Source organism: Lysinibacillus sp. BS3 (genome assembly GCF_039614735.1).
GTDB lineage: Bacteria > Bacillota > Bacilli > Bacillales_A > Planococcaceae > Lysinibacillus > Lysinibacillus capsici.
The window spans coordinates 4,134,074-4,191,744 of record NZ_CP154860.1 but is presented as its reverse complement, the minus strand read 5'-3'; the positions used below and the strand labels follow the sequence as shown (position 1 = coordinate 4,191,744).

The 57,671-nt window shown below is 37.5% G+C and carries 56 protein-coding genes and 2 other annotated features (2 of these 58 running past the window's edge); of the genes, 8 read left to right on the top strand and 48 right to left on the bottom strand.

Annotated features, from left to right (window positions below; translation table 11 throughout):
- The 37 genes from AAJG31_RS20870 to AAJG31_RS20690 all read right to left on the bottom strand — a co-directional run.
- On the bottom strand, window positions 1–225 hold the 5' portion of the coding sequence (locus AAJG31_RS20870; RefSeq protein ID WP_004226679.1) for an ACT domain-containing protein. The gene continues 231 nt to the left of window position 1, outside the view; only the first 225 of its 456 coding nucleotides appear in the window; the start codon lies at window positions 223–225; the stop codon falls past the left edge of the window.
- A 24-nt stretch (window positions 226–249) separates the two neighbouring features.
- Window positions 250–1,539 carry a GTPase ObgE gene (obgE, locus tag AAJG31_RS20865; protein WP_066036507.1) on the bottom strand — a complete coding sequence of 430 codons (1,290 nt, stop codon included), beginning with the start codon at window positions 1,537–1,539 and terminating at the stop codon, window positions 250–252.
- Between the two features lie 5 nt (window positions 1,540–1,544).
- A complete protein-coding gene (locus AAJG31_RS20860; protein WP_048395160.1) occupies window positions 1,545–2,072 on the bottom strand; it encodes a Spo0B domain-containing protein in 528 nt (175 codons plus the stop codon).
- 177 nt (window positions 2,073–2,249) lie between these two features.
- Window positions 2,250–2,549 carry a 50S ribosomal protein L27 gene (gene rpmA / locus AAJG31_RS20855; RefSeq protein WP_016991892.1) on the bottom strand — a complete coding sequence of 100 codons (300 nt, stop codon included), beginning with the start codon at window positions 2,547–2,549 and terminating at the stop codon, window positions 2,250–2,252.
- Window positions 2,546–2,902 carry a ribosomal-processing cysteine protease Prp gene (locus AAJG31_RS20850; protein WP_016991891.1) on the bottom strand — a complete coding sequence of 119 codons (357 nt, stop codon included), beginning with the start codon at window positions 2,900–2,902 and terminating at the stop codon, window positions 2,546–2,548. Before AAJG31_RS20850 ends, rpmA begins: the two co-directional genes overlap by 4 nt.
- A gap of 16 nt (window positions 2,903–2,918) precedes the next feature.
- Window positions 2,919–3,227 carry a 50S ribosomal protein L21 gene (rplU, locus tag AAJG31_RS20845; RefSeq protein WP_004226667.1) on the bottom strand — a complete coding sequence of 103 codons (309 nt, stop codon included), beginning with the start codon at window positions 3,225–3,227 and terminating at the stop codon, window positions 2,919–2,921.
- 14 nt (window positions 3,228–3,241) lie between these two features.
- Window positions 3,242–3,319, bottom strand: a sequence feature (ribosomal protein L21 leader region).
- Between the two features lie 45 nt (window positions 3,320–3,364).
- The gene (locus tag AAJG31_RS20840) at window positions 3,365–3,976 is read right to left on the bottom strand and encodes a stage IV sporulation protein FB (RefSeq protein WP_048395158.1); all 612 of its coding nucleotides are present in this window, start codon (window positions 3,974–3,976) and stop codon (window positions 3,365–3,367) included.
- A complete protein-coding gene (locus AAJG31_RS20835) occupies window positions 3,966–4,520 on the bottom strand; it encodes a peptidoglycan DD-metalloendopeptidase family protein (protein WP_016991889.1) in 555 nt (184 codons plus the stop codon). The genes AAJG31_RS20840 and AAJG31_RS20835 overlap by 11 nt, the downstream gene beginning before the upstream one ends.
- Window positions 4,521–4,613: 93 nt before the next feature.
- On the bottom strand, window positions 4,614–5,411 hold the full coding sequence (gene minD / locus AAJG31_RS20830; protein ID WP_004226660.1) for a septum site-determining protein MinD: 798 nt from the start codon (window positions 5,409–5,411) through the stop codon (window positions 4,614–4,616).
- Window position 5,412: 1 nt separating this feature from the next.
- Window positions 5,413–6,081 (bottom strand): septum site-determining protein MinC, encoded by a 669-nt coding sequence (minC, locus tag AAJG31_RS20825; protein ID WP_004226657.1) that lies wholly within the window; start codon window positions 6,079–6,081, stop codon window positions 5,413–5,415.
- A 27-nt stretch (window positions 6,082–6,108) separates the two neighbouring features.
- Window positions 6,109–6,633 carry a rod shape-determining protein MreD gene (mreD, locus tag AAJG31_RS20820; protein ID WP_054550026.1) on the bottom strand — a complete coding sequence of 175 codons (525 nt, stop codon included), beginning with the start codon at window positions 6,631–6,633 and terminating at the stop codon, window positions 6,109–6,111.
- Window positions 6,633–7,547 (bottom strand): rod shape-determining protein MreC, encoded by a 915-nt coding sequence (gene mreC / locus AAJG31_RS20815; RefSeq protein WP_048395155.1) that lies wholly within the window; start codon window positions 7,545–7,547, stop codon window positions 6,633–6,635. Before mreC ends, mreD begins: the two co-directional genes overlap by 1 nt.
- Before the next feature lie 13 nt (window positions 7,548–7,560).
- The gene (locus tag AAJG31_RS20810; protein ID WP_048395153.1) at window positions 7,561–8,580 is read right to left on the bottom strand and encodes a rod shape-determining protein; all 1,020 of its coding nucleotides are present in this window, start codon (window positions 8,578–8,580) and stop codon (window positions 7,561–7,563) included.
- Between the two features lie 580 nt (window positions 8,581–9,160).
- Complete coding sequence (gene radC / locus AAJG31_RS20805) at window positions 9,161–9,832, bottom strand: DNA repair protein RadC (RefSeq protein WP_175400705.1); 672 nt, start codon at window positions 9,830–9,832, stop codon at window positions 9,161–9,163.
- A 33-nt stretch (window positions 9,833–9,865) separates the two neighbouring features.
- Window positions 9,866–10,459, bottom strand: a complete 594-nt coding sequence (locus AAJG31_RS20800; protein ID WP_066036508.1) for a Maf family protein — start codon at window positions 10,457–10,459, stop codon at window positions 9,866–9,868.
- 98 nt (window positions 10,460–10,557) lie between these two features.
- Window positions 10,558–11,202: a hypothetical protein gene (locus AAJG31_RS20795; protein ID WP_004226648.1), complete on the bottom strand. Its 645-nt coding sequence runs from the start codon at window positions 11,200–11,202 to the stop codon at window positions 10,558–10,560.
- Between the two features lie 168 nt (window positions 11,203–11,370).
- Window positions 11,371–12,621: a bifunctional folylpolyglutamate synthase/dihydrofolate synthase gene (locus AAJG31_RS20790; protein WP_279495629.1), complete on the bottom strand. Its 1,251-nt coding sequence runs from the start codon at window positions 12,619–12,621 to the stop codon at window positions 11,371–11,373.
- Entirely contained in the window at window positions 12,618–13,898 is a 1,281-nt protein-coding gene (locus tag AAJG31_RS20785) for a folylpolyglutamate synthase/dihydrofolate synthase family protein (RefSeq protein ID WP_279495630.1), read from the bottom strand. Before AAJG31_RS20785 ends, AAJG31_RS20790 begins: the two co-directional genes overlap by 4 nt.
- Before the next feature lie 134 nt (window positions 13,899–14,032).
- A complete protein-coding gene (locus AAJG31_RS20780) occupies window positions 14,033–14,431 on the bottom strand; it encodes a hypothetical protein (protein ID WP_279495631.1) in 399 nt (132 codons plus the stop codon).
- A 257-nt stretch (window positions 14,432–14,688) separates the two neighbouring features.
- Window positions 14,689–17,334 (bottom strand): valine--tRNA ligase, encoded by a 2,646-nt coding sequence (locus AAJG31_RS20775; RefSeq protein ID WP_259419347.1) that lies wholly within the window; start codon window positions 17,332–17,334, stop codon window positions 14,689–14,691.
- An 80-nt stretch (window positions 17,335–17,414) separates the two neighbouring features.
- Window positions 17,415–17,672 (bottom strand) — a binding site (T-box leader).
- A gap of 273 nt (window positions 17,673–17,945) precedes the next feature.
- Window positions 17,946–18,620 carry a valyl-tRNA synthetase gene (locus AAJG31_RS20770; RefSeq protein ID WP_175400699.1) on the bottom strand — a complete coding sequence of 225 codons (675 nt, stop codon included), beginning with the start codon at window positions 18,618–18,620 and terminating at the stop codon, window positions 17,946–17,948.
- Window positions 18,621–18,790: 170 nt separating this feature from the next.
- Window positions 18,791–19,237: an SRPBCC family protein gene (locus tag AAJG31_RS20765; RefSeq protein ID WP_048395138.1), complete on the bottom strand. Its 447-nt coding sequence runs from the start codon at window positions 19,235–19,237 to the stop codon at window positions 18,791–18,793.
- A gap of 546 nt (window positions 19,238–19,783) precedes the next feature.
- On the bottom strand, window positions 19,784–21,076 hold the full coding sequence (gene hemL / locus AAJG31_RS20760; RefSeq protein WP_259419348.1) for a glutamate-1-semialdehyde 2,1-aminomutase: 1,293 nt from the start codon (window positions 21,074–21,076) through the stop codon (window positions 19,784–19,786).
- On the bottom strand, window positions 21,077–22,057 hold the full coding sequence (gene hemB / locus AAJG31_RS20755; RefSeq protein WP_048395134.1) for a porphobilinogen synthase: 981 nt from the start codon (window positions 22,055–22,057) through the stop codon (window positions 21,077–21,079).
- Window positions 22,054–22,815, bottom strand: a complete 762-nt coding sequence (locus AAJG31_RS20750) for a uroporphyrinogen-III synthase (RefSeq protein ID WP_279495632.1) — start codon at window positions 22,813–22,815, stop codon at window positions 22,054–22,056. The genes hemB and AAJG31_RS20750 overlap by 4 nt, the downstream gene beginning before the upstream one ends.
- Window positions 22,805–23,737, bottom strand: coding sequence for a hydroxymethylbilane synthase (hemC, locus tag AAJG31_RS20745; protein WP_054550018.1), 933 nt, complete (start codon window positions 23,735–23,737; stop codon window positions 22,805–22,807). Before hemC ends, AAJG31_RS20750 begins: the two co-directional genes overlap by 11 nt.
- 18 nt (window positions 23,738–23,755) lie before the next feature.
- Window positions 23,756–24,583, bottom strand: coding sequence for a cytochrome c biogenesis protein CcsA (gene ccsA / locus AAJG31_RS20740; protein ID WP_004226624.1), 828 nt, complete (start codon window positions 24,581–24,583; stop codon window positions 23,756–23,758).
- A gap of 182 nt (window positions 24,584–24,765) precedes the next feature.
- Window positions 24,766–26,130, bottom strand: a complete 1,365-nt coding sequence (hemA, locus tag AAJG31_RS20735; protein WP_048395129.1) for a glutamyl-tRNA reductase — start codon at window positions 26,128–26,130, stop codon at window positions 24,766–24,768.
- Between the two features lie 197 nt (window positions 26,131–26,327).
- The gene (locus tag AAJG31_RS20730) at window positions 26,328–29,246 is read right to left on the bottom strand and encodes a VWA domain-containing protein (RefSeq protein WP_115674151.1); all 2,919 of its coding nucleotides are present in this window, start codon (window positions 29,244–29,246) and stop codon (window positions 26,328–26,330) included.
- An 18-nt stretch (window positions 29,247–29,264) separates the two neighbouring features.
- Window positions 29,265–30,713: an S-layer homology domain-containing protein gene (locus AAJG31_RS20725; RefSeq protein WP_004226619.1), complete on the bottom strand. Its 1,449-nt coding sequence runs from the start codon at window positions 30,711–30,713 to the stop codon at window positions 29,265–29,267.
- 183 nt (window positions 30,714–30,896) lie between these two features.
- Window positions 30,897–32,558, bottom strand: coding sequence for a hypothetical protein (locus tag AAJG31_RS20720; protein ID WP_066036515.1), 1,662 nt, complete (start codon window positions 32,556–32,558; stop codon window positions 30,897–30,899).
- Between the two features lie 143 nt (window positions 32,559–32,701).
- Window positions 32,702–32,875 carry a YjfB family protein gene (locus AAJG31_RS20715; protein ID WP_081011007.1) on the bottom strand — a complete coding sequence of 58 codons (174 nt, stop codon included), beginning with the start codon at window positions 32,873–32,875 and terminating at the stop codon, window positions 32,702–32,704.
- Between the two features lie 135 nt (window positions 32,876–33,010).
- Window positions 33,011–33,592, bottom strand: a complete 582-nt coding sequence (gene yihA, locus AAJG31_RS20710) for a ribosome biogenesis GTP-binding protein YihA/YsxC (RefSeq protein WP_054550015.1) — start codon at window positions 33,590–33,592, stop codon at window positions 33,011–33,013.
- 4 nt (window positions 33,593–33,596) lie between these two features.
- The gene (lon, locus tag AAJG31_RS20705) at window positions 33,597–35,921 is read right to left on the bottom strand and encodes an endopeptidase La (RefSeq protein WP_048395119.1); all 2,325 of its coding nucleotides are present in this window, start codon (window positions 35,919–35,921) and stop codon (window positions 33,597–33,599) included.
- Between the two features lie 230 nt (window positions 35,922–36,151).
- The gene (gene clpX, locus AAJG31_RS20700) at window positions 36,152–37,423 is read right to left on the bottom strand and encodes an ATP-dependent protease ATP-binding subunit ClpX (RefSeq protein WP_036075657.1); all 1,272 of its coding nucleotides are present in this window, start codon (window positions 37,421–37,423) and stop codon (window positions 36,152–36,154) included.
- Between the two features lie 681 nt (window positions 37,424–38,104).
- Window positions 38,105–39,394, bottom strand: a complete 1,290-nt coding sequence (gene tig / locus AAJG31_RS20695) for a trigger factor (RefSeq protein ID WP_048395116.1) — start codon at window positions 39,392–39,394, stop codon at window positions 38,105–38,107.
- A 119-nt stretch (window positions 39,395–39,513) separates the two neighbouring features.
- Window positions 39,514–40,497, bottom strand: coding sequence for a hypothetical protein (locus AAJG31_RS20690; RefSeq protein WP_048395114.1), 984 nt, complete (start codon window positions 40,495–40,497; stop codon window positions 39,514–39,516).
- A gap of 214 nt (window positions 40,498–40,711) precedes the next feature.
- Between AAJG31_RS20690 and AAJG31_RS20685 the strand changes: the two genes are divergently transcribed.
- The 7 genes from AAJG31_RS20685 (at window position 40,712) to AAJG31_RS20655 (ending at window position 47,986) form a co-directional block, all read left to right on the top strand.
- A complete protein-coding gene (locus AAJG31_RS20685) occupies window positions 40,712–41,176 on the top strand; it encodes a hypothetical protein (RefSeq protein WP_054550014.1) in 465 nt (154 codons plus the stop codon).
- A 240-nt stretch (window positions 41,177–41,416) separates the two neighbouring features.
- Window positions 41,417–42,259: a DUF2785 domain-containing protein gene (locus AAJG31_RS20680; RefSeq protein ID WP_054550013.1), complete on the top strand. Its 843-nt coding sequence runs from the start codon at window positions 41,417–41,419 to the stop codon at window positions 42,257–42,259.
- Between the two features lie 826 nt (window positions 42,260–43,085).
- Window positions 43,086–43,991 (top strand): cytochrome aa3 quinol oxidase subunit II, encoded by a 906-nt coding sequence (gene qoxA / locus AAJG31_RS20675; protein ID WP_221680900.1) that lies wholly within the window; start codon window positions 43,086–43,088, stop codon window positions 43,989–43,991.
- 61 nt (window positions 43,992–44,052) lie between these two features.
- Window positions 44,053–45,996 (top strand): cytochrome aa3 quinol oxidase subunit I, encoded by a 1,944-nt coding sequence (gene qoxB / locus AAJG31_RS20670; protein WP_048395108.1) that lies wholly within the window; start codon window positions 44,053–44,055, stop codon window positions 45,994–45,996.
- 1 nt (window position 45,997) lies between these two features.
- Window positions 45,998–46,597, top strand: a complete 600-nt coding sequence (gene qoxC / locus AAJG31_RS20665; protein WP_016991860.1) for a cytochrome aa3 quinol oxidase subunit III — start codon at window positions 45,998–46,000, stop codon at window positions 46,595–46,597.
- Window positions 46,597–46,881: a cytochrome aa3 quinol oxidase subunit IV gene (gene qoxD / locus AAJG31_RS20660; RefSeq protein WP_004226585.1), complete on the top strand. Its 285-nt coding sequence runs from the start codon at window positions 46,597–46,599 to the stop codon at window positions 46,879–46,881. The genes qoxC and qoxD overlap by 1 nt, the downstream gene beginning before the upstream one ends.
- Window positions 46,882–47,128: 247 nt before the next feature.
- On the top strand, window positions 47,129–47,986 hold the full coding sequence (locus AAJG31_RS20655; protein WP_048395106.1) for a DUF6612 family protein: 858 nt from the start codon (window positions 47,129–47,131) through the stop codon (window positions 47,984–47,986).
- 61 nt (window positions 47,987–48,047) lie between these two features.
- Here the strand turns inward: AAJG31_RS20655 and AAJG31_RS20650 are convergent, their stop codons facing one another.
- The 7 genes from AAJG31_RS20650 to AAJG31_RS20620 all read right to left on the bottom strand — a co-directional run bounded on the left by AAJG31_RS20650 (window position 48,048) and on the right by AAJG31_RS20620 (window position 53,867).
- The gene (locus AAJG31_RS20650) at window positions 48,048–48,467 is read right to left on the bottom strand and encodes a universal stress protein (protein WP_054550012.1); all 420 of its coding nucleotides are present in this window, start codon (window positions 48,465–48,467) and stop codon (window positions 48,048–48,050) included.
- A gap of 50 nt (window positions 48,468–48,517) precedes the next feature.
- On the bottom strand, window positions 48,518–49,594 hold the full coding sequence (locus AAJG31_RS20645) for a PQQ-dependent sugar dehydrogenase (RefSeq protein ID WP_279495633.1): 1,077 nt from the start codon (window positions 49,592–49,594) through the stop codon (window positions 48,518–48,520).
- Window positions 49,595–49,638: 44 nt separating this feature from the next.
- Window positions 49,639–49,800 carry a hypothetical protein gene (locus AAJG31_RS20640; RefSeq protein ID WP_167444838.1) on the bottom strand — a complete coding sequence of 54 codons (162 nt, stop codon included), beginning with the start codon at window positions 49,798–49,800 and terminating at the stop codon, window positions 49,639–49,641.
- Window positions 49,801–49,951: 151 nt separating this feature from the next.
- Window positions 49,952–50,368, bottom strand: coding sequence for a YugN family protein (locus AAJG31_RS20635; RefSeq protein ID WP_054550010.1), 417 nt, complete (start codon window positions 50,366–50,368; stop codon window positions 49,952–49,954).
- Between the two features lie 136 nt (window positions 50,369–50,504).
- Window positions 50,505–51,458 (bottom strand): alpha/beta hydrolase, encoded by a 954-nt coding sequence (locus tag AAJG31_RS20630; protein WP_279495634.1) that lies wholly within the window; start codon window positions 51,456–51,458, stop codon window positions 50,505–50,507.
- 31 nt (window positions 51,459–51,489) lie between these two features.
- Window positions 51,490–52,221 (bottom strand): SDR family NAD(P)-dependent oxidoreductase, encoded by a 732-nt coding sequence (locus tag AAJG31_RS20625; RefSeq protein ID WP_279496376.1) that lies wholly within the window; start codon window positions 52,219–52,221, stop codon window positions 51,490–51,492.
- 20 nt (window positions 52,222–52,241) lie between these two features.
- Complete coding sequence (locus tag AAJG31_RS20620) at window positions 52,242–53,867, bottom strand: NAD(P)/FAD-dependent oxidoreductase (RefSeq protein ID WP_279495635.1); 1,626 nt, start codon at window positions 53,865–53,867, stop codon at window positions 52,242–52,244.
- Between the two features lie 126 nt (window positions 53,868–53,993).
- Here AAJG31_RS20620 and AAJG31_RS20615 point away from each other — a divergent pair, with 126 nt between their 5' ends.
- Window positions 53,994–54,689: a helix-turn-helix transcriptional regulator gene (locus AAJG31_RS20615; protein ID WP_279495636.1), complete on the top strand. Its 696-nt coding sequence runs from the start codon at window positions 53,994–53,996 to the stop codon at window positions 54,687–54,689.
- Between the two features lie 67 nt (window positions 54,690–54,756).
- On the opposite strand, the gene AAJG31_RS20610 is transcribed toward AAJG31_RS20615, so the two are convergent.
- From AAJG31_RS20610 to AAJG31_RS20595, 4 genes are all read right to left on the bottom strand, one after another.
- Window positions 54,757–55,218: an SAM-dependent methyltransferase gene (locus tag AAJG31_RS20610; protein WP_279495637.1), complete on the bottom strand. Its 462-nt coding sequence runs from the start codon at window positions 55,216–55,218 to the stop codon at window positions 54,757–54,759.
- Between the two features lie 91 nt (window positions 55,219–55,309).
- Window positions 55,310–56,500: a Ger(x)C family spore germination protein gene (locus AAJG31_RS20605; protein ID WP_279495638.1), complete on the bottom strand. Its 1,191-nt coding sequence runs from the start codon at window positions 56,498–56,500 to the stop codon at window positions 55,310–55,312.
- Window positions 56,497–57,594, bottom strand: a complete 1,098-nt coding sequence (locus AAJG31_RS20600; protein WP_048395089.1) for a spore germination protein — start codon at window positions 57,592–57,594, stop codon at window positions 56,497–56,499. The genes AAJG31_RS20605 and AAJG31_RS20600 overlap by 4 nt, the downstream gene beginning before the upstream one ends.
- A gap of 21 nt (window positions 57,595–57,615) precedes the next feature.
- On the bottom strand, window positions 57,616–57,671 hold the end of the coding sequence (locus AAJG31_RS20595) for a spore germination protein (RefSeq protein ID WP_269897600.1). 1,612 nt of this gene lie beyond the right edge of the window; the window shows 56 of its 1,668 coding nt (coding positions 1,613–1,668); its start codon lies off the right edge, out of view — the gene reads right to left on this strand; its stop codon occupies window positions 57,616–57,618.

The window sequence follows — 57,671 nt, the reverse complement described above, 5'->3', positions numbered from 1 at the left end:
AAAGACTGTTAAAATGCGTTCCTGCACAATTGAATGAAAAGGAAAAACCGCATCACGATATTTGTAAAACGCACTTCGCGATAAATCCACCTGCTTTACCGCATCCCAAATGGAAGATACTGAACCACTTGATAGTAAGTGTTTCGCCTCCAAAGTTTTTTGCATTGCATCCGTTAAAACATCCTCACGAACTAAATAATATCGCTGATTCGCAACATTCTTCATACGCTTCCCCCTAAAACTCATGTCTTAATCGACAAATTCAAATTCAAACTCTTGTAGGCGTACTGTATCGCCATCTTGCGCTCCACGCTCACGCAGAGCCTCGTCCACACCCATTGCACGCAATTGACGAGCAAAACGACGTATACCATCCTCACGGCTAAAGTCTGTCATTTTAAATAAACGCTCAATTGCATAACCACTAATAATAAATGTACCATCATCATCACGTGTGATTTCGAAATCTTCACCTTTTGCCTCATGCTTGTACATTACGGTTGCGTCTGATTGCTCCTCTAGATCATCATATAGTGGGAATTCAGGCGTTACTTCTAATAGATCGGCAATGGCAAAAAGTAGCTCTTTTAAACCTTGACGTGAAACAGCAGAAATTGGGAAAATTTGAACGTCTTCTCCAACCTTCTGACGGAATGCTGTTAAATTCTCTTCTGCATCTGGCATATCCATTTTATTGGCTACGATAATTTGTGGACGCTCTGTTAAACGAAGATTATATTGTTTTAGCTCTTCATTAATTGTTAAATAATCTTCATATGGATCGCGGCCTTCCATCCCTGACATATCAATGACATGAACGATAACGCGTGTACGTTCGATATGTCGTAAAAATTGATGACCTAATCCAACTCCTTGATGTGCTCCCTCAATAAGCCCTGGTAAATCAGCCATCGCAAAGCTTCGATGGTCATCCGTTTCAATCATGCCTAAGTTCGGTACAATTGTTGTGAAATGATAAGCACCAATTTTTGGCTTAGCCGCGGAAACAACAGATAAAAGTGTTGATTTACCAACACTTGGGAAACCAACTAACCCTACATCTGCTAAAACTTTTAACTCTAATATAACATTTAATTCTTGTCCTGGCTCACCTTTTTCAGAAAGTTCTGGCGCCGGGTTGGCAGGTGTAGCAAAGCGAGAATTACCTCGTCCACCTCTGCCTGCTTTCGCAATAACTGCTCTTTGCCCATGCTCGACTAAGTCAGCAATAACGGCATTTGTTTCTTCATTCATAACCACTGTGCCTGGTGGTACTTTAACAATTAAATCCTCCGCATTTTTACCATGCATGCCTTTACTCATCCCATGCTCGCCACGAGGTGCTTTAAAATGGCGTTTATAGCGGAAATCCATTAATGTTCGTAAGCCCTCTTCTACTTCAAATACAACGTTACCACCGTGTCCACCATCTCCACCAGCTGGACCACCATTTGGTACATATTTTTCACGGCGAAAGGCTACCATACCATCTCCGCCATCGCCACCTTTAACATAAATCTTTACGTGATCGACAAACATTTAGTTCACTCCCTATTTGCACTCAAGACATATTGCCAGCGTGTAGTTGTCTGCTCAATTGTTTGAATGTCGAATTGTTTCAAACCTTTTTCGGTGAATGCATCAGCACTCCATAACCCATTTAGCGTGAATGTCACGGCAAATGTATGATCGTCAACACGTACATCAAGCGTTAGGATCTGCTCTGTAAATGGATCTAATGTATCATAAACATGCATAACTGTTTTGTTTAAATAATCTACAACTTCCTGATCAATATCATTGGTCACAGGCTTTTTTATCTCACCGCTTAGCTTCCAAGCTAATGATGGGTAACGCCATCCTGCTGTTTGAAGCCATTCAATTGTTTGTGGTAATTGTAGTCGATTGAGGATAGAAAATACTCGTAATTGTTCTGAATAATGTTGAATAAGTTTTTTCGATTCCTCGATTCTACCTAAATCTAAATTCATGCGAATCAGTTGCAGTTGATTCACATAATCATGATTTGCAAAACGTAATACTTCACTAATGGTTAGTGATTGATTGTTCATCCCATTCACTCCAATAAAGTTATCCTTACTAGTATAACAAGTTTTGCTGTATTTTTCCCTTAATTCTTTAATCAATTATACCTTGGTGTCATTGCGTCCAATCGGCTTTTTTGAAATTTAGCCAAAAAAAGGACTGCAATAAATGCAGTCCTCCGCTTTATGTTATCTTATAAAAGATTAAGCTTCTTGTGTTGTTGGATAAACAGATACTTGTTTGCGATCGCGACCTAAACGTTCAAATTTAACAACGCCGTCAACTTTAGCAAATAGTGTATCGTCACCACCACGACCTACGTTTGTACCTGGGTAAATTTTTGTACCGCGTTGACGGTAAAGAATTGAACCACCTGTTACGAATTGGCCATCAGCACGTTTTGCACCAAGTCGTTTAGACTCAGAGTCACGTCCGTTTTTAGTAGAACCTACCCCTTTTTTCGATGCAAAAAGTTGAAGGTCTAATGCTAATAATAATTTCATCGAGTTCCACCTCCTACTTGGTTGTAGTTGATTTGGATGTATTGTCCGTAATTTTGCACCATAGAATACACTTGGGCAGTCATTACTTGAACAATTAACTGTAGTTTTGCATCTACTTCAGGCTCTATGTCTGATGGTAAATCTACCTTGAGATAGCCTCCACCTTCAGCAGCTTGTTCGATTTCTGGCTGAATTTGTAATAATGCATAAATAGCATTCACTGTACCAATGGCTATAGTTGATGCTCCTGCACATACTAAATCCTTACCAGATTCATCATAACCAGCATGTCCTGAAAATTCGAATGCTGACACATGTCTATTTTCATCGTGATGAATCGTAACTTGTATCATTCGCTATACCTCACAATTAAGCGTTGATTGCTTCAACAACTAATTTTGTGTAAGGTTGACGGTGACCTTGTTTACGACGGTAGTTCTTTTTAGCTTTCAATTTGAAAACAACGATTTTTTTCGCACGGCCTTCTTTAACAACTTTAGCTGTTACAGTAGCACCTTCTACGAATGGAGCGCCAACTTTAACGTTTTCGCCACCTACGAATAAAACTTTATCAAAAGTTACAACCTCATCAGCTTCTACGCCTAATTTTTCAACATAGATTTCTTGACCAGCTTCTACTTTGACTTGTTTACCACCAGTTTCAATAATTGCGTACATTTTACTGCACCTCCTCTTAGACTCAGACTCGCCTGTTTCATAAGGTGATCTTACTAGACACTTAAACCTTTACAGAGCGGTTGTAGTAGCACGGGTGCTACAAACAATAACATTAAAATATTACCACACGAATTTTTTCAAGTCAATCTATTCATAACATATTTTTCAAAAGCAACTCGATATTTTCGATAACGCCATTCTTTCAATACTTGCAACCAAATAAATAAATTTATGATGGCTAAAAAAATAGATTGTGGCAAGAACTTGAAAGTGACAAGTAATAGTATAGTAGCTACGATGAATGATAACCAATAATATAGCTCTATCACGTGAGCTCTTGGATATTTTAAAAATAGGCAGGCTAACAATATCCTTCCACCATCTAACGGTATGATGGGTACAATATTGACAGCCAATAACACGAGTTGTACATTTATAAGCTTAGTAGCGAGTAAATCAGGCATAAAAAAAGCGAGGCCAATCCCAATAATCGTAGCGATTGGCCCTCCTAATGCAATCCATAGGAGTGACGAAGCTTGCACAACCGCTGGATTTTCAAATTGAATTTCTCCCCCGTATGGTGTAATTACGCAGGATTTCACCTTCACTCCACACATTACTGCCGCAACTAAGTGACCAGCCTCATGCCACAGTAAGGAAAACAGAATGATCGCGTAATAGGCTAACTGGCCACTAAAAATCATGACAAATACGAGAGGGATACACAGAAGATGTAATTTAATCCTCATTTGTCTCCGTCGTTTCAAGCCATTGTACAATTTGCTCTAAATCATAATGGGCATCTCCCTTTTCGATGGACACATAAAGTTGACCCGCTTCTTTCATGCCAATTAAATCATTTGCTTGAATAGATGTGTATGGTAGTTGAGCTAAACTATCTAACATACCATAGGAAACGGTTGTACCATCTTCATAGCTGATGGTCATGGTCTTACCTGTGTACTTTGTATGGCCAGTAAAAACGACTAATCCATTTTGACCAGCATAGATAGGTAAGCCAACATCATACTGCAATAGATAGCCTTCTTTAAATACTTGGGCATTCGCAAATGTTAAAAGATCTGCTTGCCCTACATCACTAGAAACCATGATGGTCTCTTTTTCTTTTTCGAACCAGCTTTGCCCGAGCTCACTTAAATACGTTAAATCAGCAGAGGTTGTAACAAGCTTCCGAACAGGTGTATCCACTACACCCTGGTCCTCTAAACGAATTACAAGCATGATCGCCGCCACAAGAAGTATCGTGACAAACCATTTCCATTTTTTAAACAAGCCCTCATCCTTTTTTCCTCACTATATGTGATTGCATGTCCAAACATGCACAAGAAAAAACCTTCTCGTACAATTGCACGAAAAGGTTTTAATTTATTTTGAGAAAAGGGCTTTAAGTTTTGAAAACATCCCTCTTTGCTCATCTTGTATAGCCATTAATGGCACTGATTCACCAAGAATACGACGGGCAATATTTCGATAGCCTAATGACGCTTTATTTGAGGGGTCCATTACAATTGGTTCACCTTTATTAGAAGATGAAATGACACCTTCACTGTCTATAATAATACCTAATAAATCAATAGATAAATGAGTTGTAATTTCATTGACATCCAGTGTGTCACCGCTCTTCATCATATGTTGTCGAATACGATTAATGATGAGTTTAGGTGCTGTTATCTCTTCCTGCTCCAGTAAACCAATAATACGATCTGCATCACGAACAGCAGAAATTTCAGGTGTTGTGACAACAATCGCATGATCTGCACCAGCAACAGCGTTACGGTAGCCTTGCTCAATTCCCGCTGGGCAATCGATTAATACATAATCATAGTCTCTTTTCAATTCCTCTACTAAGCTCTTCATTTGCTCAGGGGTAACAGCATTTTTATCTGTTGTTTGAGCAGCAGGTAATAAAAATAGTTTCTCATCTACGCGTTTATCCTTAATCAATGCTTGATGAATTTTACAGCGTCCTTCCACCACATCGACTAGGTCATAAATAATACGATTTTCAAGGCCTAAAATCACATCTAAATTACGTAGGCCAATATCTGTATCCACTAAACATACTTTTTTACCTTGTAGAGCCAATGCAGTCCCAAGGTTAGCCGTTGTCGTTGTTTTACCGACACCGCCTTTACCTGAAGTTATGACGATCGCTTCTCCCACACTAGCTTCCTCCCTTAGACACATTTAACAATGGTCGAATATTTTTTAAGGCATGAATTTGATCGTACGTAATGCGTCCATCGTAGCCAATAAATGCACAAGTCATTTCTACTTGATTAATCGCTTTTACATGTTCATCTGACATTACCTGAACTTGATCGGCAATCATGATATGCGTGGCTTCAAATCGAGATGCTGCAATGATTGCTTCTTTATTGCCTTGCATACCAGCATGTGCAATCCCTTTAAGTCTACCTAGGACATATACATTACCTCCAGCCTCAACACGACCGTTTGGATTGACATTTCCTATGATGGTAATATCCCCGGATGAACGCAGAATTTGTCCTGATCTGACCACTCCTATATATGTATCTTGTTGGCTTTCAAACATCTTCTGGTTGCTTTCGTGGACAGTCAGTACTTCACTTTGCACCTTCGATACAATAAGCTGTTCTGTTTCTTCTATAATTTTTATAAGTTCATTTAATTGTTCTTCAGTACAGTATCGATAGCCTAAGTATAATTGTACATCAACTTTACCATCGATACCGCCCTCTAAAACCTTATTCTTTAATTCTTCCACTAGTTCACCATACGCACATTGGTCGTCTAGGCGTAGTACAAAACCGTCCTTCGTTCCCTTCATATTAACTAACTGTTTTTTCATGAATGCCTCACCTCACGTTGTTCTTTGTTAAGAAACCTCACGTGCTCTCTGTAAGACACGCGCATTAATTAGATACTTGAAGGCCCACCCAAGAATCATTAAAAATAAAGCATTCGCAATGATTGTTGGTAGTAGTCGTGAACGTAAGAAATCCGCTAAAGGAATTGCTGTAAAATCGATTAGGAAAAAGAATTGATAGAGAATAAATTCTAAAATCGCTACTAGTATAACTGAAATTGTAGTTGTTACAACTAAGTGCTGATGTATAACTTTCACGATAGACCCTGCCAAAAAACATATAAGTGGATAAAGTACTGAATATAATCCAATAATATCAATGTAAAACACATCATACAAGACACCAAAAAAAAGTCCATACATTACCGCACGTTGACGGCTGTAATAGATGGATATAAAAATAAGGTATAAGATTAAAAAACGCGGTACCAGAAAATAGACTTCCCCTTTAATTTCAATCGGGGAAAGCATAGCAAATTCTGGTTCTAACAGGAATAGTAAAACCGCTACAGAGGGGATGAGAAATCGAACCATCACTCCGCCTCCTCTTCACTTGCCTCTTGCGGATTCGATAAATCCTCATTCGTTGCATTGCCATCTGATCCATCAATACTTGTGGATGTTCGCTTGGCAATCACAACATGCTCTAAAATTGAAAAATCAGCAGATGGTTTGACATACGCCATTTTCGTTAAACCAAAGTCATCTGTACTAACTTCCGTAATTTCTCCTATCGGCACTCCCTTAGGGAAAATACCACCAAGACCTGAAGAAACTACTTGCTCGCCTTCTTTCACCTTCATGCTAGAATCGATTCGCTTCATAATGAGTTCATTACGTTCTTCATCAAAGCCCTCGATTAAACCGTATGCTTCTTTTTCTCCTAGCACCATCGCGGAAACACGATAGTTTGGATTATTTGTATTTAAAAGCTCTACCTCAGATGTGAAAGGTGTAACTAGGGTAATTTTCCCCACTAACCCTTTCGCGGTCATAACTGCCATATTTTTTTTGACTCCATGAGAAGACCCTTTATCTAAAATAATTTTCTCTTCCCACTGGTCAGGATTTCTAGCAATCACTGTTGCTTGAATTGGATTAAATGCCTTTAAGCTCTCAGTTTTATCCAAAAGCTCTCGAAGCTTGTTATTCTCTGATTTTAAATCCGTAGCCTCAGCTTGTACAACTGCAAAATCTTCTAAGCGTGCTTTTAAACGTTTATTTTCTTCGTACGTGTTTAAGAGGGAGTCAATACTATTAAAAACACCATTAATATAATTCGCCGGCTTCGCAACAAGCGATTGTGCGAAACCGACAGTATCTTTAATAATTTGCTCTGGTAAAGTTGCATTCGTCCGATCACGTAATGAGAAGCTAATCAATGCCACAAGAAAAACCATGCCTATGAGCAGCAAAATTACTTTCTTATTGAAAAAAAAGTGTGGCATTGCCTAAACCTCCTTACCCTTTAACTTGTTGTTGACGAATTAAGTCGATATGATCTAATGCCTTACCTGTACCAATCGCTACACAGTCTAAAGGATCTTCTGCAATGAATACTGGCATATTTGTCTCTTGACTGATTACTTTGTCTAAGTTTGTTAGCAGTGCCCCACCACCAGTTAATACAATACCGCGCTCCATTACATCAGCAGATAATTCTGGAGGTGTTTGTTCTAATGTTTTACGAACACCGTCAATAATAGAGGAAACCGCTTCACGTAATGATTCAGAAATTTCCTGTGAAGAAATTTCAATTGTTTTCGGTAAACCTGTTAACAGGTCACGTCCTCTAATATCCATTCGTGCTTCTGGTCCTTCTGCCAATGCCGTACCAATTTCCATTTTTACGGCTTCCGCTGTACGTTCACCAATTGTTAAATTATACGTTTTACGGATATACGAAATGATGGATTGATCCATTGCATCACCACCAACACGTACAGATTCACTCGTTACAATACCACCTAAAGAAATAACGGCAACTTCTGTTGTACCTCCACCGATATCAACAACCATTGACCCTGTAGGATCCCATACAGGAAGATTTGAACCGATTGCTGCTGCAAATGGCTCTTCGATTGTGAACGCCTCTTTTGCACCTGCTTGTCGTGCAGCATCAATAACAGCACGCTGCTCCACTGAAGTAATACCATAAGGTACACAAATCATAACATTTGGTTTTTTCCAGTTGCCTCCAGAGTTTTTACATGCTTCTTTTAAATAATACTCAATCATTGCTGTTGTAATATCGAAGTCAGCAATAACGCCATCTTTCATTGGACGAATCGCTACGATTGAGCCAGGTGTTCGACCAATCATATTTTTCGCATCATTACCAACGGCAACAATATCCCCTGTTTTTGTATTTTTTGCTACAACTGAAGGTTCACGTAATACGATTCCCTTTCCTTTAATAAACACTAATGTATTCGCTGTGCCGAGGTCAATCCCGACATCTTTGCTTCCTAGTCCAAACAAATTGTGTACTCCCTTTCTATATAAGCCATACTTTCGTTGACATCCAATATATTTGACGACAATGTATAGGAAATTGAATTGTGTAAATACACAATTGACTCCTTTCAACGTCCATAACACCTGTCAAATTTTTTTATCTCCATCAGTTGGTAGTTTACACCTATGAAAAAACTACACACTCATTCACCTCACCACCAATTTTGATGGGAGTCCTCCCTGAATAAAGATAAAATTCATACCGTTCATTATAACGGAAAAACGCAAGAATTTGTAGTATCACATACTTCATCTCACAGAAAAGATACTATTTTAATTCCCTCTTAAACTAAAAATAGTACGTATAGATTAGCATATAATTTTTATTCCCATAAGACAATGTGTATCAGGCTACCAATTTTTGTGAAGATAATTGCTTTTCTATGAATACATTAACGTTATGTAAGAAAAAAGGTTCGCCAATATACCACAAAAAAATACAAAAATTTTATGACTGGTTATAATTAAGGTCATTTATAGTAATAGAATCTTCTATACAACAAAATGGATTCATCATAAAAAACTCTGCATATTGTATGCAGAGTTAAAAATATCCTTTTTCCTTTAAACTAATATATTGATGGTCGCCGATGATGACGTGATCAATTAACTCTATCCCTATAATATAGCCTGCTTCAACAATTCGCTTTGTTACTTCAATGTCCTCCGTGCTCGGTGTTGGCACCCCACTTGGATGGTTGTGGGCACATATAATAGAAGCGGCAGACCTTTTGACAGCTTCTCGAAATATTTCTCTAGGATGAACGATGGATGCATTTAAACTGCCAATGAAAATCGTTTGCTTATGAATAATTTGATTTTTTATATTTAAAAAAAGCACAACAAAATGCTCCTGATTAAGCGAGGTCATATCAGGCATTAAGTAAGTTGCTGCATCTTGTGGAGAACGTATTGTGAATTTCTCATCATTATGTTTTTGAGCCAGTCTTCTACCAAGTTCAACAGCAGCCATTAATTGAATGGCTTTCACCTCGCCTATTCCTTTAATAGCCATCATTTCTTCGATGGTTGCATGCTTCAAATGATGGAGTCGTTCAAAAACATTTAACACCCTATTTGCAAGAACAAGCACAGATTCTTCCTTTGTGCCTGTCCTCAATAAAATAGCGAGTAGCTCTTGATTCGATAAACTCTCAGCTCCTTGTCGTAATAGCCGTTCACGGGGACGATCCTCTATATTGACATCTCGTATCATCAAAGTTGGTAAAGCGTCTTCTAGCAAAAATATTCACTCCTTCGCAAATTGGACTATCTGTAGATCCACCAATTGCGAAAACAAAGTTGCAAGTGGTAAACCTACAACATTGTTATAATCTCCTTCAATTCTTTTAACTAATAGTGTACCAATCGTTTGAATGCCATAACCACCCGCTTTATCAAAAGGATCTCCTGAATCTACATAAGCTTCGATTAATTCCTGCGATAGACGGTGGAAAACAACTGTAGTCTCTTCCACAAAGGTCGTTTCCTTTCCATTCGGTTCGATTATAGCGACCGCAGTCATCACACTATGTTTGTTATTTGACAAACGTAATAAGTGAGAAATAGCTTCCTCACGCGTTTTAGGTTTATGTAGTAGCTCTTGATTGTAAACAACGATTGTATCTGCACCAATAATCGTGGCATTAGCTGCTTTTTTGGCTACATCACGCGTCTTCAATAAAGCTACTCCTTTTACATAATCCTGCATTGTATGAGCTTGTACACTTGTTTCTTCCACTTCACTTGTCAAGACTTCAAACGGGAGTGCTAGCATGTTAAGCAATTCCTTGCGCCTAGGGGAAGCAGAAGCAAGGACAAGCTTATGATTTGTTTTTAACATTATCTGATCATTCCTCCTTATCCTTATGATACAGAAGAATGCACAATTTGAAAATTTTCAAAAAAACAAGATAATGAAGATTTCATTATTATTTATTGTTAAAACTTCACTTGAAGACACGTATTTTTAGATTGGTAATGTGCAAAAACATGCAGACGAATGATGTTGATATCGTTGGAAATAGTAGAGGCCGCTGCGCCAATGGACTGCCAATCCTCAGGTAGCGTTGAGTCCTTGCCATTTTCCTTAAAATTTAATTTTGCGGCATTTTTATCTGCTAATGCAGTTGGTAGTTCTGCCAAGGTAGGTTCTTTACAGCTTTCACCACTGACGCTAAATGCCTTTTTAAAGGTTGCGGGGTCCTGTAAAAATTTTAGCTGACTTTCCTCCGTCACCATGCTTGTCCACACATAAAACTTGTCATCAACTTGAACGATCGCGCTCTCTTTTAAGGCAGGATACTCAGCAACAAATGAACTTGCGCTCTCATAGTTTGAATACACGCCAGCTTGGCTTGCATAAAACATCGATGCATTAGATGTATTGGTTGTCTCCCCGGCAGTTGGAATCGTTTCTGTTTGTGATTGATTATTTGCCACTTCACTACCATTTTTCTTTAAAGGTAACTGTGTGCTGGCTTGTAAAACGCCCAGAAAAATTGCTACACCTAATAGACCAACAAATCCACCAATAATCATTGCTCGAAATATTTGTTTTTTCATCACATGACTTACAATTTTCATTCAACTATCACCTCATCCTTCCACCTATCTATGCCAACATCATATGATATTATATGTACATTCCAAAGGGTAAATGCGAATTTATTATTTTTTGATACGGAACTCATTGCAATCCTAAATTTGCAGCCATAAAAAAACTAGGACTCACTATTAAGAGCCCTAGTTATTTCATTGTTTTAATCTATGACGAACCTCTGTTAATAAATATAACGAGCCTGCTACAATGGTTCTCTGCTGTCTATGTGATTGTGCCTGTATAAAGGATGCATAGTCAAGCAAGGTTGTTTTCGATGTTGCATGAGAAAGTTTGACCATTTGATGTGCTGGCATTGCTCGTGAATTAGCAAAATCGACGAAGTAAAAGTCATCACTCACCTGCTCTAGAATTCCGAGAATCTGCTCAACATCTTTATCTGCTAGTATGCCAACGACAAATGTTATCTGCTCATTTGGATATTCACACTGAATCGTTTCTATTAATTTTTCAGCACTTGCAGGATTATGCGCACCATCCAATATAACGAAAGGCATTATTTCTTCAAAGCGTCCCAAAATAGAGGCCTTTTGCACAGCTTGACGAATAGCTGTTTGATCAATAGACACGTCTAATTCTGACGCCACTTCAAAAAATGCTGTAATGGCGAGAGCCATATTGTTTCCCTGATGTGTCCCCTTCATAGAACGATTCAGGTTCGCAATTTGGAACTGCTGTACGTCATTCATATAGCTTTCTCCATCAGTTGTTTGCTTAATGGCAAAATGCTGACCTAATGCAAATAGAGTGGCTTTTTTTCGAACGGCTGCTGCATCCACAACTCGCTTCGCCTCATCAGGCAAATCACCAATAATAACTGGACGTTGTTGTTTAATAATACCTGCTTTATGGTGTGCAATGCTTTCAAGCGTATCCCCTAAAAACTTTGTGTGCTCTAAAGCAATACTTGGGATAATAGAGACAATAGGTGTTACCACATTTGTACTATCCAATAAACCACCCATTCCCGCTTCAATCAGCGCAATATCCACCTGCCCATTGACAAAATGTAAAAATGCCGCCACCGTCAGCAATTCAAAATTGGTTAGTTTGCCACTCAGCCCAGCCTCATGCATCTGTTGGAAAACTTGATCCATTTCAGCCTCTGTTATAGGTTGACCAGCTATTTGAATTTGGTCATGAACATCAACGATACATGGTGACATAAATTTGCCCACGCGTAAGCCATGTTCTTGTGCAATTGCCTCTAGAAATGTTAACGTAGAGCCTTTGCCATTTGTGCCCGCTAAGTGGACAACACGCAAAGTTTGCTCAGGATTACCTAAATATGATAAAGCCTCTTCAATCGCTGTAAGACCTGGTTTAATGATATCCTCACTTTTAACCTGCCATTTCTCTTTATAATGATCAAAGTTTGGGATCATCGTCCTTCCTCCTGTAGCCACTGTCGAGCTTGTGCTATAAAATATAATGAGCCTGTAATGACAACAATATCCTCTTTTTGGCGTTCTTGTAATACTGTTTGAAGGCTTTTTAGCCATTCTATATGAACCGTTTTATTTGCATGAGTCGACAACATCGCTAAGCTTTCAGCAGGCATTGCATTTGGTAGGTCTATTTGTGTAAAAGTGATCGAGGTGGCAACAGCATCCATTAGTTCTATACTGTTACCATGATCCTTATCTGCTAATGCCGCGTAAATAAAGTGATAATTGTTTCTTGGATAGACATTTTTTAGTGTTTGGATCAGAGCAGCTGTCCCTTCTGAATTATGAGCACCATCTAGCACAATTTGATTCGGCCATTGCTCAAAGCGGCCTGCCCATTGCGCACATTGTAGACCTTGACAAATAGAATCATCAGTAATGACAATTGCCCCCTGCTCACGTAATGTTAGTATGGCTGTGATGGCCAAACTTGCATTATTTATTTGATGTTGACCAGCCATTTTTAATGGTACATCCTTCATCAAGACATGAGCCTTTTCATATGTAAAGTGCTGATAGTCAGTGCTCTGCCAACTATTTGTCACTGTGAAGTCTTGTCCTAAAACAAAGCATGATGCATGTCGTTCCTCTGCAGTAGCTTTAATGACAGCCAATGCCTCCTCATTATGAACACCTACAACAACTGGTATGCCTTCCTTGATGATGCCAGCTTTTTCTGCGGCAACCTTTGCGAAAGTGTCGCCTAAAAAGGCTGTATGCTCTAACGAGATCGTTGTAATAATAGCTAAAAGCGGTGTTACGACATTTGTCGCATCCAAACGCCCTCCAAGCCCTGTCTCAATAAGCGCTATATCTACACCTTCATGTGCAAAATACTGAAACATAATGAGTGTAACTACCTCAAAAAAGCTTGGAAATTCACCATTGTAGTGTTCTTCTATAATTTTCGCAAGTTTATTGAAATAGTAGAGAAATTGCTCATCCGAAATTTGGTGGCCGTTAATGGTCATACGTTCATTAACTCGCTCTAAATGTGGAGACGTAAATGCCCCTACAGTGTAGCCTGCATGTTGAAGCATTTCTCTTAATGCGTTCACCGTAGAACCTTTACCATTTGAACCTGCTACATGGATTACTCTTAGCTTATTGTGAGGTTCATCTAAATGTCCTAGTACTTCCCGCATAAGGACAAGTGGCGCACGTTTATGATCAACTGCTTTTAATGTAAAAATAAATTTTGTACATTCGTTCATTGTGTTAAACAAAAGAAACACTCCTTCTTACTGCAATATCTTTATTTTAGTACAAGTAACGTTTAATAACATAGCAAAATGACAAAATACAAAAAACACGCAGCTAGCAACTGCGTGTTCGTATTAATATTATTTTAGTGTACTTTGTGAGCACATAATAAAGCACCCATATTATTTAAAATGGTTTTTGCATCACTATTTAATAATGGATGAACATCTGGGCGTTGCACTAAGTCAAAAGCATTTTTTAACGTTCTTTTTAGCATCGATATATCAAAATCTGAGCAATATTCATTAATTTTTTGGATCGTTAATAAATCTGTTCGTGATAATTTAGTGCTATCCTGTTGGGGATTACTATTTGCTAATATGTGCTTAATCAGGACACGGCCACTTGTATTCAATAAACGATAATACTTTGCTTCGGATAATTTTAAGAGATTCGTTTCGATCAATACTCTCGCGCTTACAAAGTCTAATTCATCACATGCTTTGTTGACTTTTGTAATAATGGTTGCAATATTTCCTGACATTCTCAACACCTCCATTGGCTCTTATTTTCTTTACTAATAAAGACTGTCTATCTAAAAAACCATCTATTTAGATTTGGTTTTTCACGGCTAAATAACATGAAATTAGGTTTTGTTTCCTATTAGTTCAGCGCTGCACATCATCTATTAGACCAATTTATTTAAAATAATACTATATATTTTTTCCTAATTCAATGTATATCTTTAGCTCTACATAAAAAAAGCAATGGATGACTTTTTCGTCATCCATTGCTTCGTCTTTACATATTTTTTAATTCTTCTAAACGTTTTAACACAACTGCATGCTTGCTTTCGTAATCTGCTAATTTCTCACGTTCTGCGTTGACTAACGCTTCCGGTGCTTTCGATACAAACTTCTCATTCGATAATTTACCTGTAACAAGCTTTACTTCTTTTGCCCATTTCTCTAATTCTTTTTCAAGACGGGCAATTTCTTCCTCAAGATTGATCAGTCCAACAAGAGGCAGGAATACCTGTGCTCCTGTCACAACAGCAGTCATTGATTGTCCTGGGGCCTCTAAACCTTCACCAATTGTTAAAGTGTCAGGATTACAGAATTTTTCTAGATATGCTTGATTATCTTTAAGTACAGCTGCTGTTGCTGCATCTTTCGCTGAAATAAACAACGGTACTTTTTTGCTCATCGGTGTATTTACTTCCGCACGAATATTACGTACTGAACGTATAATATCCATTAGGAGCTTCATATTATCTGCTTCATCAGCAAAATGAAGATCTGTGCGTACTGTTGGCCATGCTGCCACTGTAATAGATTCACCTTCGTGTGGTAAGTGCTGCCAGATTTCTTCTGTAATGAAAGGCATAAATGGATGTAAAAGACGCATTGTTTGATCTAGTACGTAAGCTAAAATAGATCGAGTTGTCTTTTTAGCTGCTTCATCTTCACCGTAAAGTGGTAATTTTGCCATTTCAATATACCAAGAACAGAAATCATCCCAAATGAAATTGTATAATTCACGGCCAACTTCGCCGAATTCATAACGCTCTGCAAGAGAGGTTACACGTTCAATCGTTTCATTTAAGCGCGTTAAAATCCATTTGTCAGCTACAGATTTTTCACCAGTTAAATCGATCTCATCATATCTCATACCATCCATATTCATAAGCGCAAAACGTGATGCATTCCAAATCTTATTGGCAAAGTTCCATACTGCTTCAACTTTTTCAGTTGTATAGCGTAAATCTTGACCAGGTGATGAACCAGTAGCTAAGAAGTAGCGTAATGAATCTGCACCGTATTGTTCAATGACATCCATTGGATCAACACCATTGCCAAGTGATTTACTCATTTTACGCCCTTCACCATCACGTACTAAACCATGAATTAGCACATCTTTAAATGGACGTTGATCTGTAAACTCAAGGCCTTGGAAAATCATTCGAGAAACCCAGAAGAAAATAATATCATAGCCTGTTACTAATGTATTTGTTGGATAGTAACGTTTATATTCTTCATTTGCTTCATCTGGCCAACCCATAGTAGAAAACGGCCATAGTGCTGAAGAGAACCATGTATCTAGTACATCTTCATCTTGCGTCCAGTTTTCTGCATCTGCTGGGGCTTCTTTACCTACGTATATTTCGCCTGTTTCATTATGGTACCAGGCTGGGATTTGATGGCCCCACCATAATTGACGAGAAATACACCAATCGCGTATATTCTCCATCCAGCGGGAATATGTGTTTTCAAAACGAGCAGGAACAAAGTTTACTTTCCCTTCTTCGTCCTTTTGCAGCTCTAGGGAAGCATCAGCAAGTGGTTGCATTTTAACGAACCATTGTGCTGAAAGATATGGCTCAACAACAGCACCAGAACGTTCAGAGTGTCCTACTGAATGCATATGCTCTTCAATGCGAATTAACACACCTGCTTCTTGTAAATCAGCAACAATTTGCTTGCGGCATTCGAAGCGATCCATTCCTTTATATTTGCCAGCAAGATCATTCATTGTGCCGTCTTCATTCATTACTAGAATGCGCTCTAGATTATGACGATTACCAACTTCAAAGTCGTTCGGATCATGGGCTGGTGTCATTTTTACAACCCCAGTACCAAATTCCATATCAACGTACTCATCAGCAACAATTGGAATTTCGCGACCTACAATCGGTAAAATAACGTTTTTACCAATTAAGTGCTGATAACGCTCATCGTTCGGGTGAACAGCTACCCCAGAGTCACCAAGCATTGTTTCGGGACGTGTTGTAGCAACTTCTACATAGCCAGAGCCATCAGCTAATGGATATTTCATATGATAGAAGGCACCTTGCACATCCTGATAAATTACCTCGATATCAGATAATGCTGTTTTTGCTGCTGGGTCCCAGTTGATAATACGTTCACCACGATAAATTAAACCTTTTTCATATAACTGAACAAAAACTGTTTTTACGGCATCTGAAAGACCTTTGTCTAATGTGAAACGTTCACGTGTATAATCTAATCCAAGACCAAGCTTTGCCCATTGATCACGAATATGTCCAGCATACTCTTCTTTCCATTCCCATGTTTTTTCGAGGAATTTTTCACGTCCTAAATCATAACGTGTAATATTATCCTCACGCAGCTTGGCTTCTACTTTTGCCTGTGTTGCTATACCAGCATGGTCCATACCTGGCAACCATAGGGCATCATAGCCTTGCATGCGTTTCATACGAATGAGAATATCTTGTAATGTTGTATCCCAAGCATGACCAAGGTGTAATTTACCTGTTACGTTCGGTGGTGGAATAACGATTGAATAGGGCTTTTTCCCACTTTCAGGCTGTGCCTCGAAGAACTTCCCTTGTAACCACCATTCATAGCGACCAGCTTCAATGGACTGTGGGTCATATTTAGTTGGCATTGAAATGTTTTCTGTCATATTGACTCCTCCTATTGTTTGAAAACTGTTGGTAAAGAAATACTATTTATTTTTTACCCAATAAAAAAACTCCTCTCGTCTAAAAGGACGAAGGAGTTTTAGTTCGCGGTACCACCTTTAATTCCAGCAGGGTTAAGATAAATATTAAATAACATATTTTCTCAGCCTATTCTACTGGCTCTCAATTCGGTAACGGTGTTTAACCGGCTTTAACTACTATTATTTCACTAAAGCTGCTCAAGGGCTACCTTCAATTTCGTACAAATAGAAACTTCTCAGCTACCGTTTCCTCTCTGAAAATGTAGTCAAAATTTACTCTTCCCTATCATAGCATCTGTATTTGATTTTCCTTATTGTACCGCAGGATCGTGTCATTTTTCAAGTGATTTAGTCATCTTTTAGTAAGAGGAAAGTAAATAGAAAAGGAAGTGACAATTCAAATGCGACGACGCAAGTATAACCCTTGGCTTTTACCACCTTGGCTACGACAAGTTCGTTTTTATTGCAGAACCATCATCGTGCCGATTTGTGCTTTTCAGTTTATCCGTGTCATTATTGTGCCAACATCAGGTGATTTAGTCTTCTTATTACTCCTGCTACTTCTCTGCTATTTACTTTTGAAAGACATCATTTGAAACACGAACTTTAAGCGGTGTATATTCTTCTGTTAGATCCCAAATCATAGAAGGCACTTCATGCCAAGTACTGGATTCGCGTACAACAATATGGCTTGAGGATTCTCTTAATACAGCTTTTTGGTCAACTGTTGTAGAATTCTCTTGGCGTGAAGCTGCTGCTACTGCGGCAGGTTGTTTCACTTGAACACTTTCTTCAATTGCAGCCAATGTCTCCTCTTGTTCGAAAGCATGTGTTGATAGGTGCGGATTGTCTAACACATCTTTTTCAACAACAGGTTCATACTCATTGAAAGCGCTTGTGACTGTCCACTCAAGCTGACACATCTGATTTGTTAGACTAGGGCGAATATCCTTGACCATTAAATCTTTGACATCTGATTCTTTTGGTAAATCCACATGTAAAGGAACGGCATACTCAAAATAACCAGTATCTCCTTGAATATCAAGGGCATCAATTGTAATTAAATCTTCATTTTCCGCAAATGCTTGCATATCTTGAAAATCAAAGCGAACGTGTGCGGTGATATGATAGATGCCCATAAGTCGCAAAGAATCCTCTAACTGCATTGCCTGCCACTGTGGCTTAATTTGAACAGCTGCTATTTCAGTTGGGCAGCCATATCCAGGAAAACAAAATGTTTCGCGCATATTCCAAGTTTTGTGTTCGATAATAATCCCTCCCTTTGCATCATATGACGATTCGAAGGATAGTATGCTAGGATGTTGCCATTTGAACAGAGTTAAAAATAGATACTACTAAAAAAATGGCATGCTAGAAGTAATAGTCTAGCATGCCATTCCCATGGATGTTCGTATCATTAAACATTTACTAATTTAATTTTATTAGCTACACGATCTGTTAGCATTTGTGTTGCCTTTGGTACGATCGGTTTAAAAATCGGATTGAGAACAGGGCCAGCTAACCCGCCTGCAATGACTTCTAAGAATCCTGTCATTTTAGTATTTTCAGCGTCGATACTTTCTGCGAGGAAATAGCCATTTCCTGTGAAGTTATCAGAAAGCCCCTTTAATTCAAATGTAACTTTTGATGGTGCTATCCATTCTAAGATTGTAATTTCTACTTCAACTGTTTTTTTCAAAACGCCAACATTGCCTTTAAAAGTCCAAGTGGAGTGTTTCTCATCAATCATTTCATGTGCATTATAACCAGGGACAAGCTTTGCCCATTTTTCCATATCACTAACGAAATCCCATACATGTTCAATCCCTACGGGTACTTCGACCGTGTGTGTGCCTGTTGCCATATCAATTCACTACTTTCTTTTATGAATAGCTATATTATAAACGATATCGCCCACAATTTGGCTATGCTGAAAGATGTAATTTTGACAAAAGCAGGTCCTTCATCCAGTATAGTTGAGCGTACTTACTAGTAAATATATGCTATTGTTCCTTTTTACTCATGTATTCCTCAAGCACTATAATGCCTTCTGCTTAATCCATTAAAAAAGGTAATGTCAATGGGATATAAAGCAATTTTACAAAGCGAGGGTTTATTCCATTCCGCTAGCATCCTTTCCAGGGGGGCGTTCGTGAGTGACAACACCTCTAAATAAAATGAGTAGTGAACACTTTTACTTTATTTGAAAATCTTGCTATTAAGAAACATTTTTATGGGGTGGGGTGGAAGGTGCTTGAATCCCATGGGATAGCTAAAGAGGTGAGCCATAGGAAAGCAAGTAGCCTACAACGGAAACCATTTTCCCCTTTCGCAAAAATTCTAGTGATGGTTTTGTTTTTCAACAGCAGAAGAGCATGCTAGAAATAATTCTAGCATGCTCTATCAAATTTTATTGCGCTAATTGCGCAAATACTTTATGGAATGCTGCCACTGTTGTCGCAATGTGCTCTTCCGTGTGAGCTGTTGAGATGAATAGTCCCTCAAATTGAGAAGGAGGTAAGAAAATACCTTCCTCTGCCATTAGACGGAAATATTCAGCGAATAATTGTAAATCTGATGTTTTAGCAGAAGCAAAATCAATGACATCTTCATTCGTGAAGAAGAAGCCAATCATAGAGCCTGCACGATTAACAGTGTGCGGGATATTATATTTAGTTGCTGCTTCACGGAAACCAGCCTCAAGCTGATCCCCTAATTTTTTAAAGTAATCATACGTACCATGGTCTAAACGGGATAACGTTTCATAACCAGCTGTCATCGCTAACGGATTCCCCGATAATGTTCCTGCTTGATAAATTGGTCCAGCTGGTGCTACTTGCTCCATAATTTCTTTTTTCCCAGCGAATGCGCCTACAGGGAGACCACCTCCGATGACTTTACCTAAAGTAGTCATATCAGGCGTTACCCCAAAATACCCTTGTGCACAGCCATAATCTACGCGGAAACCTGTCATGACTTCGTCAAAGATTAATAATGCACGGTGCTCTGAAGTAAGTGCACGCAAACCTTCTAAGAAACCTGGTTGTGGAGGTACAACACCCATATTTCCTGCTACTGGCTCCACAATGACTGCAGCTAACTCTGTGCCAAATTTCTCAAAAATCACTTTTGCCCCTTCTAAATCATTATAGGCAACTGTCAACGTATTGCGGGCGATATCTGCAGGTACGCCAGGGCTATCAGGTAGGCCTAATGTGGCAACACCAGAACCAGCTTTAATCAATAAGGAGTCACCGTGACCATGATAAGACCCTTCAAACTTTAAGATCTTATCACGTCCTGTCACACCACGTGCTACACGTAATGCAGACATAGTAGCCTCTGTTCCAGAAGAAACAAAGCGAATCATTTCCATTCCTGGTAAACGGTCTAATACTAATTGAGCTAAGCGATTTTCTGTATAGCTTGGAGCACCGAAGGAAGAACCCTTCGCAGCTGTATCTGCAATTGCTTTCACTACCTCTGGATGTGTATGTCCTAAAATTAACGGACCCCAAGACAATACATAATCAATATATTCATTGCCATCAATGTCTTTAATGATTGCCCCATGGCCAGATTCCATGAAAATCGGGTCCATATTTACTGATTTAAATGCACGTACTGGGCTACTTACACCGCCCGGCATTAATTGAACAGCTTCAGCATAGGCTTGTTTTGATTTTTCGTAAGAACGTGTCATTTATTTCTCCTCCAACCAACGTGCAGCATCTTTTGCATGATACGTAATGATTAAATCAGAGCCTGCACGTTTCATGCCTAATAATGTTTCAAGCACAACTTTTTTCTCTTCAATCCAACCATTTATAGCAGCCGCTTTAATCATTGCATATTCACCTGAAACGTTATACGCAACAAGCGGTAATGGATAGTTATTTTTCATGTCTCGAATAATATCTAAATAGCTAAGGGCAGGCTTGACAATTAGGAAATCTGCGCCCTCTTCGATATCTGACTCCGCTTCACGGAATGCCTCTAGACGATTTGATGGATCCATTTGGTAGGATTTACGATCACCAAATTGCGGAGCACCATCTGCAGCATCACGGAAAGGTCCATAGTAACTGGATGCATATTTGACTGCATAGGACATAATCGGGATATGTTCAAAACCAGCTTCATCCAGACCAGCGCGAATTGCCGTTACAAAGCCATCCATCATATTTGATGGAGCAATGATATCAGCGCCAGCTTTTGCTTGTGATATCGCCGTGCGAGCTAAAACATCTAATGAAGGATCATTCAAAATTTGATCGCCCTCAATTAAGCCACAATGTCCATGATCCGTAAATTCACATAAGCATGTATCCGCGATGACTAACAACTCAGGATGACGTGTTTTAATGAGTCGAGTCGCTTCTTGCACAATGCCATGATCATGAAATGCACCTGTTCCAACCGCATCCTTTTCAGCTGGCAAGCCAAATAAAATAACTGCAGGAATACCTAATGCTACAACCTCATCCACCTCTGCCTCTAGTTTATCTAATGAAAATTGAAAAACGCCAGGCATTGAATGTACTTCATTTTTAATATTTTCGCCTTCTATTACAAAAATAGGATAGATCAGGTCCTCTTTATGTAAGTATGTTTCTTTTACCATTGATCTCATCGTTGCATTGGCACGCAAACGACGGTGTCTTTGAAATTGTAGTTTTGTCATGATTTGTCCCCTACTTTCATAATTTCTTCGATGACTGCTTGCATTGTATAAACGCTTGGCATAATATCCACAGTAGCACCGTATTGTTCAAGAGCTGCTTCCGTAATATGACCGATGGCTGCAATGCGAGCTGCTTCCCAGCCAATATGTGGAACAACTTCCATTGCATACACGTCAACTGCTGAAGGACTAGCAAAAATCACTGTAACATTTTGATGTTGCTGGATGTAACTGACAATAACAGATGTTTGATCATGTCGTTCTATCGTTTCATAGACTGTCCATTCTTTTAATTCAAAAGGCAATCCATCCTTCAGCGTACTTTTCGCCTTTTCTCCTCGAATAAACAGACATCTCGGTTGATCACCCGCTACACTCGGAAATTCTTTAACGAAAATATCAGCACTAAATATGGAAGGCATAAAGCTCACTTGAAATCCTAAATTTTCTAATGCTGTTGTTGTTTTAGATCCAATGGAAGCTATTTTTCCTTTGAAATGACTTGCATTAAATTGATGTCGAAGCATTTTACTAGCAAAAGCTTCTACAGCATTTTGACTAGTAAAAATCAACCAATCATATTGCTTAGCGCGGTTCAATAGTTCAGGATCCTTGCTATCTAATCGTTCACAAGTTTCAATTAATGGGGCTACGATGGCATGTCCACCTAAAGCTGTTATATTTTCGACAATGGTTGTTGTCTTAGATGTGCCTGTTAAAAGTATGGTTTTACCCTTTAGAGGTAAATTACTGGGCATCTTGCTCTGCCTTTACACGCTGAATTAAATCGAAAGCTCCCTGTTTTGTTAAACTAGCAGCTAGTTCTTCTCCAATTTTTTGTGCATCTGTGCCAACTACTGTTTCCTTATACACAACAGATGCATCTGGAGCAGCAACAAGGCCTGTTAATGTAATTTCTTCCCCATTTGAAGTGGCATAACCAGCAATCGGAACTTGACAACCACCATCCATTGCAGCTAAAAATGCACGTTCTGCATGTGCTTCTTGCCAAGTGAATGAATCAGTCAACTTACCTAATTCGGCTAAAAGCTCCGCATCATCGGCACGACATTCAATGCCAAGAGAACCTTGCGCTACAGCTGGTAGACATTGTTCGACAGGTAAAAACTCAGTGACTACATCATCACTCCACCCAAGGCGTTTCAAACCAGCCGCTGCTAAAATAATGGCATCATATTCTTCTGTTTCAAGCTTAGCTAAGCGTGTATCAACATTTCCACGAATCCATTTAATTTCGATATCAGGACGTACTGTTAAAAGCTGAGCACTACGACGTAAAGAACTTGTCCCAACGACTGCTCCCGCAGGAAGGTCAGCAAATTTAACATGCTCTTTCGAAATAAATGCATCACGAGCATCTTCACGTGGTGGAATACAACCAATCACTAGCCCATCTGGCAATACAGCAGGCATATCTTTCATAGAATGAACAGCAAAGTCAATTTCTTTATCGTAAAGGGCTTGTTCAATTTCTTTTACAAACAACCCTTTCCCACCTACTTTTGAAAGCTGTACATCTAAAATTTGGTCACCTTTTGTTACAATCTCTTTTACTTCAAATTCGAATGGTGCACCAGCCGCTTTTAATTCATTAATGAACCAATTTGTTTGCGTTAGCGCTAATTTACTTCTCCTAGAACCTACAATAATTTTTCTCAACAGTCTCCAACCTTTCTTCTAATACCATAAATGGAATCGCGATAAACTACTACCTAAGAAGAAGTTTACAACAACTAATAGATAGGCATAAATATGTACCCATGCATAAGTTGTACCTGTCAGCTTGCTTTTGCGATTCACATATAGGATAAAACAATACAAAATTAAAATAATGAAGGACCCTATGATTTTCGCATCGAAAATCGAAAGACTCTCTAATGTTAATAGTGCCCATTCAAACCCTAATATTAAACTTATAAATAACATCGGAATTCCAATGAAAAATGAAATATTCATCCAGCTGCTTGTCTGCTGCAAGGAAGGCAATCTAGTCCATAAATGCGACCACTTTTTCTTTTTCAGCAATCGATATAGAACGAGATACAAAATGGCAAACACAAATGTTAATGTAAAAGCTGCATAAGACAATATTGCAAATGATATATGAATAAAAAGCATCTCTGAAATTAAAGTATCCCCGACAGCTCCTGTAGGACGTTTCGGCATAAAAGTAAATATACTAGCGAATAAAAATCCTAGTATATTAATAATAAACACAGGTAAATCCACCCTTGCTATGCAATGAAGGATAATGGATAACGTCACGAGTAACCAGGAATAAAAAAGTATTCCCTCAGACAAGGATAAAATCGGAAAACGCTTCGTTTCCACAAACGTTAAAATGATAATGGCACTTTGAATCATCCATACAAATGAAACAAGCCAAAAAGCAATGCGTCTTGCACGTACTTGCTTATAAAAATAATCAGTAAAGTAAAAAACTAGACTGATCGCATACAAGACGATCATCACTTCATAGAGCCTCGTCATGGTCAAATCAGCCAATAGACATCCCTTCTTTGTCGTGAAATTAATAAACTATTTTAGCATAGAAAACAAAAAAACGTTTTCGTATCCTTAGTTTACCATACAGATACGAAAACGCCTCATGTAATATCAGTAGAAAATCCAATTGCGCGTAACACCCATGTACAATCACAGCTTTCTACGTGAGCGCAATAGATAATTTAGAAAGAGTACTTTGGTTCAGTAGAAGTCTGAGATACCTGTGCGCGTTCTTTGCGCTCAAGCTCTTGCTTTGTCATCTCATGAACTTCAGCTTCCACAGCATCCTCTATACCAAAAATTTGTTGGAATAAACGTAACTGTTCATTTGCTTTTGGAGAATTAGCCATTTCTTTAGCTTGCAAGATTGGCTCTTTTAACAATTGATTGATAATAGATTTTGTATGTTTGCTTAAAATTTTACGTTCACGTTCCGTTAAATCTGGCATTTTATTTTCGATACTTGTCATAGTCTCTTGTTGAATACGATTTGCTTTTTTACGTAATGCTGAGATGACTGGCACTACCCCAAGAGTAGCTACCCAGTCTTTAAATTGCACAACTTCTTCGCCAATCATATTAGTAATATCAGCAGCAGCACGTTCACGCTCTGCTAAGTTCGCTTCGACAATACCTTGTAAATCATCAATATCATATAGGAATACATTTGGTAGGTCGCCAACTCGTGGGTCAATATCACGAGGAACCGCTATATCTACCATGAATAATGGTTTTCCTTTACGTAAACGTTCCACAAATTGCATTAGCTCGTAATCAATAACATAATCAGTAGCACCTGTTGAAGTAATTAAAATATCCGCTTCTAACAAAGAACATTGTAATTCCTTCATTGATTTAGCTTCACCATGGAATTTAGCTGCTAAGCTTTCTGCTTTTTCAAATGTACGGTTAATGACAGTAACTTTCCCTACACCACTACCGTAAAGGTTCTCAATTGCAAGTTCCCCCATTTTTCCTGCACCTAAAATAGCTACATGCTTGCGTTGTAATGAGCCAAAAATTTTCTTTGCTAATTCTACGGCCGCATAGGAAACGGATACCGCATTCTCACCAATCGCTGTTTCATTATGAGCACGCTTTGCAAATGTTACTGCTTGTTTAAATAGCTGATTGTATACCGTTCCTGTTGTGCCAATCTCTTGTCCACTTAAAAAGCTTTTTTTTACTTGCCCTAAAATTTGTGTTTCACCTAGAACCATTGAATCGATTCCAGCTGTCACTTTAAATAAATGTTCGACTGCCTCATCTTCTTCACGAATCGTTAAATACGAAGAAAATGTCTCCACAGGCAAATCAAACCAGTTGGCTAAAAATTGTTTCACAAAATGACGTCCAGTATGCAATTGATCCACAACAGCATATATTTCTGTACGATTACATGTCGAAACAATTACGTTCTCTAATATACTTTTTTGCTTTTGCAGCGCTTCCATTGCTTGTGGCAGTTCACTCTCAATGAATGATAACTTCTCACGTATTTCAACAGGCGCTGTTTTATAATTCAAGCCTACTACGATGGTATGCATGAATAACACCTCACACGTTCTAATTCACAAATCTCATTATAGCACAGTTCGACAAGAGTTCATCAATAATTTGTGAACATGTCATGAAGAACTGCAATTCGTCATCTACATTAGAATTATTATAAACTAAGTGTAACAAATTATACGTGTTGTTTCAAATTAAAAAACTGCCCCCATTATCGGAGGCAGTTTTCTCATTAATTTGTTATTGTAACAGTCTTTATTGCAATCATATTTCCATCTTTATCGTATGCTATAAACTCAATCTCATCATTGACTTTAAAGTCCTGCATAGTTTGAACAGTTTTTGTTAACATATACACTTGATCACTACGCTTTTGCAAATCAAACTGGACATCTCCACTGATTGAATTAAAACGTACATTCATCTTCGCAACGTTTTGACAGTTACCATCAACTCGAGCACTCATTGTAATATAACCTTTTCGTAGCGAAACACTTGTCTCTTCAAATAAATCTTCTGGGTTGATACAGCTTGAAGCTTGCGTTTTACATAAAATTGTATCAATTAACTTCTGGAAGACTTGATGCAATTGCAAATTATCAATTGCATGGAAGTACGTTCCGCCCGTTTCTGAAGATAATTGCATTAAAGTAGCGTCATTTACTTGTGATTTTTTGCCCATACTTACTGTGTATACTTTGACACCTTGCTTTTTCGCTTCATTTATAACTTTTGTCATTTTTGATTTACTCGTTTTACCATCAGATACAACGACAATCGCTTTGGATGTTTTCGAATCGTTCGAGAATTTTGTTAAAGCAATATCGATGCCTGCAAAAATATCGGTTGCACCCTTATCTTTCGATGCTTTATAAAGATCTTTTTTCAACACATTTTCTGTTGTACCTTCTCCAAGTACTGTCGCTTTTGTATTGGTTTCAATGACTATGTTATTTTTAGCCTTTAATTGATTGATTAGTTCAATCATTTTCTTCCCACGATAATTTGTTGGATCAACAGCCTTCATGGAAGAAGAATAATCCACTACATAAGCAATTTCTGTTGCTAAAGAACAAGAGTTTTTACTGAAGTATGGATTCGTAAAAATATCTTTCGTCACTGTTTTATCTTTTAAACCCTTCAAGGACGTTGCATAGCGAGGGTCTATTGGATTGACAAGTCTTGCTTCCACTTTAGATTTGCCATATATAACTGAATCAAAGTAGGCTACAGCAGTACCTGGATTCCCTGTGTTATTTAATGGATCAGAAGTGTTCGTAATGAATGAAGCTGTTTTTTCTACTCCGTCATACTTAATTTTGACTGTTCCTTGATAATCTGTAATAGGCTCTCCACCAGGACGCACTAAAGTCACCATTACTTTTGTATAACGATCTTTTCCTGAAGGTCTTGATGCAGCATCCGCACTTTCCTTTAGGGCCTCTACTCGTTTTTTAAACGCCTCTACTTGTCCAAGTAATTTACCTCCTTGGTATTTTAATAATACCGTGCGGTCATAGTTACTTAAGTTAGTGAAGATCGAATAAATCTTCATAACACTGTCATAATGTTCTAATGTTAAATCTTTTTCGTCTGGCATTTCTTTCATAAGCTGAATAATGGCGCCTACTGGATTAATGTTTTCTACCTGTGAGGCAATATCATCATCAATGCCCTGAACGCGATAAATAGGACGACCATCGTCAGCAATTAAATACATTATTTCCGTTTTAGCTGGCGTTGTAACAGAGTTCTCAAAACGTGTCTTTAAAAGTTCCTCAAATAAGTGAACAGAAATATCATAGTTTTCAAATTGAAGAATAGCATTTTCATAACCTAATGCCGGATATTTAGGATCAGATCCACCGTAACGCAAATAGATGTTTTGCACATTCCCTAAAACGTCCTTCACATTTGTTTGCTGCCCAATACTAAATAATTTTTTATCTGAATTAGAATCTAGAGGAACTGGGCTATAAACATCAATTAAATTTTGCGTAAAGAACTCTGGAATATCTTCACTTTTTGGAAATTCAGGAATCACGCTCCCATTATCATCTGTATTTGCTGGGTCGTATACTTGGTAATCAATACGCAATTCAGGCTGTGGTGCATAACGAACTTCTGCGTTTAGTTTCTCTCCAACTAGACACTTCATTGCTGGGTCCGTATTATTAATCAGCTCAAAAGTTATTGTATCACGTACTGATTTAGTTAATTTTGGTGCTACCACTATAGCAGATACCGTTGAACCATCCGATTGGACAATGTCAACTGCTTCACCTGCAGTATCAACAATATTTCCGTAGGATGCCTTCACGCGGAATGAATAAGATTTATCATCAGCGATAGGATCACCATTACAAGCCTTTAAAGACACTGTAACTAGTGTGGTATCTACATTATTTGCAATTAAATCCGGTTTTTCCACCACGATACTCTGCAATGCATTATTAACATTATTTGGACCAGTAAAATCATTTGAATTATCCTTCGGCTCTTCAAAATCAGCACTACTAGATCCCATAAAACCAGGTGGTAATGTAATGCTATCATTATCACGACCAGCTGGACTACGTTTTAATCCTTGTACTGCGAAAGTACTATTTTGAACAGCACGATAGAAAAATACAGCAACATCACCCCTTGTTAATTTTGTGGATGGATTAAAGCTAGCGAATGTGTTTTTGCCTGTAGAGCTTGTAGATAAATCATTTGAATATAAATATTGAACTGCCTGTGGCTCATCTAAATCTAAGCCTTTAAAAGCCGCGTAAATTTGGGCAAATTGGCCACGTGTTACAGCTTTTGTTCGATTCGTATTTACATGTGTACCATTAAATGGTAAATAAAAATCACTATAGAAATTATAAGCAACACTATCAATATAAGATAAAGCATAGTTACGATCTAGTTTGGCAAACATCAGAACAAGATCGCGATCAGTCACTTGATCATTTGGTAAAAAATTACTTGCACTATTTAAGGACATCAGGTCATTATCAACCGCCCATGAAATAGCTTTATAATTATTGCTATTTGTTGGAACATCTCTAATTGTTGTAGCTGCTTGCGTAACAGTAGGTGTAGCTGTCATCAGTAGAAGCATGAAGCAAAGCATAGCAAGCAATGCTTTTTTTACATATGTCATTTTTGTTCCATCCTTTCTTTAGTTAAAGAACAATATGTCATCACGATAGTTTTGTTTTAAGTCATCCTCTAAATATTTCAAGAATCGTTCTAAAACAACTGACGCCTCTGCACGCGTTAGCGGTTTATTTGGATTAAAACGACCAGCAGCATCACCAATCATTAAGCCAAGTTCATTCGCTATATAGATGCCATCTCTCGCATAATTTGGAATCTGTTTGTCATCTGTAAATTTAGTTAAGTAACCAGGATCAGGTGCTCTATTTTCAAGTCCTAAGGCACGGACAAAGATAGTTGCAGCCTGCGCGCGATTAATAGCATTATCTGGCTTAAAGTAGTCAGCTGATACACCTTTGATTATCCCTTTATTTAACGCTGATTCAATATAACCGTAATCTTTGATAGAACGCTTCAAGTCTTTAAAAACACTTGTAGTAGGTGTCTTTTTTGATTTCTTTTCTTCAAACACACGTAAATCAACAGCTTTACCAATAGCCGTCGTAAAATCAATACGTTTCATTGGTGTATTAGGAGAAAAGAAGTTACTTGAATCTGAGTAAATACCTAGAGAATAAAGTTTTTCAATTGCTTCTTTCGCATAATGGGTTGTTAAATCTCTGAATTTAGGAATGATAAGACGTTCAATTGTCGGCATGTACTCTGTATCTAAATCAAGTGTACCTTTTTGTCCTGAAGATAGGTCGTATGTATATTCAGAAATAACATCCTTTTCACTTACGACTGCATATCCACCTTCAAAACTCCCTAAGCTACCGAGATTTTCCTCATAATTTAAAACACGTGATTTACTTGTAGATAAACGATTTTTCACATGACTTGTTTTACCATCACTATAAGAATAAACAGATTCCGTGATTTGAGTTTCTGTCGCACCCCAGAAGTTCTCATAGCCTGCATGTCGACTATCTGTTTCAATTGTTACTGTGTTTTGAACAGCATTTTTTCCTTTTCCTGTTTCAAAAGCATAGGTTTTTCTAGAAATAATATTTCCTGAGTAATAATCAGAGGCTGCACGATTATCAGTAACTGTTCCTTGTGAAAATTGATAATCGACTAAGGAATAAGTAATGGCGCCAATTGTGATTTTTTCAGTGTATTTCTTCACTTCACCATTGGATGTTTTTTGACCAAGAACTGCATAATCCACTACATCTGATTCATAGGCAATATTTCTTGTCAATGTTGCGCCATTGCTTGCTGTTAACTTCATGCTATACGTTTCAGTTAATTTACCTTTTGATTCTTTTTGAGCAATTTTAATATCTTTACTTGTCCCTTTAAAAATAACAGGTGTCCCTGAAAGGAACACAGCTTCTTCATATGTATATTCGTTTTTTACAGCACCTGTTGTTTCTAATGAAGCGGCTGATGCATTGAATGGAATAGTTGTTCCAATCAAAAAGACAGCAAGGACTAGAAACATTATTTTAGATAATTTTTTTTGCATTCGCTTTTCCTCTCTTTCACTGTGCATTTGCGTGCATAATGAAGCTTGTTTCTAATATAACTAAAAAATCCGCTCGTCTTGCGAATATATACACAATTTAGCCTATTCGAAGTAACTTCTTCATCTTTCGATTATGAAACATATTCGCATGAGACTCGCAGATTTTTTAGTTTAATATTTATGCTAATCTACCAAAATAAAATGAGCTTTAACAAATCGATCTGATAATACAACTAAACGATCAGATGGCTGTAAGTCAGAAGCTTGAATCACCTTACCTGCTTTAATCAGTGTCGCTTGGTCAATATTCATATTAACCATTTCACCCGCTTCATACCAACGACCATTTTGCCATTGACTAACACTCTTGACATTAATGACTGCAGGATACGTAGATTTTACTGACTGTAGTTTCCCTGCAAGCATTAGAGGGGCAACAGGTTTAGCCTTGTCTAAAATATGAAGAGCTTGTACATGGCCTTCCTTCACATAGAAATAACCATAATCTCCCTCAGATAAGTAAAGTTCAATATCTGGCATGACACTATATGTTTTATTGCCGTCATCTACCATGGCTTTCGTTGTATTACTAACTGACAGTACAGTACGATCTGCTTTCTTGAAAACATTTGATTCAATCTTCATCGCATCGTCAATTTCAATTACATATCCATCTGCTTGAGATAAGCGTCCATAATATAATTCATGACCTGCGAGATTAGGTGACATGAAGCTATCACTTGTAACTTGTATTACTTGGGCATAGTGATCACGAGTAGCACCATCAGCCACGACAAAAGCAGTACCATATGCCATAAGACCAGTAGGTTCAATTAATCGTCCATTTCGAATTAAAATAGTTCCATTATGGAAATACATTGTTCCTGCTGTTTTCAGTTTCAGTAGTTGGTAATCTGTATCAACAGACAGCATTGGTTCGTAATATGTTCTCTCATTATTTTTTAATACGACAATTTTCTCGATTACTTCCTTACCAAATTGTTTAACGGTCGCATAGTATGCTTCGCTACCTATATAATTTTTCAGCTGACCTTTCTCGACTTTTGTATTCCCAACATAGATTGGTACTTTGGATGTAAAAGGCATAGTTGAAAGATCATTTGTTGTTTGAGAGCCAAATTGCCAGTTTACAAAGGCATGCTGATTTTTCACGGTAAGCTTGTTGGCATTAGGATTGACCGCTTGTATCTCGCCTTTATATAAGTTTTCAACGAGCGTACCTGTTTCACTGATAGCTACCTTTGATATGATTGAGGAAGTTTTATTTTTGAAACTTAATTTAACTCGATCCCCAACGTATAATGCACTAATATCTGTTGCAGAAGAACCTTTTTGATAATTGGTTTCTTTGTTTAAATAGTATGTCGTTTCTGCGCCAACATCTGGTTTTACCATGATAAATAAACCATTTGGATCAATACTCGTGACGACACCAGCAGTTGTTTTACCGTTACTGCTTCCTGTTGATGGTACATTTGTTTCTGTTGGTGTATGAGAGGTACCGCGAAGTTCAACAACACTTCTAAGAGAAATTTCAGCCTCGACTTCCATCCCCATCTTAAAACCCTCAATCGTTGTAGACGTATTATTAATATATAATCTAGTATTTTTATTAATATTAAACGTTACTGTTCGTCCACGATCATTTTCCAATGTAATTTTACTAAGTTGCTTTTCTATCGTACCATCAGGCTTCGTATATTCTGAAAACGTTACATCAACAAATGTCCCTGTCACTAGTTGGGCTGCTTTAGCAGATTGATTAAAGGAAAAACCAACTATCATCAGTAACGTAATCATCAGTATGTATAAATATTTTTTCAAAAAACCTGCCTCCTTACTAATTATTAGTATATCGTATTATTGGTAGTTTTTCTTATTCGAAAAGTTACATTTTAGGCCTTCTTGAATTTATTTCTAAAAACAAAAGTTGAGGTAGCTTTTAACTTCAAGCTACCTTGCCTACTTCATACTTGAATATCAATTGTATGTCCGGCTGTTGGATGTGGAGCATCTAACATTTCAACTAACTGTTCTGTATTTTGCTGTTGCATTTCCATTGCCTGTTTCGTAACAGCTAAAGATACATTTTGCATAAGTGTTGCTTGGTTCATTGCCATCGATAAAGCTGCGATATCCATCTAGTCCACCTCCTATCTAATTTATCGGACAAATAGTTTCATCATCAAGTATTTTCCCTAATTTTCTACACCACTCGATTGAAAATACAAAAACATCTATTGTCCTAACGGTTTAGATACAATAGATGTTTTTTATTACATTTTATTTTCGATTGTTTTCCAAGCTTCCTCAAAGCCAAGACCCGTTTCTGATGAGAAGACAATAAGTGGATCACTTTTTTCCATCTCCAGTGTCTCTTTGACAATTTTCTTATGTTTATCCCATTTACCTTTTGGAATTTTATCTGCCTTCGTTGCAATGATAATGCAAGGAATATTGTAATGCTTTAAAAAATCATACATCATACGATCATCAGCTGTCGGAGGATGTCGCAAATCTATAATTTGTACGACTGCTTTTAACTCCTGGCGTCCTGTAAAATAGCGCTCGATCATTTTTCCCCATGCCTCACGCTCTGTTTTAGAAACCTTTGCATAACCATACCCTGGAACATCTACAAAAAATAGCTGTTCTTCAATCTTATAAAAGTTAAGGGTTTGTGTTTTACCAGGCTTAGATGAAATACGTGCTAAAGCTTTACGTCCGATCATTCGATTTATGAAGGAAGACTTTCCTACATTCGAACGACCTGCTAATGCAAATTCTGGCAGTCCATCTTCTGGATATTGGTCTGGTCGTACCGCACTAATGACCATTTCGACATTATGGACTTTCATTTTTTTAAAAACCTCCGTCCAGCGCATAGGCTAAAACTTCATCAGCCGATGTCACTAGTTTAAATGTTAGTTGCTCACGTACACTATCAGGAATATCCTCTATATCGCGTTCATTATCCTTAGGACAAATGATTGTCGTTAATCCTGCACGGTGAGCGCTTAATGTTTTTTCTTTTAAGCCGCCGATTGGCAATACACGGCCACGCAAGGTAATCTCACCTGTCATACCTACCTCGCGGCGAATCGGGCGATGTAAAATAGCCGAAACGATAGCTGTTGCCATTGTAATACCAGCTGAAGGTCCATCTTTAGGTACTGCACCCTCTGGCACATGGATATGAATATCATGTGTATCAAAAAATTCGGCATCCACATTAAGGTGTTCCATCTTCGTACGAACATAGGATAAGGCTGTTTGAGCAGATTCCTTCATTACCTCACCAAGCTTACCAGTTAGTTGTAACTTCCCTTTACCTGGTGTTAAAGAAACTTCAATTTGTAATGTATCTCCACCAACTGTTGTATAAGCAAGTCCAGTAGCGACACCCACTTGATTTTCCTTTTCAGCCTGTCCATAGCGGAAACGATGTTTACCAAGTAAATCTTGTAATGATTTTGAGCTAACCGTTACGCGTTTTTTCTCACCAGATACAATTACTTTGGCAATTTTACGGCAAAGCGTAGCGATTTGTCGTTCTAAACCGCGAACTCCTGCTTCCCGAGTATAATAACGTATAATATCAGTGACTGCTTCATCTTTGATTACCACTTGCGTTTTTTTCAAGCCATGCTCTTTAAGCTGCTTTGGTATAAGATGATTTTTTGTAATTTGAGCTTTCTCGATTTCAGTATAGCCTGCAATAGATATTACTTCCATACGATCTAATAATGGTCCTGGGATGCTACTTAAATCATTGGCAGTTGCAATAAATAACACATTAGATAGATCATATGGTTCCTCAATATAATGATCACTAAATGTATTATTTTGTGCAGGGTCTAAAACTTCAAGCATGGCTGCTGCAGGGTCACCTCTAAAATCATTCGACATTTTATCGATTTCATCTAATAAAAATACTGGATTAATGGTACCTGCTTTTTTCATTCCTTGAATAATACGTCCTGGCATTGCACCAACATACGTACGTCGATGTCCGCGAATTTCCGATTCATCTCGAACACCACCTAAAGAAATACGAATAAACTTTCGATCTAAACTTTCGGCAATGGAGCGAGCTAATGATGTTTTACCAACACCTGGAGGCCCTGCTAAGCATAAAATAGGTCCTCGCAGTGAATTTTTCAGCTGACGTACTGCTAAATATTCTAGAACACGTTCTTTGACTTTTTCTAATCCATCATGATCTCGGTTTAAAATATTTTCAGCATGGGCAATATTCATGCGATCCTCTGTAGCATTTGTCCACGGTAATGAAATAAGCCAATCAATATAATTGCGAATAACACCGCTCTCAGCACTAGCTCCAGGTATTTTTTCATAGCGATCTAATTCTTTCAGTGCTGCTTCCTTTGTTGTTTCTGGCATACCAGCTTCGTCGATACGCTTCCGTAATTCTGCAACTTCTCCAGTTTTCCCTTCGCGATCTCCCAGCTCCGTTTGGATAGCTTTCATTTGCTCACGTAAATAATATTCCTTTTGCGTACGCTCCATTGACTGCTTTACTTTGGAATTAATCTTCTTTTCTAGATCCAATACTTCCTGTTCATCATGCAAGCGAATAATTAAATGATCTAGTCGTTTTTTAACGCTTAGCATTTCCAAAACTTCTTGCTTGTCGGCAATTTTAAACGGCAAATGAGAAGCAATAATATCAGCTAAACGGCCAGGCTCTTCAATATCTGTTACAGTATTGATCGTCTCAGTTGTAATTTTATTGGAGGATTTTGCATATTTTTCAAAATACGTCAACAATGTCCGCATCAAGGCTTGTGTTTCTACATCTTTTTCCGTTGACTCCTCTTTAATTTCAATATCGACAACCGTATACTTCTCTAACGCACGGTAGTTTTTCCACGTTGCACGAGCAACTCCTTCTACAAGGATACGTAACGTGCCATTTGGTAATTTAAGCATTTGTTTGACATAAGCAATTGTACCAACTGAATACAAATCTTGCTCTTCAGGTTGTTCATCGTGCATTTCTTTTTGTGTTACCAATAAAATCATTTGGTCCTCTAACATTGCCTGCTCAAGCGCCGCTACAGAACGATTTCTACCCACATCAATATGTAACACCATCGATGGGAATACTAAAAGTCCACGCAAAGGCAATAATGGTACATTTGTTGTTTTTTGTATTGTCACCATGCGGGCATTCACCTCCGTCAAAATTTTCATGTTAACATCCCGCGCTACTAGTATGTGTTTAAAAAGTTGATTCACACTAGATATTGAAGCGAGCCAAAAATTTCTTCAAGTTACAGCTGGCTTTATGTAGGAATGAATAAAAAGCTGACTGTCGATATGTGCGAATATTGCACAATCGAAGTCAGCTAATTACTCTCTATCTCACAACGGTAGACAGCCACGTCTATTCATTATGCTGAAGTTTTAGTGTCGCTACCTTCATCGAGTTCAGTGCCATCTTCAAGAAGCAATTTCGGTTTTTCTTTATCCGTAATTGTTTTTGCTGTAATGATACATTTTTTCACGTCTTCACGTGAAGGTAATTCGTACATTACATCAAGCATTGTTGACTCAATAATTGAACGAAGACCACGCGCACCTGTTTTACGTTCAATTGCTTCCTTAGCAATTGCCACAAGAGCATCTTCATCAAATTCAAGCTCAACGCCATCTAATTCAAGCATTTTTTGATATTGCTTGGCTAGTGCATTTTTCGGCTCTGTTAAAATTTGTACTAGTGCTGCTTCGTTTAATTGCTCCAGACTCGCAAGTACAGGTAATCGACCAATGAACTCTGGTATTAAACCAAATTTCAATAAATCCTCAGGAATCAGCTTGGACATGATAGAACCTTCATCTACATCTACTTTATTCGGATCTGAACCGAATCCTATTACTTTTTCACCCTGACGTCGTTTAATGATGGTTTCAATACCATCAAATGCACCGCCAACAATGAAAAGAATATTGGTTGTATCGATCTGTAAGAATTCTTGATGAGGATGTTTTCGTCCTCCTTGTGGTGGAACACTTGCAACTGTTCCTTCAAGAATTTTTAGGAGTGCCTGCTGAACACCTTCGCCGGAAACATCTCGTGTAATAGATGGATTTTCCGACTTACGTGCAACCTTGTCAATTTCATCAATATAGATAATCCCTTTTTCAGCGCGTTCGATATCATAATCAGCTGATTGGATTAACTTTAATAAAATATTTTCAACGTCCTCACCAACATAACCTGCTTCAGTTAAGGAGGTAGCATCCGCAATAGCGAATGGAACATTTAAAATACGTGCTAACGTTTGAGCTAATAAAGTTTTACCGCTACCAGTTGGGCCGATTAACACAATGTTCGATTTTGCTAATTCAATATCATCAATTTTACTATTCGTATTGATACGTTTATAGTGATTGTAAACTGCGACTGCCAATGCTTTTTTAGCACGCTCTTGTCCAATTACATACTCATCTAAAATCGTTAAGATTTCTTTCGGTTTTGGGATATCTTGGAATTCGATCTCCTCTTCTACACCTAGTTCCTCTACAACGATCTCTGAACAAAGCTCGATACATTCATCACAAATATAAACACCTGGACCTGCAACTAATTTACGCACTTGTTCTTGTGGTTTTCCACAGAATGAGCATTTTAAATTGCCTTTTTCATCATTAAATTTGAACAATATGTTTCACCCCTATTCAAGCAACAATCTTACAAGATTATTGAACCTTTATCAAATAAATTGTCTGCATCATTTACGCCTCAGTAATTATGCATGTGTAGATTATAACGCATCGTCATGTACTTTACTTCATTTGTCTTTCGAAGCATGCTATAGGAACCTGCTTACTTCGCCACCTTATACTGCTATAAAGTTACATTTATTCACTTCCGACACACTACAAACTACTGATCTCTATTTATAAATCTACTACATTCATCAACCAAGGGTATATCACTCAAAAAATAAATTTTATTTAGTTAGAACCTTTCTGAATGAAGTTAAGTTTAGCATCGTATCAATTTCGCCTTGACTCTAATAGCGCCAGGACTTCATCTAAATCCTTGCCGCCTGCCAGCAGGCACTATCTTCATTCAGTCGTGGTTTAAACACACACTAAAAAGGTTAAAAGGCTTACAGCTCGCCATCTATGTGAGATGGGAGTTTTTTGTACCTGACATAATACTTTGGATACAAAACATCTGCTGAATGAAGATAAAAACTAAAACAATACTATGTATAAGTGAAGTATAAAGTGAATTAAATGTTAAGGGGACTGATTGCTAAGAGTTTATGTGATAAAACAAGGCACGGATGAATGCCGTACCTTGTTTTTTTTGGGCTATCTAATTACACAAAATCTTATTCAGTAATTTTAGCGTTTTCTACTAAAAATTCAACTGTTTTTTGGATTTTGATGTCATTTTCAAGTACTGCTGTTCCACCTAAAGCACTTGTGATTTGATCTTTTGTCATGTTAAATTGAGCAGCCATTTTTTCTAATTCTGCTTCAATATCAGCTTCAGATGCTTCAATTTTTTCAGCTTCAGCAATTGCTTCAAGTGTTAATGATACACGCACACGGCTTTCAGCTTCTTCTTTCATTTGGCCACGTAAGTCTTCTTCTGATTGACCAGAGAATTGGTAGTAAAGGTCTAGATTCATACCTTGCATTTGTAAACGTTGACCAAATTCTTGTAACATACGATCAGTTTCAGAGTTGATCATACCTGCTGGTACTTCAAAGTCCGCATTTTCAGCTGCTTTTTCTACAAGCTCATCACGAAGAGCTGCATCTGATTCTGTTTCTTTTTGAGCTGCAGTTTGTTCTTTAATTTTAGCGCGTAAAGCTTCAACGCCTTCAACTTCTGGATCTAATTCTTTTGCAAATTCATCATTTAACTCAGGAAGAACTTTTGTTTTAACTTCTTTCACAGTTACTTTGAAAGTAGCTTCTTTACCAGCTAATTCAGCTGCATGATATTCTTCTGGGAATGTAACAACAACATCTTTAGATTCGCCAGCTTTAACACCAACTAGTTGCTCTTCAAAACCTGGAATGAATGAGCCTGAACCAATTTCTAGTGGATAGTCTTCACCTTTACCACCTTCAAAAGCTTCTTCGCCAACGAAACCTTCGAAGTCGATCACAGCTGTATCACCTTCTACGATTGCTTCGTCTTCTTTGATTTCAAGCTCTGCTTTACGAGCTAATTGATCTTGAATTTGTGCATCTACTTCTTCATCCGTTACTTCTACTGGAAGTTTAGATACTTCTAGACCTTTATAGTCTCCTAGCTTTGGTTCTGGTTTCACTGTTACTTGTGCAGTGAATGTGAAATCTTGACCGTGTACAAAGTTTTCTGTACCAGCGATTTCTGGGTAATCAACTGGCATAATTCCAGCTTCATCAATTGCTTTTGCATAAGATTCAGGAACGATGATTTCTAATGCATCTTGGTATAGAGATTCGATACCAAAACGTTGTTCAAACATTTTACGAGGCATTTTACCTTTACGGAAACCTGGTACGTTAATTTGTTTTACAACTTTTTTGAACGCTTGGTCCATTGCTGCGTCGATTTCTGCAGCAGGTACTTCGATTGTAAGAGTACCGATATTACCTTCTTGTTTTTCCCATTTTGCTGACATGTATAAATACCTCCAAATAAATAATCAAGTTTAAGATGTTAGACAATTCATTCGTAACTACGATTTTGACAACCATTTTAGTATAACATAGATGTGTATAGTTTCAACTTATTTCATACCTAATGTAGTTCTGTTAGCTTTTCTAACATTTGTAAAAAGTCAATGATTTCATAGTCCATTTCTTGTACATTTCCAAGCATCGCTAAGACAAAATCAATATAACTATAGGCAACATCATCTGCTTCGAACGGGTGCCATTCAAATGGATACGTTACAATGGCATGCTTTGCCATTAAATATTGTACCATTTCCAAAGTCGATGGGTCTTGTTCTAGCTTCACTTCTAGTATATTTTTTATTTCTCCATACTGCGGTAGCTGGTTAGGCAATACTAATTCAGTAGGATTAACAACTTTGGTTTGATTAAATTTGGCTACTGTAACATTGATAGCTACTTCTTGTTCTACTAATAATATAAGTGCTAGACTCTGGACAAACGGATGGATCGTGGAACATTCAATAATCTCTTTCAACGGCTCTTTTAATTGTCTTACATTTGTATCCATAAGTCGATGTAAGCGAATGGATTGCTCATTTGGACTAAGTGCCCTAAATTTCTCAAGGTCATATTCTTGTTCTTCTATTAAACGTTGTGCATTTTCTTTTTTTTCTAGATTCTTAGACACTTCACTATTCAAATTTTTTAAGCGTTCAAATTTTTCAATTTGATCCTGAGGCAAAACATTTTCTTCAAGTAGTGTTGAAATTAATGACTCTACTTGATGGTATTCTTTTAACTGCATGCATACGGTAATGTACAATTCCATGATTTCTACATAAAATGACGTACCCATTGAAAATAATTGCTCACAAACATCCTTTGTCTTGCTATAGTCCTTTAATTCATACAAAGCGAAAGCATAAGCACTAAGAGCAAATTCATCTCCAGCTTCGTACACAAATGCCTTTTCAAAGCTTGCCACCGCTTTTTCATACTGAAAATTTTCAGCAAACATATGTCCTTCACGTATTAATGTTTGGACAGCGCCCGGAAAAACAACAACATTGTCATGTTTAATGACATGACGCTTTCTTTTTGTCATTTTTCTCACCTCATTGTTCTAATTTTTCATTTCTGCTATTTACTAAAAAATCCACAAGTTTCTTGTTTTTAACAAAAAATTATTGCTTTTGCATTCATATTTTGTAATAAATTGTATTATAATTAGAATAGTCTAAAATTTATCACAATTCGCAGACGCTTCCCGTTTGTTGTCTGCATCAAGAAAATCAAGTTCTTAACAAGGAGTGGAATCCATGCAATTACTTGATACAATTACAGAATTTGATCATTGTATCTCATCTGCATTCGAGGCATTATCGATTAAAGTCATTTCAATTTCTACAACGAACGGCCCTTTTCAAGATAAGCCGATAGAATTTGAACTTTTAACACGCACCAAAATAGATGTCTACACACAAGAAGCCAGCACCTATATTTTAAAAATTCAAGGGTGTATTCCTGGATCTATTGCACTTGGTCATCAAAACGAGTCTCTTTCCATTATTCCTCAAAAAGTAAACATTGAATGTAACTACAAGTTGCTACATGTTGATAAAAAAGATATGCAGCAGATTTTACAACATCCTGAACCAAATCGTCACTATAGTGAATGGCTCATTGATGCAATCAAAAATGCCAATATTCTTGTCGAGTTAAAGACAAATCAACACACGCTCACTGAATGGCCAATTGGCATTAAATCAGCAGTCATTATTTAGCTAGACAAAGACATACTTAAATAGGTATGTCTTTTTTATTGTTCACATTTTAGTTTTACCATTTTATTGCGTTTCTATCATAACAACTTTCTATAGTTTCTGGAAATAATATTGTAAAAATTATGTTTTAAAGAGGACATTCTAACTGTGCTTGATTAAAATGAAGGTTTCAAATTTATCCCTTCGAAATGAAATGGCGCTATAATATAAAATACAAAAATAAGTTGGGGGCTTTTTTACATGGATATTAAAGAAACATTACAGTCTTTTTCTACAATGACACTGTCTGAGCGTCAGACATTTATGTTCCAACATAGTGATTGGCTATTACAGGAGATGTTAGCCCATATTGGCTCAGTTGATGCCGAATTACGAGACCAGCTCATTTATCGCACCTTTGTTGATTTACTAAGTGATAATTTATTGAGTTCTCAACAACTTCAATATTTGTTTGATACAGTTACAGGTGAGGATTTTTTATATTTACATATCGGAGATAAAACAGAGGATAGTGTCTTTACTCGTTCTTTTTCTGCTTTACTAGTTGCAGGTCTTCTTGCAAAGGACGCTGAATTACTTGTTTTAAGAGATGAAGACCTACAAGTGTTCTTTAAAAAAATTGGCCGTTATTTGTTATTAGAACAGGATACGAGAGGATATGTTCAAGGAAAAGGATGGGCACACAGTATTGCACATGGTGCAGATTTAGCTACAACAACAATAAAACATCCAAAATTCGATTTACAGTATGCACCATCCATTTTACATGCATTAAAACTTGTCACTTGGAAAGAAACAGTCTTTGTTAACGATGAAGAGGAACGTTTAATTAATATAGTGGATGCATTATTGCTTCAAAATTACTCAGAGGAAGCACTGATCGAATTTGTTGAGCAGGCTTTTGATAAATTTGAAATGCATTTAATGACACAAGGTTATAATGAGCTCTTCTTTAGTGGAAGAACTTGTACCTTAAACTTTATGAAAACACTGTATTTTTCTTTGAAAATGAATAATAAAGCTCCACAGCTTCAAAATACGATTTATGGACAAGTAGCCAAATGGCTGAAGCTTGGTGATTGACAGGTAATTTTAAAAATGCTGAATTACACCGCTTAATTCTTGATAACATAAATTTTTTCTAAAATACTAGCAAACTAAGAACTGGCTTAGTTTGCTTTTTACTTTTCAAATAAAACAAACGAAGTAAAAATATGGATATTAAAGAAAACCTGTTATTATATTAACATAATTAATATTTCACTCCATTTATTCCCTCCTCGCTCATTCCTTTCATTGAAAATTCAACCTATTGTTTCCATAAAACGTCATTGCATCTACTCCTTTTTTGAATAAAAGGCAAATAAAAAATCCCAATAGGTCTGGTATGACAATGATTTTATTACAAAACAGCGTCTAAAATGTGAAATACCATTTTTCACATTTTAAATTATTTACTTAGGTAAACATCAGGAATGCAGTATTTTCAACGTTTCCACAGTGTTTAATAAATAAAACCTATAAATACCAATACTAAAATAACGATTTTTGTTCAAAAAATGTTCAAATTCAATACCGCTATACTATCATTTTCATAACAAAATTATGTTTTTTCTTAAAAACAGGGCGTATAATCCAATGTGCAAACAACGAGAGATTGTGACAATCGTAGTTAACCAAGTATGTATTTAAACGATTGCGCAAATCATTGATTTTGCTAACGCTTGCATCAGATCAATCAACACTAGATTTTATGTTTCATATTGAACCATGCCATTGTAATTTCTTATGTTGTTGATTGATACGCCAAGATAAAAGAGGTGACCTCAGTATCAACTATTTGTAAATGTGACACCGACAAAAAACACATGAATTTTATGAATAGCCGTTCTATAGAAAGGAGTCAAACATGAAGAAAAAATTAAGTTTAATGTTAGTAGCATTGAGTGCAATTGCTCTTCTTGCTGGATGTGAACCATTAACAGTGTTCAATCCAAAAGGACCTAATGCTGAAACATTATCAAACACAATTATCTTATCCATTATTACAATGGCCTTTATATTGCTAGTCGTGTATGTGCTTTTAGCCTTTATGCTTACAAAATATCGTGCATCAAAAGCAGCTGCAGATTATGAGCCTCCTCATGAAGAAGGAAGTCATCTGCTTGAAATTACATGGACAGTAATTCCAATTATTATCGTAGCATTTTTAGCTGTTGTGACAGTAAGAACAACATCTACAGTAGAAGCTCAACCAGCAGGTTATGACGATAAGGAGCCTTTAGTGATTTATGCATCATCATCAAACTGGAAATGGCACTTTAGTTATCCAGAAGAAGGTGTTGAAACAGTTAACTATGTAAACATTCCGGTGGATCGTCCAATCGAATTTAAGCTTTACTCATTTGGTCCAATTACAAGTTTCTGGATTCCTCAATTAGCAGGTCAAAAATATGCTATGAGTGATATGTTAACAACAATTCACCTTGCAGCAGATGAAGTTGGTTCATTTATGGGACGTAACTCTAACTTTAATGGACGTGGCTTTGCAGAAATGGAATTTGAAGCACAATCTATGACACAAGAAGACTTCGATAAATGGGTTGCTGATGTTAAAGCGAAAGAGGCACCATTAACAGAAGAAAAATTTGATGAGCTTTTAGAGGCAGAACATGTTGGGCGCCAAAGCTTCTCATCTACACACTTAGACTTTAGACCAGCTCCAATGGAACATGGTAAACACATGAATATGGATGAAATGGATCATGGGGACATGTCTGAAGAAGACATGAATAATGAACATTCTGGTCATTAATTTGATTTTATCGTTGAACGAATCGAGACATTAATTTTTAATTCTGAAAGGAGCGCATCCAATGAGTATGGAAGAATTATTCCATCCAATGCAAGAACCGATGATTTTAGCGGCAGCTATTAGTATCGTAGTTGGTGCAGTGGTTATCGTAGCAGGCCTTACTTATTTCAAAAAATGGGGCTATTTCTACAAAAACTGGCTATCAACTGTTGACCATAAAAAAATCGGGATTATGTATATCGCAGTAGCTTTATTAATGCTATTCCGCGGTGGTATCGATGCACTATTAATGCGTGCACAAACAGCCGTTCCAGATAACGGACTTCTTGATGCACAACACTATAATGAAATTTTCACAACACACGGTTTATTAATGATTCTATTTATGGCGATGCCATTTGTTATCGGCTTAATGAACATTGTCATTCCACTTCAAATCGGTGCACGTGACGTTGCTTTCCCACGTCTAAATGCTGTCAGCTTCTGGCTATTTGCAGCAGGTGCTGGTTTATTAAACTTATCATTCATTATCGGTGGTTCACCAGACGCTGGTTGGACAGCCTACTTCCCTCTTGCAAGTACGGATTTTAGTCCGACTGTAGGGAATAACTATTATTCTTTAGCCCTTCAATTATCAGGTATTGGTACTTTAATGACAGGTGTTAACTTTATCACGACGATCATTAAAATGCGTGCTCCTGGTATGACATTAATGAAAATGCCAATGTTTTCTTGGTCAATTTTAATTACAAACATTATTATCGTATTCGCGTTCCCAGTATTAACTGTAGCGCTTGCTCTTATGATGTTTGACCGTCAATTCGGCACAAAATTCTTTGCGATGCAAGACGGTGGTATGGATATGCTTTGGGCCAACCTTTTCTGGGTTTGGGGACATCCTGAGGTTTATATCGTTATCCTACCTGCTTTCGGTATTTTCTCAGAAATCATTGCAACATTCGCACGTAAAAACTTATACGGTTACAAATCAATGGTGATGAGTATGGTGGTCATTTCCCTACTATCATTCGTAGTTTGGGCCCACCACTTCTATACAATGGGTCATGGTGTAATGGTAAACAGTGTTTTCTCTATTACAACAATGGCAATCGCCGTTCCTACTGGGGTTAAAATATTCAACTGGCTACTCACAATGAGGCACGGGAAAATTCAATTTACAACACCGATGCTTTATGCACTTGGCTTTATTCCTATCTTCACAATTGGTGGGGTTACAGGGGTAATGCTAGCGATGGCAAGTGCTGACTACCAATATCATAATACGATGTTCTTAGTTGCCCACTTCCACTATGTATTAATTCCAGGTACAGTATTTGGTGTCCTTGCAGGCTACCACTACTGGTGGCCAAAAATGTTCGGTTTCCGTCTAAATGAAAAATTAGGGAAAGCTGGTTTCTGGTTCATTGCCATCAGCTTCAACGTAACGTTCTTCCCACTATTCATTTTAGGTTTAGATGGATATGCTCGTCGTATGTACACTTATTCTGAGTCTACTGGTTATGGTCCATTGAACATGTTATCGTTCGTTGGTGCTCTAGGACTTGCAGTCGGCTTTGCATTAATCGTCTACAATATTTACTATAGCTGGAAGCATATGCCTCGTAATGAAAAGGCAGATGTTTGGGATGGTCGTACACTTGAGTGGGCTACTCATTCTCCAGTACCAGAATATAACTTTGCCGTAGTGCCTACCGTTACTCGCTTAGATGAGTTCTGGTTCGCGAAAAAAGAAGGTCGCGATATTACGGCAGGTACAATCGAAAAAATTCACATGCCAAATAATACAGGCACACCATTCTGGATGAGTGGATTCTTCTTCCTTGCAGCATTCTTCGCTGTATTTAATTTATGGATTCCAGCCATCATCAGTATGCTTGGTGTATTTGGCTTCATGATCCATCGTTCATTTGAAAAAGATCATGGTCGTTACATTTCAGTTGAGGAAGTAATGGCAACTGAGAAAAGCTTGAGAGGTGATAAATAATATGAAAATCGATTCTTCACTTCCATTAGAATATAGTACAGAGGAAAACCGTCTAAAAATCTTTGGTTTTTGGATTTTCCTTGGCGCCGAAATCGTGTTATTTGCCACTTTATTTACTGTGTATTTCACACTTCATACACGTACAGGTAGTGGACCAGATGGTGCCGAGATTTTCGAATTAACGCCCGTTCTATGGGAAACATTCTTATTATTAACAAGTAGTTTCACAATTGGTCTTGGTGTTCATGCAATGCGTATTGGTCGTAAAAAAGCGATGATGACATTCTTTATCATCACTCTATTACTAGGCCTTGGCTTCTTAGCTATTGAGATTGATGAATTTGTCACATATGTACACGAAGGTGCGACGATTCAAACAAGCGCATTCTTATCGTCATTAATGACTTTACTTGGAACGCACGGTGCCCACGTAACATTTGGTTTCTTCTGGGGCGTAGCTATTTTAATCCAAGTAGCGAAACGTGGCTTAAACCCACAAACGGCTAATAAAGCGTTTATCTTCTCACTGTACTGGCATTTCCTAGACGTTGTTTGGATTTTCATCTTCAGCTTCGTCTACTTGAAAGGACTGATTAGCTGATGAAGGAATTATTCCCAAAACAACATGTGATGGGCTTCGGCTTCTCACTATTACTAACAATCGTAGCTTTAGCAGTTGTAAAATTTGATATGTCTCTTAATATGGCATTTGGAATTTTACTAGTAACTGCTCTTGCGCAGGCAACTGTACAATTAGTATTATTCATGCACATCGGTGAATCTGAAGATAAAAAAACGTTATATACAACAATTTTATACTCAGTATTCGTAGGTGTTGTGACAATCATTGGTACATTATTTGCTATGATCTGGGGTTATAATTGATCCATTACACTATGGTGTAAGCAAAAGGCTGTCTGTACTTATCGTCCTTGTACGATAAGTTCATGACAGCTTTTTTGTTTTATCCCTATTCATTTGGTAATTATCGCGTTTAAAGATTACAAAAGTAGGAGTAATGTTATTTTTTTAATAAAAAAGTAGTTCTTTTCTAACAATTTATGAAACTTTTCCTTTTTTAGTGCGTATAGTAGTAGATAGTGTTTTTTACCAAGAATAGGAGATGAAAGTAATGAAGAAAATTTTTAAAGTATTAGCAGTCGGAACACTAGCGTTGACACTTGCCGCTTGTAATTCAAGCGCTACGCCTACGAAAGACACAACTAATAAAAGCAAACTCACTTTAGAACAAGTGTATGACAAAGCAGTAGATCGCCAGGCTGATATTCAAAGTGCAAGTGCTAAAATGGATATGACACAGGTGACAAAGGTTGGGTCTGGTGAAGAAGCAATGGAGTTTTCAATCGACTCCAAAATGGAGATGGATATCATCGTTGATCCACTTGCAATGCATTTATCAGGATCTATGACAATGCCTGATATGATGAATGAAGGTAAAGAAACAATGGACATGCCAATTGAAATGTATATGAAAAAAGATGCAGGCTTATTTATGAAGGATTCGACAACAGATAGCTGGTTAAAGCTCCCTGATGAGAACTTTGATGCTATATTAGATCAAACGGCGGCTTCTGCTGATGCGAAGGAACAGCTAGAACAATTGAAAAAATTCATTAAGGACTTTACATTTGAACAAACGGATGATGAATACGTCCTTACATTAGATGCAAAAGGCGATAAATTCAAAGAACTAATCGATTCTGAGATTAATAAGTCTATGCAAGAAATGGGTCTAGAAGAAAATCCAATGGATCAACTATCAATTGAAAAAATTAACTACGTACTACACATCGATAAAGAGACTTTCGATACGAACAAAATGGATATGAATTTTGACTTAAAAATGGCCGTAGAAGGTGACGAATTGTTAATGAATACAAAATCAGTCGTTACGTATACTGAATTTAATCATCTAAAAACAATCGATATACCTCAAAGCATTATTGATAACGCTCAAACATTCCAATAAAAAAAGAGCCTGCTTGTCTACTAGCACAAGCAGGTTCTTTTACTCTAAACTATTTTAACAACTAACGAACAATCAACACATCACAAAGCGCATGACGTACGACTTTCTCTGCCACAGAGCCTAACATCATTTTCTCCATACGATTTAATCCAGTTGCACCGCAAACAATTAAATCAACCTGAGGTAACTGTGTTAAAATGCCTTTTGGTGAACCTGTTTCTACAATGGATTCGACCTCTTTGACTCCTGTCTGTAATGCCTCTTTTTCTAGCTTTTCCATTTTAAGAATGTTTTCCTTCTTCAATTCCTCGGCATATTTTAAGTCATATGCTGAAACTGCTCCAAACGATTTTGTATCAATGACATTCACCAATTGCAAAATAGCATTGTGTTCCTTTGCTAATTGACTAGCTCTATCCAATGCTTTTAATGATTGTTCTGAGAAATCAATTGCTACTGCGATCTTAAGATAGTTTGCCATGTTTGTCCTCCCCATTCATCCTACCATTCCATGTTTTCTCAAATATTATATCACAATGGCGTTCGATATAGTTTATCATCCTGAGGTTGCGGATTTCCACGACCATCTGTATTATTACTAATAAAATAAAGAAATTTTTCATCCACAAAGACATCACGAATTCTACCAAATTCTGATAGTAATTCATTGTGTTTGTTCTTATTTATATCAAAAGCTAGGACTGCTGTGCCTCTTAAGGCAGCGACATATAATTGATCATTTACAATAGCAATGCCTGATGGTGCCCATGTGTTAGAAGAACCGGATGTAAAAAGAGGTGTTATCATCCCCTGCTCTTTCTCCATTCCTTCAATAAGAGGCCAGCCATAATTCTTCCCCTTCTCAATGATATTAATTTCATCATTTCCTGCATTGCCATGCTCACTGGCATACATCGTACCATCATTAGACCATGTTAAGCCTTGTGGATTTCGATGTCCATAGCTGTATATATAGGATTGAGGAAAAGGATTATCATTCGGTATGGTGCCATCCAAATTGATGCGCAAAATTTTCCCTTCTAAAGCTTCCACATCCTGTGCTAAAGAAGGTTGTGTTGCATCTCCTACCGTTGCATACAGCTTGCCGTCAGGACCTATTTTCAAACGTCCCCCATGATGGTATGTACCACTCTTTATTCGATCCATAATAAGATTCTGTTCGAGCCATTTATTATCGTTAAACGTTAACGTAACAATTCGATTAAATTGTTCCTCTTCCTCGACATACGTATAATACGCATAAGCAACTTGACTAGTAGGAAAATTAGGTGCTAACACAAATCCCAACATACCAGCTTCTGGAGCAGTTGATAGCTCCTTTTTCAGGATAATCTGCTGCCTATCAACGCCCCCTTCCGCAATCTTTACAATACTTCCTGGCCTTTCTGCTATATAAAAGACATCTCCACTTTTTTGAATCGACCAAGGTGTCTGCAATTGATCTGCTATTATTTCGATAGAGGAATTCATGGCATCTATAGCGTGATTTTCCTCACTTTCTAACCTATTATCGTTATTATCCTTCGTTGACGTACAAGCAACACATAGAATCATCGTTAGCAGTATTAAAGGTATGTAACGTCCCATGATTAATCATCCTCTCATTTATGAAAAATAGAAAGAGACGCCACCTAGACGCCTCTCTTACTTTTTATACTTTCAAACAGGATTATTTCACCAAATGTTCTTGTTTTCTCTAACACCTCTAGAAAGGCTTCTTTACGATGGATGAGTCGTTCTTGGTGCAATTTCTGATAGGAATGCTGAAAATCATCTATAGCTATTTTATCCATAAACTCACCTCATATAGTAGTACGTGCTAATATCATTATAATGTTGGAAAATTCTTACGACAATTCTATTTATATTTTTGATTATATGTTCCCAAAATAATAAGGATAAAAGACATATAATTTCTTGTAGCAGCTATTTAAATTTATCTAACTAATGAATGAAAAATGGTAGTACTTTTTCTTCCACAGCTTGTTCACCTGCTTGAATCCATCTACTTTTATCATGAATGTATCCATCTTTATCAAGCGGAGTTTGAAATTGACTAGCACCAGTTGCATCTAGTAAGGAGCCCTCATCATAATCTAGACCAATATTCTCAACATGCTTAATGACAAATGGCTTTTGAAAACGAATTTGAGCATCTTCATTATCAAGCTCTCCTGATGTGACGATAAAAGGGACACGTAAATAAATAGTTTCTCCTGCCTCTTTCCATAATACCGAGTCAAAGCTACCTTTATAGTACTCCCAATTCCCGCCAATCGTGAAACCCCGATCGGCAATTTTATCTCGTAAATAGCCAAACCCTATCTCTTTTCCAACAATTTTTGAATCAAATTGTAACAATTTATCTTCTCCTCCTTTCACTCGATAAAAGTTTAACCTAAAAGACGATATTACAAACTAGCTAAAAGATCATTTTGCTGAACAAAAAAATCCCGAAACCTGAGTAGATTATGGTTTCGGGATTTTCGTAAATTTTTTATAAAGGCACTGAAATATTTCGATGTAACACATATTTAGCAGCTTCTACATACTCTGTGACAGCTCTTTGACTGACTGCGGCTGTAGGAACAATACTCTCAAAGCCATGATAGCAGCCTGGGTATAAGTGGAATTCAACATCTACTCCAGCCTGACATAGCTTGGTTACATATTGTAAAGTCTCATCACGAAATGGATCAAGTTGACCAACACATGTATAAGTAAATGGTAAACCTGATAAATCATCCGCTCTAGCTGCGGCAGCATATGGTGGTACATTGTCGCTACCATTTTCTCCATTCAAATACATTTCCCATCCCTTTTGATTGAGTGAGTGGTTCCAGATCATATGTCCCGTAATTTCTAATGAAGATGGGGTATTATTGCGATCATCAATCATTGGATAGAGCGGCATTTGGAAACTAAGCTTCGGATAATTTCGATCGCGTGTAAGTAGTGCAAGTGCAGCTGTGAGCCCACCACCAGCACTTGCTCCAGCAATCCCTAAACGGGTAGGATCTATCCCTAATTCATCCGCATGATCTGCTACCCATTTTAACGCTGTATAGCAATCTTCAAGCGGAGCTGGATAAGGATGTTCAGGCGCAAGTCGATAGTCTACAGATACTACAACACAATTCGCTTCATTGACAAAACACTGACAAAGCACATCATCACCCTCTGGTGCTCCTAAGACATAGCCTCCACCATGAATCCATAGCAGGCCTGGGTATATTTCCTTTTGCTCTTTTGACTTATAAATACGAAGACGAAGAGAATGATTATCATCAGGCCCTTGAATGACTTTATTTTCTACTATGATGTGCTCTTCAATTGGGGCTGGTACAGCAACGGCTGCCATTCCTTCTCTTGTAGCTTGTACATTATCCAAATCTAATGGGGGAAAAATTGCTAACGTTTCTTTTAGTTCTGAATCAATACGATGTTCCATTAAAATCCTTCCTCTCTTATTTAAAATGTTTTTACGATGTTAAACCGCCATCAATTGGGACGACAGCACCATTCACATAAGAAGCTTCCTGCGAAATTAAGAAAGCGATTACATTTGCGATTTCAGTAGGATCTGCTAATCTACGTAATGGTCCATTTTCTTCTGGACTCGATGCCAATCCCTTTGTCATGTTTGTCCTCACGCCACCGGGACAAATTGCATTCACTCGAATCCCTTTAGGTCCATATTCCATGGCCGCCGTTTTAGTTAATCCAATTACACCATGCTTACTTGCCGCATAACCACCTAGATAGGGTTGTCCCTGTATACCAGCTGCTGAGGATGTATTCACAATGACACCTGATTGCTGTTGCTCCATTTCTTTTAATACATACTTTAAGCCGAGAAACGCCCCTTTAAGATTGACCGAGATTATTCTATCAAACGTTTCCTCTTCTAAATCTCCCAGTAGTGTAGGTGGGCTTAAAACACCTGCATTATTGATAAAAGCATCAATCCTGCCAAATGTTTCTTTTGCAGCGTCCACATATTTTTTGACATCATTGCTTTGTGAAACATCAGCTTGGACAAAAATTGCTTGTTGGTGATATTCCTTAACAGCATGTAGTGTGTCTTGTCCACTTTTATCATCAAAATCCACTAAAACTAATGCTTTGCCCATAGTGGCAAGCAATTTTGCTGTCTCTCTTCCTATACCACTTCCAGCACCTGTAATAATGACTACTTGTTGCTCCATATTGATATATGCTCCCCTCTCACAAACTATGATATTGATTTTAATTTCATTAACTTAAAGCCTACATAATTGTTTTGAGCCACCTCATTACAATGTTTTGTGTAATAATCAAATCCTCCTAGATAGATTAAAAAACTTCGAGGTTTGCCCTCAATATTGGCTCCCGTATACCAGGAATCACCTTTGACGTAGAGTGTTGCATTAGCGACATCTCGACAATGTGTGCTCCAAGCTTCCTCTGCTTCTATTGTTGGTTCCACAAGATCAATGTCATGCTCACGCAAATAATGCATGCACTCGGCAATCCATTCGACATGCTGCTCAATAGCAATCGGCATGTTCACGAGAACAGAAGGGCTTTCTGGTCCCGTAATCATAAATAAATTAGGAAAACCTGCTGTTGTGAGTCCAAGATAGGTTTGAACAGCTGCCCCATCCTTCCACTTCTCTTTTAATGACACGCCATTCCTTCCTCGGATATCAATCTTAAATAATGGCCCTGTCATGCCATCATAGCCTGTCGCAAAAATGATGATCTCTAAATCAAAATGGTTATCCGCCGTTTGAATACCTTCTCCTGTTATTTTTTGAATAGGTGATTCTTTGACATCAACCAGTAAAACATTCTCCCTATTATAGGTTTCAAAATAATCGCTATCTAAAACCTGTCTTTTCGTGCCATACATATACTTAGGACATAGTTTTTCTGCAACCACAGGATCTTTCACAATCTGTCGTATTTTGGAGCGAATAAATTCTGCCGCTTTTTCATTGGACTGTTCATTCGTTAACAAGTCATGATAAGTAGCTGAGAAGGCAAAGCCACCTTGTGCCCAAGCTTTCTCAAAAACCGCCTGCCTCTTATCATCAGGTTCTTCCATTGCAGATTGCTGATTTTGTGCAAAAGGTGTACCTGAAACCGAATTTCTCATGGAACGTTTTATCGCTTCAAAATTTTTCTTCGTTTCTTTGATAAAGTCCTCTTCATATGCATGGTTACGAGCGGGAATCGTATATTGTGGAGTGCGTTGAAACACCGTTAACTGCTCTGCTTCTTTTGCAATAACAGGTATTGCCTGAATCCCGCTTGAGCCTGTCCCAATAATTCCTACACGCTTCCCAGTAAAATCAACCTTTTCATGTGGCCAATGCCCCGTGTGATACCATTTTCCGTTAAATTGTTGCAACCCTTGGATGTTAGGAACATTTGCTGCAGATAGACAGCCTATTCCTGTAATAAAGTACCTTGTTAAAATGTACTGCCCATCGTTTAGATGAATCATCCATTTATGTCGTTTTTCATCAAAATGAGCTGCAGTGACTCTTGTGTTAAATTGGATATCTGATCGCAATTGAAAACGATCGGCTACGTAATTTAAGTAGCGTAATATTTCCGCTTGCTCTGGAAATCTAGATGTCCAAGTCCATTCTTCATATAATTCTTTTGAAAATGTGTAGTTATAATAGATGCTTTCAATATCACATCTAGCACCAGGATAACGATTCCAATACCAAACACCACCTACACCATCTCCAGCCTCGTATACAATGGTTGAAAAGCCTTTACTTCTCAACTGATGTAGCATATATAGACCTGCAAACCCAGCACCTAGAACAACTGCATCCACCTCTTTAATTGTTTGACTACTCACCTGTTGCTCCTCCTTACGCCAAAATAGAGAAATATGGCTTTACTTAGCTTAAATACTACAACTTACAGAAAATATTGAAAATTCCTTATTTCAAGCGTAGTATATACTTAAAAAAGGGGATAGGTCATGTCCAATCTTTATACCATTCAAAAACGTTTCGACACAGTAAAAAGTTATGCCAACCATGAAGAGCTGTTGATACACATTTTGCAGGTATATTTAGATGCTTTTCCTATCAAGGATGCCTATTTATTGAGGTATTCTCCAATAGGCTTTGTAGCAGAAGGAATCATTTTTTTAAATGAATCGGGTGGTAGTCATATCGGTGAGATTCGTGAGGAGATTCGTAGCTTCCCTATTATTTATGCTGCTATTGAAGATAAGAAGGCTAAATTTTGCACAGGAATGGACTATTTAAAAAATATCAGTATGAAATATTCTATTCCCTCGCAAAATAATACATTTTTAATTGTCCCTATTTTCATTGGGTCATATGTTTTTGGCTATATTTGTAGTACTCAATTAGAAGAGGAAATCGATATAAATGATAAGCTGTTAGATGACATGACCACCTTTGGAAACATGATTGGACAGCTTATCATACAAGCTAGAAATAGCAAAAAAGAGGGCTTTCTGAGCAAGCGTGAATTAGAGGTAATGAGACAGGTAGCGCAGGGAGATAGTACAAAGGAAATAGCAGATGTTATGCAATTAAGTGAATTAACCATTACACAATATGTAAAATCTGCTATCAAAAAATTGCGTGCCAAAAATCGCTCTCATGCCATTAGCATTCTTTATCAAGAAGGAATCATTCTTTAAAAAATCAGGGGAGCACGCTACTCCCCTTTTTTAGTAACCCACAATTGTCTTCGCTTTAACAATTTTATTACGCCCAGTAGGCCTTCATTAAATCTATTGACCACGCTGGCTGTTTAACATCCTCTTTAGGTAAAAATTCTTTCATTACAGGCTTTATATCTAGTATAGGTGTGCCATCTATGGCGTCTAGCCCTTGAACGATTAATCCTCTTGATTTGACCTCTAACAAGGCAACGATTGTACTTCCTAATTTATTGGGTCTATTTTTACCTCTTTGTGCGAAAATGCCAACCTCTGGATAATCATGATTATTTCTCGGATGTCTTGCCTCATATTGAATTTGATCGTCTGTAACCTTATCAAAATAAAAAATAATCTCTAGATGAGAAAAATCTTCTATTCCTTTTAAGGACGCCTCTTGGATATAATCAGCAAGTTCAATAGTTGAAATAATCTCTCCCCAATGATCATCTTTTAACATTTGCCGATTATTACGAACGGTAGCGATTGATTGAATAGTATATTGCATGTCTTTTATCCCCCATCTTTTCGAATATCTACTATATGTCCTTTCATTTCAGTATAGACTAAATGGACAGAAAAAAAGATGATTAACGATGTTAATCACCTGACGTGCCATAATCCTTAATGGAAACATTCACTTCACATGTAATAGGAACCTCACTAAACGTTTGATCCCATTCTTTTTTTCTTTTTTGCCATACTTTCGGGTAATCGATTCTTAGTTTATTGCCAAACCCAGAAACATCTGTTTGAAATTCATGTTGCGTTTTATCTAGTGCTTTCCTCACTAATCGCTCTATCTCTTTTTCAAATACTTTCTCTGCTTTTTTCAAAAATTGATTGTCAAATGCTTTATCGGAGAGAACCCAATGTTCAGCAATTCTTCCCTCTGATTGAATTTTTATCGTAAAGGAGATTTGATCCCCTTTTACATGTGGAATAATTTTACTTTTAGCTGAAATAATTTCATACACAATAGGTGCTCCTGACTCCTCATCAAAGCCTTTGACAAGGCCACCTTTCGCATCGCCAGACATCCATGCAATTCCTTCTAGGTCACTCTCATTTAAAAATCCTCTTAGCTTTTTGGTTTTTCCTTCAATGATAGCAGCGCCTGCAAATTTTACTTCTCCATTTTCCGTACTCACATTTTGCAATAAAAAGCTAGAGTCTGAATACAGCTTCCCCTCTAGTTTGGCTACGGTCATCGGAGGTAAAATTTTAGTCGTCCTTTCATGTCCCTCCATCATTTCTACTAATTGAAAGGCAGGAATTTTAGTTGGTTCATTTGTTTCAAGTGCCTGACTTGCCTGATCCTGAGCAATAAAGAGCAGTCCACTCGGCCGTATTTCTAATTCTCTTAGAAAAAAATCCAACGTTTGTTGAAGATTGATAGTACTAGCTAATTCCTCACCGATAATAATTACTTTGGAATGTTCAGCAAAGGAACGTTTATCAACCTTTAACAGCATATTTCGTAAAGTTGGTAACACCGCATCACCTGTCTCAGAAACATTTTTATACGCTTTTTCTGGCAATGCTCCCTCTTTTGTTCCAGAAACCGTAGTCTCTGACGTAACAAATTGATTGGTAATTGTTAGCAACTGTCTGTTTGCATACCTAGCATCTTGTTGCTCTTCAGAGGAAACATCACCCGTTTCTAAATCCAATGATGTACCTACAATAAGGCCTAAATCCTCAATCTCTTTACTACTCCAACATCCAGTAAGAAGTAAGGTTACCGTTGCAACTAGAAGTAAACGTACACAACACTGTATTCGCTTCATGCTTTCTTTCCTTTCAATTTCGAAATAAGGAGTAAGGTTATCGGTACTACACCAAATAAAATTAATGCAGCATGACCAATCTTATCGCCAAATGTAAATAGATCGTTAATATTTTTAGGTGTCATCGCAATAATGTAAATAATCGGAAGTAGCCCATATAAGAAGGGATGCATATTTTTCTTAAACAGTTGGGCTAATCCTAAAGTAGCGGCATAATAAGTAATCGTAAAGGTAGCAAAGATTTGCATAATCCAAATTACAAGAAGAAATGACTCAAAGCGTTCAAAAATTAAACCAGGGATTTCAAAACTTCGCATTAATTCAATTGTTGGCCAAGTCCTTGTCAAAACCCCCTCAATGGATAGAGCACCAATGACCATCACAACCGTGATGACATAAAAGAGCAAAGGTATGGCTATACCCGCCAGTACAACCTTTACGGCCTTTGATTTATCTGAGGGGTACATAAATGCCACAAGTAGTAACATAATTTCAGGCCCTAAAAATGCCAGTGTCGCTGTTTTTATTCCCTTTAACATCGGAACAACGCCCAGACCGAGTACTGGTCTCAAATTATCGATTTCAAAAATCCCTAAACTTAAAAAGGCCACAAGTAAAAAAATAACAAAGGTAATAGGAAAAATGATTTCAAATAAACGAGCGATTGTGTTGATGCCACCGCTTATTAAGTAAAGTCCAACCCATAAAAAAGGCAAAATAATCGCCCAAGTGGGGGTTCCTTCTAATAAGAAGAGAGAAGTTACTTCAGCCATGATGCGAACTTCAAAGGCAGAAATGGTAAAAAAGTAGGCAATTACACACGCACTTATAAACCAGCCTAACCACTTCCCTATGATATCTTGATTATATTGATAAAATGTTTTGTCAGGGTATTGCTGGCTTAGCTTCACAATGATTACACCTGCAATCATTGCAACGACTCCACCTAAAAATACACTAATCCAAACATCTGGCGTTTTTACTTTTTCTACAGATGCACGAGGTAAAGTAAGAATCCCAGTGGCAAGAATATAGTTAATAATAATAACAACTGCTTGTGACGTCGTTATTTTATCTTTCATACTGCTGTTCATGGCTGTTTTGCTCCCTTTCTCTTATTCCCCTTTGCGGACCGAATCTTTTGGCTTTAACAATCTAGGACGATGCTTCA

Coding starts and splice junctions, on each gene's coding strand:
- AAJG31_RS20685 (WP_054550014.1), top strand. CDS start 40,712: ATGCAATTACTTGATACAATTACAGAATTTGATCATTGTATCTCATCT.
- AAJG31_RS20840 (WP_048395158.1), bottom strand. CDS start 3,976: ATGAGGATTAAATTACATCTTCTGTGTATCCCTCTCGTATTTGTCATG.
- AAJG31_RS20680 (WP_054550013.1), top strand. CDS start 41,417: ATGGATATTAAAGAAACATTACAGTCTTTTTCTACAATGACACTGTCT.
- AAJG31_RS20750 (WP_279495632.1), bottom strand. CDS start 22,815: ATGCCCAGTAATTTACCTCTAAAGGGTAAAACCATACTTTTAACAGGC.
- minC (WP_004226657.1), bottom strand. CDS start 6,081: ATGAAAAAACAGTTAGTTAATATGAAGGGAACGAAGGACGGTTTTGTA.
- AAJG31_RS20770 (WP_175400699.1), bottom strand. CDS start 18,620: ATGCGCGAAACATTTTGTTTTCCTGGATATGGCTGCCCAACTGAAATA.
- AAJG31_RS20610 (WP_279495637.1), bottom strand. CDS start 55,218: ATGCAATATACTATTCAATCAATCGCTACCGTTCGTAATAATCGGCAA.
- rplU (WP_004226667.1), bottom strand. CDS start 3,227: ATGTACGCAATTATTGAAACTGGTGGTAAACAAGTCAAAGTAGAAGCT.
- radC (WP_175400705.1), bottom strand. CDS start 9,832: ATGATACGAGATGTCAATATAGAGGATCGTCCCCGTGAACGGCTATTA.
- AAJG31_RS20690 (WP_048395114.1), bottom strand. CDS start 40,497: ATGACAAAAAGAAAGCGTCATGTCATTAAACATGACAATGTTGTTGTT.
- AAJG31_RS20650 (WP_054550012.1), bottom strand. CDS start 48,467: ATGGCAAACTATCTTAAGATCGCAGTAGCAATTGATTTCTCAGAACAA.
- qoxD (WP_004226585.1), top strand. CDS start 46,597: ATGAAGGAATTATTCCCAAAACAACATGTGATGGGCTTCGGCTTCTCA.
- AAJG31_RS20775 (WP_259419347.1), bottom strand. CDS start 17,334: ATGACAGAAAACATTTCAATGCCAACTAAATATGACCCACAGTCCATT.
- AAJG31_RS20615 (WP_279495636.1), top strand. CDS start 53,994: ATGTCCAATCTTTATACCATTCAAAAACGTTTCGACACAGTAAAAAGT.
- yihA (WP_054550015.1), bottom strand. CDS start 33,592: ATGAAAGTCCATAATGTCGAAATGGTCATTAGTGCGGTACGACCAGAC.
- AAJG31_RS20640 (WP_167444838.1), bottom strand. CDS start 49,800: ATGGATAAAATAGCTATAGATGATTTTCAGCATTCCTATCAGAAATTG.
- AAJG31_RS20785 (WP_279495630.1), bottom strand. CDS start 13,898: ATGAACGAATGTACAAAATTTATTTTTACATTAAAAGCAGTTGATCAT.
- AAJG31_RS20790 (WP_279495629.1), bottom strand. CDS start 12,621: ATGATCCCAAACTTTGATCATTATAAAGAGAAATGGCAGGTTAAAAGT.
- obgE (WP_066036507.1), bottom strand. CDS start 1,539: ATGTTTGTCGATCACGTAAAGATTTATGTTAAAGGTGGCGATGGCGGA.
- AAJG31_RS20780 (WP_279495631.1), bottom strand. CDS start 14,431: ATGTCAGGAAATATTGCAACCATTATTACAAAAGTCAACAAAGCATGT.
- qoxA (WP_221680900.1), top strand. CDS start 43,086: ATGAAGAAAAAATTAAGTTTAATGTTAGTAGCATTGAGTGCAATTGCT.
- hemA (WP_048395129.1), bottom strand. CDS start 26,130: ATGCATACCATCGTAGTAGGCTTGAATTATAAAACAGCGCCTGTTGAA.
- AAJG31_RS20630 (WP_279495634.1), bottom strand. CDS start 51,458: ATGGAACATCGTATTGATTCAGAACTAAAAGAAACGTTAGCAATTTTT.
- qoxB (WP_048395108.1), top strand. CDS start 44,053: ATGAGTATGGAAGAATTATTCCATCCAATGCAAGAACCGATGATTTTA.
- AAJG31_RS20725 (WP_004226619.1), bottom strand. CDS start 30,713: ATGCAAAAAAAATTATCTAAAATAATGTTTCTAGTCCTTGCTGTCTTT.
- AAJG31_RS20645 (WP_279495633.1), bottom strand. CDS start 49,594: ATGGGACGTTACATACCTTTAATACTGCTAACGATGATTCTATGTGTT.
- AAJG31_RS20600 (WP_048395089.1), bottom strand. CDS start 57,594: ATGAACAGCAGTATGAAAGATAAAATAACGACGTCACAAGCAGTTGTT.
- hemB (WP_048395134.1), bottom strand. CDS start 22,057: ATGACAAAACTACAATTTCAAAGACACCGTCGTTTGCGTGCCAATGCA.
- AAJG31_RS20715 (WP_081011007.1), bottom strand. CDS start 32,875: ATGGATATCGCAGCTTTATCGATGGCAATGAACCAAGCAACACTTATG.
- mreD (WP_054550026.1), bottom strand. CDS start 6,633: ATGGTTCGATTTCTCATCCCCTCTGTAGCGGTTTTACTATTCCTGTTA.
- AAJG31_RS20605 (WP_279495638.1), bottom strand. CDS start 56,500: ATGAAGCGAATACAGTGTTGTGTACGTTTACTTCTAGTTGCAACGGTA.
- AAJG31_RS20765 (WP_048395138.1), bottom strand. CDS start 19,237: ATGGCAACAGGCACACACACGGTCGAAGTACCCGTAGGGATTGAACAT.
- tig (WP_048395116.1), bottom strand. CDS start 39,394: ATGTCAGCAAAATGGGAAAAACAAGAAGGTAATATCGGTACTCTTACA.
- AAJG31_RS20800 (WP_066036508.1), bottom strand. CDS start 10,459: ATGTTAAAAACAAATCATAAGCTTGTCCTTGCTTCTGCTTCCCCTAGG.
- AAJG31_RS20730 (WP_115674151.1), bottom strand. CDS start 29,246: ATGACATATGTAAAAAAAGCATTGCTTGCTATGCTTTGCTTCATGCTT.
- hemL (WP_259419348.1), bottom strand. CDS start 21,076: ATGACACGTTCTTACGAAAAATCAAAACAAGCCTATGCTGAAGCTGTT.
- AAJG31_RS20850 (WP_016991891.1), bottom strand. CDS start 2,902: ATGATACAAGTTACGATTCATCACGATGAAAATAGACATGTGTCAGCA.
- rpmA (WP_016991892.1), bottom strand. CDS start 2,549: ATGAAATTATTATTAGCATTAGACCTTCAACTTTTTGCATCGAAAAAA.
- lon (WP_048395119.1), bottom strand. CDS start 35,921: ATGGTGACAATACAAAAAACAACAAATGTACCATTATTGCCTTTGCGT.
- qoxC (WP_016991860.1), top strand. CDS start 45,998: ATGAAAATCGATTCTTCACTTCCATTAGAATATAGTACAGAGGAAAAC.
- AAJG31_RS20655 (WP_048395106.1), top strand. CDS start 47,129: ATGAAGAAAATTTTTAAAGTATTAGCAGTCGGAACACTAGCGTTGACA.
- AAJG31_RS20795 (WP_004226648.1), bottom strand. CDS start 11,202: ATGAAAATTGTAAGTCATGTGATGAAAAAACAAATATTTCGAGCAATG.
- AAJG31_RS20860 (WP_048395160.1), bottom strand. CDS start 2,072: ATGAACAATCAATCACTAACCATTAGTGAAGTATTACGTTTTGCAAAT.
- mreC (WP_048395155.1), bottom strand. CDS start 7,547: ATGCCACACTTTTTTTTCAATAAGAAAGTAATTTTGCTGCTCATAGGC.